Here is a 55,793-nt window from a genome sequence, read left to right as displayed (position 1 = left end):
GGCAGATGCCTACGAGCGGCTGCTGCTGGAAACGATGCGCGGTATTCAGGCGCTGTTCGTGCGTCGTGATGAAGTGGAAGAAGCCTGGAAGTGGGTCGACTCCATCATGGATGCGTGGGCATCGGATAAAGAGCCACCGAAGCCTTATCAGGCGGGCACCTGGGGGCCGGTGGCCTCCGTGGCCATGATCACCAGGGACGGTCGCTCGTGGAATGAAATCGAGTAATCCGCTCTGACAGAAGAAACCCGCTACGGCGGGTTTTTTTTATGAGCAAAATAGTGATTTATAAAAATTGAACCTGCATTTTAAAAAAGACAAGGATGACATGGACGCTCGCGGGGGTTCTCCTGTATGGTAGAGGACGCAATCACTTCCTGACGCCAGGCGCGTCACTTTTGCCTGCTACGCTCCGCCAGGACGGAAGGCAGGCCAGACAGGAGAACGTCGTTGATGAGTAACTGGAAAACAAGCGCTGAACAGATTCTGAAAACCGGCCCGGTCGTGCCGGTTATCGTGGTCAACAAACTCGAACACGCGGTGCCGATGGCGAAAGCGCTGGTGGCAGGCGGGGTGCGCGTACTGGAAGTCACTCTGCGCACACCCTGCGCGATGGATGCACTGAAAGCGATGATCAGAGAAGTGCCTGAAGCCATTGTCGGGGCAGGAACGGTGCTTAACGCGCAGCAGCTAAAAGAAGTGACCGACGCCGGAGCGCAGTTCATTATCAGCCCGGGCCTGACCGAGCCGCTGCTCAGAGCGGCCGTGGACGGTTCTGTCCCGCTGATCCCGGGTATCAGTACCGTGTCGGAATTGATGACCGGGCTCGATTATGGCCTGCGCGAGTTTAAATTCTTCCCGGCAGAAGCCAACGGCGGTGTGAAAGCGCTTCAGGCGATTGGCGGTCCTTTCCCGCAGGTGCGTTTCTGCCCCACAGGCGGCATCTCGCCGGCCAACTACCGTGACTATCTGGCGCTGAACAGCGTGCTGTGTATTGGGGGATCCTGGCTGGTGCCCTCCGATGCGCTGGAAGCCGGCGATTATGACCGCATTACGCGCCTGGCGCAGGAAGCGGTGGCAGGTGCCACGCGTTAAATGAGCAGGGGCGGCTCACCCGCCCCTGAATAGCCTGCAGATTACCCGCTGACCGAGACGCTGGCGGCGGCATCAATAGCGCGCTGAACCGCATCATCAATATCGCTGCCGGTGGCCAGCGCCACGCCAAGACGACGTTTCCCCTGAATGTCTGGCTTACCGAACAGACGCAGCTGTAACCCGGCCCCCAGCGCGGCCGACAGATTAGCAAAGCGAACATTATTGCTTTCCAGTTCAGGCAGGATCACCGCAGAGGCCGCCGGACCGTACTGTCGGATAGCGCCGACCGGCAGACCGAGGAAGGCGCGCACGTGCAGGGCAAATTCCGACACGTCCTGCGAGATCAGTGTCACCATGCCGGTATCGTGCGGGCGGGGTGACACTTCACTGAACACCACGTCATCACCGCAGACAAACAGCTCAACGCCAAACAGACCGCGTCCGCCCAGGGCATCCACCACCTTGCGCGCGATATCCTGTGCGCGCTGCAGGGCGAGATCGGTCATCTGCTGGGGCTGCCACGACTCCCGGTAGTCACCGTCTTCCTGACGATGCCCGATGGGCGCACAGAAGTGGATGCCGTCCACCGCGCTGATAGTCAGCAGGGTAATTTCAAAATCAAACTTCACCACGCCCTCGACGATCACGCGTCCGGCACCGGCCCGGCCCCCCTGTTGGGCATAATCCCAGGCGGCGTCCAGCTGAGAGGCCTCACGGATAAAGCTCTGGCCTTTGCCAGACGAACTCATTACAGGCTTAACGATGCACGGCAGGCCAATCTCCTCTGCTGCGGCCAGGAAAGCCTCGCGGCTGTCGGCGAAGCGGTAGGTGGAGGTCGGGAGCGCAAGCTCTTCTGCCGCCAGACGACGGATGCCTTCACGGTTCATGGTCAGCTTTGCCGCGCGGGCGGTGGGCACGACGTGCTGACCCTGCTCCTCCAGTTCCACCAGCATATCGGTGGCGATAGCTTCAATTTCCGGGACCACAAAGTGGGGTTTTTCCCGGGCGATGAGCTCGGCCAGGGCGGCACCATCCAGCATATTGATCACATGGCTACGGTGGGCAACGTGCATGGCCGGGGCGTCGGCATAGCGATCCACGGCGATCACTTCCACACCCAGACGCTGGCATTCCAGCGCCACTTCTTTGCCCAGCTCACCCGATCCTAACAGCATTACACGGGTGGCATCAGGACGCAGTGCTGTTCCAAGAGTTGTCATAATCGATACCTGAATGGATTGAAAAAATCGGCCGCAGTATAAACGAAAACGTTTGCGTACGCATCCCGCAGTTTAGGGTTGAGTCAGAAAAGCGGCGCTGGTATACTGTATAAAAATACAGTTAAACAGGACGAAAATCATGGCTGTTGAAATCAAGTACGTTGTCGTCAGAAAAGGTGAGGAAAAGATGACATTTGCCAGCAAAAAAGAAGCGGATGCTTACGACAAGATGCTCGACCTGGCAGAAGTCTTCGCCGACTGGCTGATCGCCAGCAAGCTGGAAATGGAAGAGCAGCAGGGTGAGGCACTCGGCCTGTTTATGGCAGAAAACAAAGATGCCCTGCAGCAGATCCTGCGCAGCGGAAAGCTGCCCGAAGAAAACAGCGCAGCGGACGACAGTGAAGATAGCGCCGAAGGCAAGCTGCGGGCGGTCAAATCGGCCTGATCGCCACCCATTGCGACAAATCTATCCCTGTGGAGTGGCTGACCTTTATTTTCGGTCAGCCTTCCTGAGGTTTTTTCGCTGCCCACCTGATGCTTAAGTGCAGTTACCCTCCCTGCAGTAAATGCCGTAACGATGCCATCGCCGCGTCTGCCGTCTGTGCCGGACAGGCCGCCTGACGGGCATCGTTAAACACCTCCAGCCCAAGCGGTCCCTGATAGCCGATCTGCTGCAAATGCCGCAATAATGCCTTCAGGGGGTAGTGTCCTTCACCGGGTAACAGGCGCTGATGACGAGCGGTATCGACCAGCTGATGTGCATCCGGCTGCCAGTCAAGGTCTGAGAGCTGTACCAGAAAGATTTTTTCTGCCGGTATTCCCGCCAGGTCTGCCAGAGTTCTCTGCCGTACAAACAGGTGAAACGCATCCACCACCAGCCCCAGATTCGCCGCGTCAATCTTCCGCACGCGCTGCCATGCTTCGGCGGGATTAGTGACGTGACGACTCCAGGCCATCGCTTCATAGGCGATACGCAGGTCATGCTCTGCCGCGCGCCGGGTAAGCCAGCGCAGATCCTCGTTAATGCGCTCTGCGCAACAGTGCGGGTGCGTCGAGGCGGGGACCAGCAGCGTCGTGGCACCCAGATGCTGCGCCGTCTTCATCATCGTCAGGGCTTCCCGGCGCTTATCATCGCGCAGGTCGTCAGGGGCACCGTCAAAGTCCAGCAGGACCTGATAGTCTGTCAGCCCCAGCGGCAGTGCCCGGCACAAACCGGCCAGCGCGTGGGCCCCCCCGGGGGCATTTTCCACATCCTGCTGCCACAGCTCCACCTGGTCGAAGCCGGCCAGAGCCGCCGCCCGCAGTTTCTCTTCGCTGCTGCCGCCGAGCAGGACGGTATTAATAAATAACGGGTTTGCTGAAAATGACATGGTTGCCGTTTCTCCTCTGCGGTTGATGCCGTTTCAGGGTAGGTGCGTTGGGCCGTTTTAACAAATCATCCGCCTGAATGCGGACAAAAACGGCTCATGCAGCGCGGGATAACGGGAAATTTTACAGCCTTTGCATCGTTTGACGTTTCCTGACGTGGGCTGTTCTATTGTGGTGCTTTCTGGCAAACAAGGACTGACTATGAGCAACTGGCTGCAACAGATCCAGACGGTATTAGGTAAAGCAGGTAAATCTTCTGGCGGCGGAGAAGGGCTGAGTAAAATGCTGGCTCCCGGCGCACTCGGCGGGCTGGCAGGGTTGTTAATTGCCAGCAAGTCCTCACGCAATCTGCTGATGAAGTACGGCAAAAATGCTGTCATCGTCGGTGGCGGCGCGGCCGCAGGCGCACTGCTGTGGAATAAATACAAGCAGCGCGTCAGCGAAACGCATCAGGATCAGCCTGGTTTCGGCCAGCAGAGCTCGCCAGTGGACCGCCGGGCAGAGCGGCTGATCGAGGCACTGGTGTTTGCCGCCAAAAGTGACGGACACATCGACAGCGACGAGCGTAAAGCCATTGATGAGCATATTCGTCAGTCCGGACTGGGGGCGCAGGGTGAGCAGCTGGTGCAGCGTGCCATCGATTCTCCGCTCGATCCACACAAGCTGGCCGTGGACGTAAAAAACGAAGAAGAGGCGCTGGAGGTCTATTTCCTCAGCAATCTGGTGATCGACGTCGACCACTTTATGGAGCGCAGTTATCTGCAGGCGCTGGGGGATGCGTTAAAAATTCCTCAGGACGTGCGCCAGTCGATTGAAACGGATATCCGTGCTGAGAAACAAAAACTTCCCGCCTGATCCGTACGCGGACGGTTAACGTCGTCCGCGTAGCTCCCTTAAAAATTGTGGCCAGCCATCGATAACTGCTTGGCAATCATCGCGCTTGCTGCCAACCTTACAGACAGGCACAGCAACAGCGAAGAGACCATGACACCTCCACAAGCGAAAAAAATCCCCCATACCCTGTCATTGCACGGCGATACACGAACTGACCACTACTACTGGCTGCGCGACGACGAGCGTGAAGATCCTGAGGTGCTGGCCTATCTGCGCGAAGAGAACGCGTTCTGTGAACAGCAGCTGCAGCCGCAGAAGACGCTGCAGGCTGAGTTGCTGCAGGAGATTATCGATCGCATTCCGGCGCGTGACCACTCGGTGCCTTACGTTAAGCGCGGCTACCGCTATCAGAGCCGCTACGAAGAGGGCAATGAGTACACTATTTACGCCCGCCAGCCTGCCGAAACGACCACGCCTGAGCAGTGGGATACTCTGCTTGATGGTAATCTGCGGGCGGAGGGACACGAGTTCTATACCCTCGGCGGCGTGGCCATCAGCCCGGATAATCAGATCATGGCAGTGGCGGAGGATTTCCTCTCGCGTCGGGTATACGGCATTCGGCTGTGTAATCTGCAAAGCGGGGAATGGTATCCGGAGGTGCTGGAAGGGGTTGCCTCCGCAATGGCGTGGGCCAGTGATTCGCATACCCTCTACTATGTGCTGAAGGACAAACAGACGCTGCTGCCTTACCAGGTCTGGCGGCATACGCTGGGTACGCCGCAGCAGCAGGACCAGCTGGTCTATGAAGAGCAGGATGACACCTTTTACGTCAGCGTCTACAAGACCACGTCGGAAGCGTACGTGGCGATTGCGCTGGGCAGCAGCACCACCAGCGAGATCCTGCTGCTGGATGCGGCACAGGCCGATGCACAACCCCGTCTGTTCTGTGCGCGGCGTAAAGATCATGAGTACAGCGTTGACCACTACCAGGATCACTTTTACGTGCGTTCCAACCGTGAGGGCAAGAACTTCGGGCTGTACCGCACCGACACGGTGGAAGAGCAGGAGTGGCAGGCGGTGATTGCGCCACGCGACACCGTGGTGCTGGAAGGCTATACGCTGTTCCGTGACTGGCTGGTGGTGGAAGAGCGTGAGCAGGGGCTGACCCGGCTGCGCCAGATTAGCTGGGCGAGGGGAGAAAGCCGCAGTATCGCCTTTGATGATCCTGCCTATGTCACCTGGATTGGTCATAATCCGACGCCCGACAGCAGCAAGGTGCGCTATGGCTATTCTTCCATGACCACCCCGGATACGCTGTTTGAGCTGGATCTGGACAGCGGTGAACGTGAGGTGCTGAAGCAGACCGAGGTTAAAGGCTTTGATGCCAGCGCCTATCGCAGTGAACGCCACTGGATCACCATGCGGGACGGCGTGGACGTACCGGTATCACTGGTTTACCGTAAGGATCGCTATCTGCCGGGGACGAACCCGCTACTGGTCTATGGCTATGGGTCCTACGGCAGCAGTATGGATGCCGATTTCAGCGCCAGCCGCCTCAGCCTGCTGGATCGTGGCTTTGTTTTCGCACTGACCCATATCCGCGGTGGCGGTGAGATGGGACAGCAGTGGTACGATGATGGCCGCCTGCTCAACAAGATGAACACCTTCCACGACTTTATCGATATCACCGATGCACTGATCGAAAGGCAGTACGGTGACCCGGAAAAACTGTACGCGATGGGCGGAAGCGCGGGTGGCCTGCTGATGGGCGCGGTGTTGAATATGGCCCCAGCGCGTTTTCGCGGCGTTGTCGCTCAGGTACCGTTTGTTGACGTGGTCACCACGATGCTGGATGAAAGTATTCCGCTAACCACCGGCGAATATGACGAGTGGGGCAACCCGGCGGAGGAGCAGTATTATCACTACATCAAGCAGTACAGCCCCTATGACAACGTCACGGCGCAGGACTATCCACATCTGCTGGTTACCACCGGCCTGCATGACTCCCAGGTACAGTACTGGGAGCCGGCAAAATGGGTGGCAAAACTGCGGGAGCTGAAAACCGATGACCATCTGCTGCTGCTGCATACTGACATGGATGCCGGGCACGGCGGTAAATCAGGGCGTTTCAAAGCCTATGAAGGGGTGGCGCTGGAATATGCGTTTCTGATCGCGCTGGCAACCGGCCTGCTGCCGGCAACCGTTTAATCCACCGCGCTTAACGCCCGCTGCATCGCACTGCGTAAGTCGGGTTTCAGATCCGGGATGTTTTTTAACATCCACTTTAAGTATCCCGGGTCTGACTTCGCCACATCATCCACTTTCTGCCCGCGATATTTCCCGAACGGGAACGTATTGAACGACCCCTTGACGTTTATCCGGCGGATCATTTCCGGCGCATCCCAGCCGCTAAACGACATAATACGGATCAGCAGCGCGGCGGTGACATAACAGTCGTACAGGGCGCGGTGTGCGTGCAGGTCGGCAGGCGGGGTAACCTCCAGCTGCAGGGCCTCGCGCAGGGCCTGGTTACTGTATTTCAGACCCGGCCACAGGCGGCGGGAGAGGGCCATGGTGCAGATCCATTCCCCGTGCATTTCCGGCAGCATACGCCGGTCGAAGCTGGCATTATGTGCGACGTAATAGGGGCTGCCGTGATAACGGCTGATGGCCTGTTCAATCGTCGGTTTGCCCCGCACCATCGCTTCCGTAATCTTATGTACCGCCATCGCCTGATGACTGATAGGCCGGTCGGGTGAGATCAGATCGCTCATTGGATTGACGATCTGCCCGGCAATCACGTCCACCGACGCCACCTCGACAATCCCCCCCTGCAGGCCGCAGGTTTCCGTGTCTATCACGCGTAACATAATTTCTCCCGTTTACAGAACCGACGGGCAGGGTAACGAATGCGCCTCCCCTTGCCAATGATTACCGTCACGGCGGGCGATAATCAGCTGCTCTCCCTCGTCACCCCGGATCACCTGGCATCCCTGCGCGTCCCAGAAGGCACTTTTCCCGGCGCACTGATAACCACCCGTAGGCCAGGCGTGGTTTGCCATCAGTACCGCCATTTTATACTCCCGTGACCAGCGGGCCAGATGTCCGCAGTCGGTGTCATACCCCTTTTCCGAGACCAGCACACTGGTAGCATAGAGGTCGGCACCGCGTACCGAGGCATCCCGGGCAAACTCTTCAACGCTGATATCGGCACAGATGGCCATGGCAACCTGATGATGCTGATAGCCAAAAATCGGCACCGTATTACCGGGGGTGAAAATCTCTTTTTCCGGGCCAAAAAGGTTGCGTTTGCTGTAGGCAATGCGGGTACCATCCGGCAGGAAGGTCAGGGCGGAGAGACGAACGTTATTGCCCGACTTTAACGGCAGCCCGATGCTGATCCCCATCTGATGATCCTGCGCCGCAGCGGCAAAAGGGTGCAGCAGCGCATCGTCCACCGACAGGGCAAGGTCGGCCACCAGCGGGAGCTCGTAGCCCGTCAGGGAGAGTTCGGGAAACATCAACAGGTCAACCCCCTGGGTGGCAGCCTGCTCAACGAAATCAAGATGATGCCGGATATTCCAGGACAGGTCACCCGGCCGGGAACCTGACTGTGCTGCTGCGATAGTCCACTGGGCCATAAAAGCTCACCGTTAAAGGGATGATTAATGCCTTATCTCAACCGAAGCGGCAATAAAACACAAGTCACTATTTTGGCTTCGGTTCATACGGCAGACGAGAGAGGGACAGCGAGGCCTGGCGATAGTGGGTTAACCGTTCACGAAACCAGTCATGCAGCGCTTCGGGCTGCTCGCGCAGCACCATTTCCGCGATAACCGGCATATTGTAGCGCTCTTTAAATGCGACACCCGCGGCGGCCAGATCGACGTTGACCTTGTCTTTTTCGTCCTGCGGCAGCGTGGCCAGATTGTAGCTCATGGTTTTCTCCCCCTGTTAAGGGGCAAAAAATAATGCAGAAGGCACGGATTAGCAAGCCCGGCGAGCCATTGATCGTCGCTCTCACCTCGACACCCGTTTTTAAGCGGGGTATCCTTTCGGCCTCAGCAGCCAGGGGCTGCGTCCCGCTAAGGAACATTGCGACATATGCGACACTTCTTCAGGGTTTCCGGCGTACTGATCGCCGCACTTTTTGCCCAGCAGGCTTCTGCCCACGCCCATCTGAAAAGCCAGTATACGGCGGTCAATCCGGCCGGCAGTGAATGGCCCGAATCGCTGACCATCATGTTCAGCGAAGATATTGAACCGGCGTTCAGTGGGGTAGAGGTCAGCCGCACGGACAAACAGCCCGTTGAGCAGCTTAAAGCCGCGCGCGACGCGCAACAGCACAACACCCTGCGCGTGCAGTTTAAGCAGCCGCTTTCCCGCGGGGAATATGCGGTGAAGTGGCATGTGCTGTCGGTGGACGGCCATAAGACGAAAGGGAATTACACCTTTAGCGTGAAATAAGATGGCGCTGACCAGCTTCTATATTCTGTGCCGCTGGCTGCATTTTGCTGCACTGATGTCGCTGGCCGGAGCAGCGATATACATCGCGTGGCTGGCCCCGGAGCGTTACCGGACCCGCCTGGCGCAGCGGCTGATGCCGTCAGCCATCGTCGCCTGCTGGCTGGCGCTGCTGAGTGCGGTGCTGCTGCTGGCAGCACAGACCGGTCAGATGGGCGACGGCTGGCAGGATACGCTGGATCCCGACGTCTGGCTGGCCGTCCTGCAGACGCAGTTTGGCCGCATCTGGCAGGGGCAGCTGGCCCTGGCGCTGCTTGGCTGCCTGAGCCTGACGTTACAGGGGGAGCCACGCCAGCGTACGCTGCTGATCTGCGCGCTGTTTCAGCTTGCCGGGCTGGCTTTTACCGGTCACGCGGCGATGCTGGACGGCTGGAGCGGCCTGTTTCAGCGCGTGAATCAGGTGGTGCATCTGCTCAGTGCCGCCTTCTGGGCAGGCGGGCTGCTGCCGCTGATTATCCTGATGCGCGACGCCCAAAGCCCGGGGCAGCGTTATGATGCCGTAATGACCATGATGCGCTTTTCGCGTTACGGGCACCTGGCCGTCACGCTGGTGGTGGTCAGCGGCGCGATCAACGCGCTGCTGCTGTTAGGCTGGCCGCCTGCCAGCTTCCGGCTTTACAGCCAGCTGCTGGTGGTGAAAACCCTGCTGGTCGGCGCGATGGTCGCGATTGCCCTTTATAACCGCTACTGCCTGGTGCCGCGCTTTCAGTGCAGTGCGGGTGGGGCGGAGCAGCGGTTTATCACCAGCACGCTGGTGGAGGTTGGCCTGGCGGCGACGGTACTGCTGGTGGTGGGGGTGTTTGCCACGCTGGAGCCTGCCTGAGCGGGCAATGGCCCGACACGTTATTCCTGTTCAGTAAGTGATTTATCGTTTGAGGTATTAACAAAATGAAAAAGTTGGCATTTTTATGTATCGCTCTCGGCATCAGCGGCAGTGCCGCAGCCGGTATTGAAACCGTTAGCCGTTTCGATATGGGCAAAGATAACTGGCCGTTCGTGCGTGAAGAGATGATGCTGAGCTGTGAAAAAGGGAACGTGCTGCTGGCGATTAATGACGGCACGCTGGTGCAGTATCCGCTTAACGCCGCCGCAGAAGAGAAGGTGAAATCCGGGCAGATTAAAGCGGGATTCCCGATTGAAAAAATCCTTGCGGATGATCCGGCCAACCCGGGACATAAAAAGAGCCTGGCCCCGATCATTGCCCGTGCGGAAAAGCTCTGTCGCTGACCGCCCTGAGCAGGCATCTCCCACAGGAGGTGCCTGCGACCCGTTGGCATTCCCTACGCTGAACCCCACCTGTCCGTTTCTGCCGCCGCGATCACAACGCTGATAATCCGTTCCCCGGTTGGGCCGCCTGCCGCTGGAAAAGCCCTGCGTCTGGTCTATCTTTTAAAGTGCAAGGCGAATCGCCTGCAATAATGCCAACTTTTAGCGCACGGCTCTGAAAAGAGCCATTTCCCTGGACCAAAGACAGGAATCGTCTTTGGTCTTTTTTTATATCATCCCCACCCGAAATAGCTTTATTCATTTCTGAATGCTTCAGTTTTATTCATATTGCGTAATGCGGGTTTCTGCTCTATGCAATAGCGGTATTTAAAATACGGCTTTAACTTACCCGAGAGATAATACACGCGTCTTTTTAGGGGTGATTTTTTTGTTGTAAATGAAAAGGGCAAAGGTGTTACAAATATCTCTATGCTAACTGACTGATGTCTATCAGTTTGGTTATTTATTTTATTAATACCGCCATTAGTCTGAACTGCCACCTATACTCAAAACGCAAACGGTAATAATTCCTGTAATTTCAGACTGGAGTATAAAAATGGAACTGAGAAAAGAGCTGGCGCTCACCAAACGTGTTTCGTGGGGAAGTATTATTGCCGGTGTGGTAACGGCGATGGCGATCTCTCTTCTTTTAACCATGCTGGGCACCAGCCTGGGTTTATCCATGCTGTCGCCTAAGTCGGATGACATAGTCAATGGTGCCGACACGGCGGTATTAGCCTGGTCTGTTATCGGCGTGGTGATCAGTCTGGCGTGCGGCGGCTTTATTACCGGCCGTCTGGCCGGCACGGACGGGGCCATTCACGGCTTCCTTATCTGGGCTACGTCCCTGCTGGTGGCCACGGTACTGGGCTTTGCCGCCGTAGGCGGGATCCTGAATACGGCCGGAAGCGCTGTGGGCAGCGTGGCGTCAGCCACCGGCAGCCTGGCCAGCGGATTGGGCAGCGTGGCGGGTCAGGCCGCACAGGGGGCCGCCAGCATCGGACAGAATATTTATGGTGATCTTGGCCTGGATACCAAACTCAGCCCGGATAATGCCGACGACCAGGTTATTCAGGCTCTGAAAAAAAGCGGTATTAAAGAGCTGCAGCCGGAATATCTGCAGACCCAGCTGGAAGAAGCGGGTAAAGATGTCGCCAGCGCGGTAAAAAACCTGGCGGTGAATCCTGATAACAGCGATGCCGTTATTAAGGGATTAACGGATAAACTTAAAGGCCGTGCGGAAAACCTTAGCCAGGCGATTGATAAAAATGAGGTGAAGCAGGCGCTGGTGCAGAATACCAGCATGACGCCTGAAGAAGCGGATAAAGCCGTCGAAAACTTTATTCAGACCCGCGATAAAACCGTACAGGAAGTGAATCAGCGCCTGTCGCAGTTAGAAAAGAATGTGAACGACGCGAAAGTGAAATACGCAGAGTTTAAAGAAAAAGCCAAAGAGAAAGCCGATGCCGCCGCTAAGGCCGGCGCGAAAATTGCACTCTGGTCCTTCATCGGATTATTAATTGGCGCGATTGTCAGTACGCTGAGTGGTTTCTGGGGCGTCAATACGCATCCTGAATACCGTAAAGTCAGAGCCTGATCATTACGCGCTTAAAAGGCCCCTTCGGGGGCCTTTTTTCGTTGGCGGGCCCGCAGAACCGCGCACCCGGCACTCAGCGGTCGGCCCCGGTTGACCAGATGGCGGGCTGGCCGATAAAGGTCCGCAGTGCATTCATAAACAGGCTCACCCGCGCCGGCGGGTTTCTCAGCGCCCGCAGGGCGTGGATGCCGGTCACCGCAGCCGGCTGCTGTGACCACGCCGGACAAAGTTGGGTCAGTAATCCCGCCCGGATATCTTCGCCTGCAACCCAGTCCGGCAGGTAGGCAATGCCCATGCCTTCTACTGCCGCCAGGCGCATGGCCTCAAAATCATCGCAGCCAAAGACCGGCGGGGTAGGCTGGCTGCGCGCCGGATGCCCCAGCACGTCTGCCCACCCCAGAAGATCGGCCCCGTGCAGCTTATCGATAAGGCGGTGGGCGGCGATCTCAGACAGCGCCCGGGGTGTCCCCGCCTGGGTCAGGTAGGCCGGGCTGGCACAGAGTACCCGGGTCTGCTGCGCGATGCGCGTGGCAATCAGCGTGCTGTCGGGCATATCACCAATGCGGATCACCACGTCAAGCCGCTCGGCCACCGGATCAGCAATGCGCTCGGTCAGATCCAGCTCTACGCTCAGCTCAGGGTACTGACGCATAAGCTGGCCCATCACCGGCAGCACGTAGCGCTTGCCGAACGTCGGGTAGCAGGCCACCCGCAGGATGCCGGTGACCTCGCCCTTCATGGAGGCCAGCTCCTGCCGGGCATCCTCCAGAGAATCGAGGATCTGCCGGGCGCGGATCAGCAGCGCTTCCCCGGCATCGGTCAGCGTCAGGTGGCGGGTAGAGCGCAGGAACAGCGGTGTTTCAAGATAGGATTCCAGCGCGTCAATCTGACGCCCGATGGATGAGGGCGTCCGTCCGCGACGGCGTCCTGCGCCGGAAAAGCTGCTCTCCCGCGCCACGTCGACAAATACGCCTAAAAACTCAGCAAATTTTTCTGACTGCATCTGTGCATTCTTTGCATAGCGGTTGTGGGTGAGGGCTATCTTATCAGTAATCCACTTCCCCCTTAAGCTTCTCCTCATCAGCCAGACACTCCCGCAAACGCCTGAGAGGAACAACAACATGCAGACCCACGCTTACGATCCGCTTTATCTTTTCATTAACGGCCAGTGGTTAACCGCCGGGGCCCGCGATACGGCAGCAGTGATTAATCCCGCCGGCGGTCAGACGCTGGGTCACCTGCCGATGGCGACCCGCGACGATCTCAGCCTGGCGCTGACCGTGGCAGAGCAGAGCTTTACCGTCTGGCGTCACACCGTCCCGGAAGAGCGTGCCCGTATCATGAAAAAAGCCGCTGCGCTGATGCGCGACCGGGCAGAGCACATTGCGATGCAGATGACCCTGGAGGAGGGCAAACCGCTGGGGGAAAGCCGGGATGAAGTCGAGCGTGCGGCCGATTACTTTGAATGGTTTGCTGAAGAGGCACGCCGCATTGACGGCCGCGTCGTTCCGGCCAACCGCCCCGGCGTGCAGCAGCTGGTCACCCGGCAGGCTATCGGACCCGTGGCGGCCTTTACGCCGTGGAATTTCCCGGCCATCACCCCGGCCCGCAAGCTGTCTGCGGCGCTGGCGGCGGGCTGTAGCGTGATCCTGAAGCCGGGGGAGGAGAGTCCGGCCACGGCGCTGGCGCTGGCCCGCTGCCTGGATGATGCGGGACTGCCTGCTGGCGTACTGCAGATCGTGTTTGGCGTACCGGATACCGTCTCTGCCACGCTGATCGCCTCGCCGGTGATCCGTAAGGTGGCTTTTACCGGCTCGGTACCCGTGGGCCGTCTGCTGTCTGAGCGGGCCGCAGCGGGGGTCAAACCTGTTTCACTGGAGCTGGGCGGCCACGGCCCGGTGCTGGTGTTTGCCGACGCGGATATCGACGCGGCTGCGGAAAACGGTGCGGCAAACCGCTTTCGCGGGACCGGGCAGATCTGTATCTCCTCAACCCGCTTTCTGATCCAGCGTGCGGCCTACGACCGCTTTGTCGGGCGCTTTGTGGCGGTGACGGAGGGCCTGATTGTCGGCGACGGTACGGCGGCGGCGACCCAGGTGGGCCCGCTGGCCAGTGCGCGTCAGCTGGAAAAAATGGCCTCACTGGTCGCGGACGCGGTGGCTAAAGGGGCGGTGGTGTTGACTGGCGGCCAGCGAATTGACCGCCCAGGCTTCTTCTTCGCCCCCACCGTGCTGGCGAATGTGCCGATGAGCGCGCGCATCATGCATGAAGAGCCCTTTGGCCCGATTGCCATCATGCGCCCCTTTGACCAGCTTGAGGACGGGCTGGAGGAAGCCAACCGGCTGCCCTATGCGCTGTCGGCCTATGCCTTTACCTCCGATGCGCGCACCGCACTTGACGTCGGCCAGCGGCTGGAAGCCGGCATGATTGGCATTAACCAGTATCGCATTGTCGCCACCGAGCTGCCCTTTGGCGGGATGAAAGAGAGCGGCCACGGCTCTGAAGGCGGACGCGAGGGCATTGCTGCTTACCTGACCACGAAATTTATCAGCCAGATCTGAATATCCTCCGGAGAAAAAAGCGATGAAAGCGATTGATTTTACCCGTCCACGTGACGCCGCGCGCCCGTTTACCCCCAAACTGGCCGATTTTGTCGAGGAGCCGCTCTACTCACAGGTGTGGAGCGATCCGGCCCTGGCCCCGCGTGACCGCAGCCTGATCACCATCGCCTGCCTGATAGCGATGGGGCACGCCAACGAGTTACCTGCTCACCTGCGGCGCGGTATCGAAAATGGCCTGACCCGGGCAGAACTGAGTGAGGCGATCACCCACCTGGCGTTTTACGCCGGATTCCCGGCGGCGATTACCGCATCCGCGTATGCGAATGCCACGTTTGCCGATACCAACACCGATTAAGGGAGAGTGAAACGATGCAGGCGATTACCTTTAATGAATTTGGAGCACCCGACGTCCTGACGCTGGCCGGGGTAGACGAACCACTTCTGCGGCCGCACGATCTGCTGGTACGCACCCGCGCGGCGGGAGTGAACCGGGCCGACCTGACCTATCGTCGGGGAGGATATGGACGGCCTGATTTCGGCGATTCTTCCCTGATGGGGCTGGAAATTGCCGGAGAAGTGATCGCGATGGGGGACGCCGTGGAGGGCTTCCGGCCGGGCGATCGGGTAATGGGCATTGTCGGTGGTGGGGGCTATGCGGAACGGTCGCGCATTGATTACCGCATGGCGATGCCGGTCCCGGAAAGGCTGGACTTTATTCAGGCGGCGGCCATCGCCGAGGTGTTCGTTACCGCCCACGAGGCGCTGATCCACCTTGGCAGGCTGCAACCCGGAGAAACCGTGCTGATCCACGCTGGCGTTGGCGGCGTTGGCGGGGCCGCTGTCCAGCTGGCAAGCGCCTCCGGGGCCACGGTGATGACCACGGCAAAAGCGCACCATCACGATCTGGCCGCGCGTCTTGGCGCACATTTTTCGGTCGACTATGAAAACGAAGACTTTGCCGATGCGGTGAGCCGCCTCACCGACGGGAAGGGCGTAGACTTGATACTTGATTTTATTGGCGCACCCTATTTTGAACGCAATATTAACGCGCTGAACTTCGGCGGACGCCTGGTGCAGATCGGTATTATGGGCGGAACTGAACACGCCAGCATACCGCTGGACCGGCTGCTCTACCGCCATATCCACATCATGGGAACGGTGATGAAGTCACGGTCGCAGGACGTTAAGCACGCCATGACGCGCCGCTTCCGCGAGCAGTGGCTGGACAGTTTCAGCAACGGCAGCCTGCAGCCAGTGATTGACAGCGTCTTTCCTCTGGCCCAGGCGGCCGCAGCCCACCAGCGGATGGAGGCCGGTCTGAATGCCGGTAAAATTGTGCTGACAGTGTAAGCGCGGGCAATAAACGGGCCTGCGGGCTCGTTTTATCCTCATCGCTTTATCTGGTGCCATGCTGAAATGCCGCTCAGATTAAACTTGTGTAAACCCGGGGCCAGCGTTTGCTTTTACCGGTTCCTTATCGCACTATCTTCAACGGCTTACTGCATCCGGTGTAAGCTGCTGCGGGCACCGTTGCCCGGTATGGACTGGGCCTCGACTGAAAAAGGTGTTGTGATGGGAACCATGTTAGGGCTGCTGGGCTTAATGCTCGGGGCGTGGGCGGTACGCAGTATTTGCATGAAGCCGATGGGTGACGTTAAAAAGGTGACGCTGTCACTGATTGCCGGGCTGTTCTTCTTATCCGCCGGGGGGATTGGGGGGACAGAAGAAGATAAGATGCCTTACGCTATCGTAGCCATGCTGATGGGCGCGGCGGCTGTGTGGTACGGAAACCGCCTGTATCATCAGGCCGTTACCAGAGAAGAAAGAGGGCATGATGACCGATCGCGCCACCCCTAATCTGCCTTCGCGCAATTTCACTGAAACAGAAGCCTTTTATTCCCGGGCGGGATTTACCCCCACCTTTAAAGACGATCACTGGTTAATTCTGGTTCGGGGAGACCTGACGCTGGAGTTTTTTCCACATCCCGGGCTTGACCCTGACACCAGCTGGTTTAGCTGCTGTCTGCGGCTTGATGATGTCGATGCGTTTTATGCCGCATTGCTGGCGGCAGGAATCGAGGAGAAGAGGGCCGGTCTGCCTCGTCTTCATCCTCCTGTTGCCCAATCCTCTGGCATGAAGATCGGCGCGCTGCTGGATGGTGATGGTACGCTGATACGCTTAATCGGTAACTGAAACGGTGGGCGTAGCTGGCGGAAAAAAAACGGGGCTCACTGAGCCCCGCTGAGGATTATGACTTGCTCTCTTTCTGCAGCGCCGCCTCTTTCTGCAGGGCTTCTTTCTCCAGCAGTTCCCGCTCCTGGTTTTCCTGATGCGTCTGACCTTCCTCGATAAAGTCGGGGTCAATCTCGTCGGTATTCCCCTTGTGATCTTTACCTGACAGCAGGTTCCAGCAGGAGATAAACAGGGCGGCAATCAGCGGCCCGATGACAAAACCGTTCAGACCGTAGATCTCCATCCCGCCCAGGGTGGTGATCAGGATCAGGTAATCCGGCATCTTGGTGTCTTTGCCCACCAGCAGCGGGCGCAGGATGTTGTCGATCAGACCAATCACCACGACGAAGAAGAAGGTCAGCGCCAGCGCTTTTACCATCGCCCCGGAGAAGAAGAAGTACAGTACCACCGGCAGCCAGATGATCGCCGAACCAACGGCCGGGATCAGGGACAGGAACGCCATCAGCGAACCCCATAAAATGCTGCCCTGAATATCCGCGAACCAGAAGGCAATCCCTCCAAGCGCACCCTGTACGGCGGCGACCACCACCGTGCCCTTCACCGTGGCGCGGGAAACCGCCGCGAATTTGACAAACAGATGCTGTTTAACAAACTGCGACAGCGGGATTGCGTCCAGCGTCAGGCCGACCAGGTAGGCACCGTCCTTCAGCAGGAAGAACAGCAGATAAAGCATCACGCCAAAACCGATGGTGAAGCTGAAGGTGCTTTTACCAATCATCATCAGGCTGCCGGCGAAGAACTGGCCGCCTTTCATGGCCACACCGGAGAGTTTTTCCTGAATGGCACCGGCATCGTTCATATTGTTTTCGGCCAGGAAGTGACGCAGCCAGTCCGGCAAATGGTTAACAACGCTTGCCGCGACCGTGGTCAACTCGGTCTGGTTACCCTGCAGCCGGTTGTAAAGCGCGTTGAACTCCACCGCCAGCGACGAGGCGACGATGGCCAGCGGAATAAACACAATCAGGCAGATGACCAGCAGCGTCAGCAGGGAGGAGAGCCCGTTCCTGTCGCCGAGGTGTTTTCTGATTTTAGTTTTCAGCGGATGGAAAATAATCGCCAGGATAGCAGCCCAGAGGATGGCGGAAAAATACGGTCCCAGAATGTGAAAAAAAGCCAGCGTGGTGACGGCCAGTATAAAGATAAAGAAGCCCTTACTAATGCCCTGAATAATCATTTTATTGTCTCGGTAATTAACTTATTCCTTGCCCGCGCTAAAAATAGACCACGTCTGGGTTAGCAGCAATGGTTATGCGTTATTTAGCCGTAAGAAAGTAAAATGGTGGCCGCCGCTAAGGGGCAGGCCAGAAAGCCAGCTTTTGCGCCAGCGGACTCATATCGGTGGCAAAGTCGACGCCCGTTTCTTTCATCTGCTGTTTCCATGCGGCAAGCGGACGGGATAATTGCGACGAGCTGGCATAAATCACGACGTTACCAGTAGGTGTAGTGCAATAGAGCACGGTCGCGAAAAGCGCGGTCAGGGCAGAGGAGAAGGGTGAGCTGGCCTCCGGCTTATGGGCGTGATTCAGCACCAGCCATCCCCCATCCTGCAGCTTAGCGGCGCAGTGGCGAAGAAAGGCTGCAGAGGTCTGCAGCGGCGCAATGGCGTTGGCAGAGTAGAGGTCGGAGAAAATCAGCGAGTAACGGCGGCCATCGTCATGCGCAACAGCCTCACCGGCATCCGCCACCAGGTAGTGAATGCTGCTGCTGACCGGCAGGTGGAAATAGTCCTGCGCCACCGTCAGCACCGCCTGACGCAGCTCAACCACGTCTATTTCGACCGCCGGGTCGCGGGCAAAGAGTGACCGCACCAGGCTGCCGCCGCCGAGTCCGAGCAGTAAAACCTGCCTGGCCGGTGTCAGCGCCACGGCCATCAGCATCGCCCGGATGTAATAATGCACCGGCAGGGCGGCGTGATGCTTCTGCATTTTGCTCTGTTCGAATATCCGGTCAAAACTTAAAATGCGGAAGGTTTTATTGTCGATGACGATCACCTCGCCGTAGTCATCTTTCACCGTGGCCACAATGTCGCCACGAATACGAAAGATCGGGGAAGAGGTGTACAGATCGATATCGGACATAGTGATAACTCCGTGACGTTCAGCCTGCGCTGCGTTCCTTTAATGTATCCAGAGGCCATGTTTGCATGTTACCGCCGTGCAGAGCAATGACCGTACAGTACCGCCAGACCAGCAAATGCCTTATTTCGGCTGAATTTTCAGCAACCGGCAATAAATCGGTCCGTCAGCGGGCTAATCAGCATAAACATATCTCAAATTCTTGCATCGTGTCTTGTTTACCGGCGTCCGGCACTTTACGATGGCAGGTGGCCCAGTGTTTCGGATACCCGTGGCACTGATAACTGGCCTGGAGCCTGTTGCATGAAAAGCGAGAAAGAAATTTCCATCGACCAGTTTACGGAAGAAGAAAAAGTATTGGTGGAGCAGCGGGTTAAGACGTTGACCGATAAACTGAGTCACGTTGCCAGTAAGAAAGAAGAGAAAGAGATCCTGAAAGAAGCCAAGCGCCTGGTGATGAAAGAGCGCGTAGTGCGCGAAAGCAGCAAAGTCGTTCTGGCGAAAAAGCCGCGTAAACCTTCAGCGGCCAAAGAGAGTGAAGTGAAAGATTTTAACTGGAGTGCCTCGCTGCGTAAGAACCCGCGCGCGTTGAAATAATCTGGTTTCCGGGGCTGTGGTGGCCCTGGCACTTCCCGTCTTGTCCTATCCCACGATAATCAAATGTACCAGCCTTGCGAGCACTTCGATAATCAACAGACTGCCTGCCGTAATAAGCGCCAGCGTCAGGTAAAACTGCGTGCGATTGTTCATGGCTTTCGAATCCGTGAAGGTCAGAAAAGAGTCAGTTTAATCTGCATCCGGTAAACCGGGCGTCAATACGTGCGGAATAAATGCAGATAAGTGCAGGCTGGCGGCGATTAAACGCCGCCGGCTGTTTACAGACTGAAAAGCTTCCCGTCGCGAACCAGTTCGCGGGGATAGTTATTTTTGATGCGGCTTCCTACCTTTTTGGCCAGGCCAATCGTCTGCTGCTGATAACAGATAATCAGTTCATTTCCCGGCAGGTCGCGTTCCGGATAAATATCCCGGCCGCGATACCACTCCTCCGCCTCACTGGCGGTCAGCTCCACGGCATGGGCTGCCGTCGCATCGGCAAGGGCAATCGCCGCCTCATGCTGCCAGCGGTAACCTTTCGGGAACGTTTCAGCCAGTTTTAGTCCGATCCGGGAAAAACGGACCCGGCCCAGCAGTGACTCCATCGCACGCGGGAAAAGCCAGAGCTCTTTGTCACGCTGCCACAGGGCCAGTTCCTCTTCGTCCCAGCGCAGGCCGGAGCGCGCGGCGGCGGCAACCACCTCCTGCTGCTCCTTGCGGTTCAGCGGCGTAAAGGGGGGCTTGCCCACCTTATAACCGGGCAGCGGCAGCGGTGGTACGCTGGCCGTTTTCCGCAGTCTGGCGACAAAAAAACCTTCGCTGTCGAAGATTTGTGGGAACACATGGAGGAAACCCTCCGGTGTGGCGGCCTGGTCAGCCCCGGGGAAGAGGCCGTCCAGCGGCTCAATTTCAACCGCATCCGGATACTGCGCTATCAGCCAGGCTATCACCGCCTGATTTTCACTGCGGTTCAGTGTGCAGGTGGAGTAAATCAGCGTACCGCCCGGGCGCAGGGCGTGAAATGCGCTGTTAATCAAATCCTGTTGGGTAGCAGCAATATCTGCGGTGCTGGCCTCAGACCAGTTGCGCAGGGCGTCCGCATCTTTGCGTATTACCCCTTCGCCCGAGCAGGGCGCATCCAGCAGAACGGCATCGAAGCACTCCGGCAGCGCCGGGCCGAAGACGCGTCCGTCGAAGTGGGTCATTGCCGTGTTGCTGACGCCGCAGCGGCTGAGGTTAGCATGCAGCACCTTGACGCGGCTGGCAGAGAACTCATTAGCGAGGATTGTCCCCCGGTTCTGCATGCAGGCCGCCATCTGGGTGGTTTTCGACCCTGGGGCCGCGGCCATGTCCATGACGCGCTGCGGGGCGGTATCACCGCTGAACAGTGCGGTGACCGGCAGCATGGAGCTGGCCTCCTGAATATAGAACAGTCCGGCCAGATGTTCGGCGGTACTGCCCAGCGGCAGCGTGTCGGCATCGTCGCGGCTGATCCAGAAGCCTTCCTGACACCAGGGAACCGGCGTGAGCGCCCACTGGTAAGGTGCCACCAGGGCAAGAAAGTCCGCCACGCTAATTTTCAGCGTGTTGACGCGCAGGCTGCGGCGAAGCGGCGTCTGGCTGATGGCAATAAAGCGCTCAAAGTCGGCGCTGTCAGGAAGTAACTGCTGCATGTGATCGAGAAAGGCTGGCGGAAAATAGACGCGTGAAGAGTGAGACACAGGCTGGATCCAGGAGGAAAAAGTCCGGGTAGTTTAGCATGGCTGGGGGAAAGGGAAAAAAGAACAGGCCAAAAAAAGCAGTATATCCCGGCAAAATACCGCAGATAAAAAAAGAGCCTTATGTCGCGACATAAGGCTCATGGAATTTAACGCGCCGTATTACTGCGGCAGGGCGGTGCCCCATTTACGCCAGTCTTTTGGTTCTTCATCCTCCAGCAGGAAGTGTTTACCGGAAGACGCCTGCGGTGCCAGCGGTACCGTTGGCGGGGTGGCAAAGGCGATGCCGCCCTGAATAAACTGCTGGAAGGTGCCGGTCTTCACCACGCCGCCGATCAGGCCAAACTTCAGGTTATAACCGGAAGCCAGCCAGAACACCGAGTTGTTGCGCACCAGGTGCTGGTACTTTTTGCTGATCCGCAGGGTGATCTGCACGCGGTCGGCCATGGCGCCCAGCGACGTTCCGGTGATCGTGCCGACTTCCACACCCCGGAACAGAACCGGGGTGCCCACCGACAGCGAGCCGCCTTCAGGCGCATCCACCACCACGTTCAGCCCGTCAAGATAGCGGGCGTCGGTAATGGTCGACTCCTGCAGTTCGAAGCTGCGCTGTCCGCGTCCCTTGCCGGGATCGACATTGATATAAGGCTGCAGCAGGGTTTCCAGGTGATTCACGCCAGCGGCGGAAATCTGTGGAGAAACCACCGAGAAGCGGGTGCCAAGTCGGGCGAAGTCCTGAACGTATTCGGGGTAGAGCACCGCTTTCGCGATGACCTGCTTATTCCCTTCCCCCAGCGCCAGCGACTCCAGCTGCCCGATGGTGATGCCCAGATAGCGGATTGGCATTCCCGCCGACAGCTTGCTGGCATCATAGGTGCGCAGGGTGATCTGGCTGCCGACGGCGCGCGCGGCGGTTTCGGAGTCGTAGAGCACGCGTTTATCTTTACGCGTTAAGCCCACGCCAGCGCCCGTCAAATTGTCAAAGCTGATGGCTCCCTTCAGCGCCCGGTTCAGCGGGGAAGCCTGTACCGTCAGTCCGCTGCCATTAAGCTGCACTTTCGCACCGCCCTCGGCCCAGAATACGCTGCTCTGCGACAGCAGGCGGCGATACTCCGGTTTAATATGAACGTTCACATCAAACGAGTCGGACAGCGGCGTCACGCTGACAATCTCCCCAACCTGGTATTTACGGAACAGCACCACCGAACCGGCCTGAATATCCGGCAGGCTGCTGGCGGTCAGGGTCAGCGTGGTGGGCAGGGTGTCACCGATGATGCCTTCCTGCGCTTTTTCACTGTTGGCGTAAAGCGGATAGCGGGCGCGGGCATCGCCTTTCTTGCCCGGATCGAGGCGGATGCCGCCGTCGACCCACTCGCGCGCGCTGGCCCCCAGCACCTCCATTCCGTCAATGCCCAGTTTGACGTCAAGACGACTGTTAATAATAAATTTACTGTCTGCGTGCACCAGATCGCGATATTCGGCGGCCACGGCCACGTTGAAGTCCACGCCTTTCTCGGTCAGCGTACGTTTAACCACCTGGCCAATGCGCATTCCGTGCAGCATCAGCGGCTGGCCGGCATCAATGCCATAGCTCTCCGGGGCGGTCAGCGTCAGTTCCAGCACATCGGGCTGTTGCAGCGGGGACTCATTGTCCGGCAGGACCACAAAATGGGTCTGTGGCGCGCCTTCGCCCGGGATCAGCTCCAGCGTATTACCGGTCAGCAGGCTGCTCAGACTGGTATCGCTCAGGCTGACTTTCGGACTGCGCATTTCAATGCGCGTGCCGGTGCGCATCAGGCCGGTCACCGACGGGTCAAGCGTCAGTTCGCCGCTGACTTTGCCATTGTCCAGCAGCGTCATTTTGGTCAGCGTACCCACCTCAAGCCCCTGATACATCAGCGGAGTACTGTCCTCCTTGAGGTTTTTGCCGTCCGGCAGGTCGAGTGAGATCATCACGCCGCGCTGGCTCTGGGCCAGATCGGGGTAGAGCGAATAGCTGTCGTCCGATTTGGCCGCGGGCGATGTTTCCGGCGAATCGAAGGCAATCGCCCCGTTGACCAGGGCCGCCAGGCTTTCCAGCTGGACTTTTGCTCCGCTCAGGCCAACATCGGCCTTCACGCCGGAGACATTCCAGAAGCGACTCTCTTTTTTCACCAGATTGGTGAAGCGGCGCTCAATCAGCACGTCGATAGTCACGCCCTGATTACCGGCGTTCAGGCTGTAGTCATAGACACGGCCGACCGGTATTTTACGGAAATAGACCAGCGATCCGCTGTTCAGCGCACCGAGATCGGGGGCATGTAGGTGGATCATCATTTCGCCGGTGTTGACCCGGTATTTAGGCTGAGTGTCCAGGGCGACAAAGTTCTCACTTGGTTCCCCTTTGCCGGGCATCATGCCGATGTAATTCCCGCCCACCAGCGCATCCAGGCCCGACACACCGGCCAGTGAGGCTTTTGGCGTCACCAGCCAGAACTGCGTATCTTTGCGCAGGGCATCGCGCATGTCGCTCTTTATGCTGGCCTTGATTTTAATGGTGCGCAGGTCATCGGTCATGCTGATCCCCTGCACCAGACCCACTTCCACTCCCTGATAGCGTACCGGGGTACGGCCCGGCACAATGCCGTCCGCCGTCGCGAAATCAATGGTGACCGTTGTGCCGCGCTCCTGATAGTTCGTCCAGATCAGCCAGCCGGCAATCAGCAGAGCAATAAACGGCAGCAACCAGAAAGGCGATATTTTGCGCCGGTTTTTGATGCGTGCGCTAGTCGGTGTAGTCGGCGTTTCCTGTTGCATGTGCATCCCAAAGTAAACGGCTATCCAGCCACTCAACGGCGAGGATAGTGAGTATGACTGCTGACCCAAAATAGAAGGCAGCCGGTCCCATAGTAAAAGCCAGTAACTGGTCGCGGTTGACCAGTGACATCGTTAATGAAATGACAAACAGATCGAGCATGGACCAGCGGCCCACCCACTTCACCACGCGCAGCAGGCGGATGCGGGTTCTCAGACCCTGTTCACACTTGAAATGGATGCTGACCAGCAGCGTCAGCAGCACAATCACTTTCGTAAAGGGTACTAATATACTGGCAATAAACACCACGATAGCCACCGGAATATTACCGGAGGCCAGCGAAAGTATCCCGGAGAGGATCGTATCCTCCTGTCGGGCCCCGTTCAGGTAGATGACAGAAATGGGCAGCAGGTTCGCCGGGATCAGTAAAATGATTGAGGCGATCAGCGATGACCAGGACTTCTGCAGGCTGAAGCGGCGGCGGAAGCGCAGGGGGGTGTGACAACGCGGGCAGCGTCCCCGATCGTCAGCCAGGCCCGTATGATGGCAGCTCAGACAGACCCGCAGCTTGTCGGGGGCGACATGAGGATGCGGCTGCGGATAGAAACGGTGCCACAGTTGCTCCACATTAAGATGAATCAGCGTTACCAGGCTCAACACCGTCAGCAGAACAAAGGCCACCAGACCGATCCCGGGCGTAATGTCCGCATACTCCTGGACCTTAATGGAGGCAATCGCGACCCCCACCAGATAGATATCCAGCATCACCCACTCTTTCAGGCGGTCCAGCATCAGCAGCACCGGGCGCAGGTTCATCCCCAGCTTTTGACCGAAGTACAGGTAGGCAATCGACGCCACCAGGGTCACCGGGGCCCCGATCGTACAGAAGGCGACCATCGAGGCGGTGATCACATCGCCCTGCTGGGTCATCTGCACGATGCCGCCCAGCAGGCTGGCATAAATATTGGTGCCGAGCAGGCGGATCGACATCAGCGATTCATTAAACGCAAAGGGCATCAGCAGCAGCATGGTGACGGCCATCGCGGTCAGACGTGTCATGGACCAGTCGCGCCCGTTAAGGATAAGCGCGTTACAGCGCGGGCAGTGCGCGGACTGGCGGGATTTCACATCTGGTAAGGAAAAAAGGGTATCGCATTGTGGACATCGCTGATAACGTGCCTGTGGCAGAGCATGACTGATGGCGTGTATTTTCATATTCCCGATCGTGCTTTAGCCCAGACAGCGCAGGTACAGGGCAGGGTTAGGCTGATTAACGCCATAAGAGCTAGACTCAGTATAGCCATGCTTCAGTATTAGGATAATTCTAAGGTTATAGTAACTAACAGAATGATTCATCTTAGCCGCTGGTTTTTTAATGCTTAATATTATCAGGCGAAGCGCTAACGCGCTTCGTTTCAGTTTCTACAATGGTTAAATAATGACAAAAGCAGAATTTTATACCGACCTCAATCGTGACATGCGCGCACTTCTCAGCGGTGAAACCAGTTTCCTGGCGGTGATGGGCAATTGTAGCGCGCTTTTATATGAACGTCTTGATGGGGTTAACTGGGCAGGTTTTTATCTGTTAACGGAAGAGAATACGCTGGTCCTCGGGCCGTTCCAGGGGAAAATCGCCTGTGTGCGCATTCCTGTCGGGCGCGGCGTCTGCGGGACGGCGGTGGCTGAAAACACCGTGCAGCGTGTGGATGATGTTCACGCTTTCGCCGGACACATCGCCTGTGATGCCGCAAGCAACGCTGAAATTGTGCTGCCGCTGGTGGTCAATGGCAGTGTGATCGGTGTCCTTGATATTGATAGTGTTGAATATAACCGCTTTGATAGTGAGGATGAAGCGGGGCTAAAAGCGTTAACGGACGGGCTTTGCGAGGTGCTTGCCGGATCGGATGTGGAAAAATTTATTCACATGAAACGCACCTAAAGCGCTGGATCACGTAGCAATTGCTGATGGGGTCATTATAATGTCGCCTGTTCATGCCTGCGCTGATTGGCAAACCCGTTGTAATCAGGAAATTTCATGGAAAATCAACCTAAGTTGAATAGCACCAAAGAAGTCATCGCCTTTCTGGCGGAGCGTTTCCCACAATGCTTTAGCGCCGAAGGCGAAGCACGACCGCTGAAAATTGGCATCTTTCAGGATTTAGTCGACCGCGTGCAGGGCGAAATGGGCCTGAGTAAAACTCAGCTTCGTTCAGCACTGCGTCTTTACACTTCCAGTTGGCGCTACCTTTATGGCATCAAAGCGGGCGCAACGCGCGTTGACCTTGATGGTAACGCGTGCGGTCAACTGGACGAACAGCATGTAGAACATGCGCGCAAACAGCTTGAAGAAGCCAAAGCGCGCGTGCAGGCACAGCGCGAACAGCAGCAGGCGAAAAAGCGTGAAGCGGGTGAAGAAACCACCCCGCGTCGTCCGCGTAAACCTGTTCGTAAACCTGCGGCAGAAGGTGAGCAGCCACGTAAAGTGCGCAGCAAGCCAGCACGTCCTCAGGCAGAACAGTCTGCTTCCGCTCCTCGTACCGAGACCCAGCCGGAACCGCGTAAGCCGGTTACCGACACCTCAGCGTTGCAAGTCGGCCAAAATATTAAAGTCACCGCAGGTAAAAGTGCAATGGACGCCACCATTCTGGAAATTTCCAAAGATGGCGTCCGGGTACAGTTAGCTTCCGGCCTGGCAATGATAGTACGCGCAGAACACTTGCAGTTCTGATACGGAGGCTAATCAGGGCATGAACACTCTTTTTAAAAGTACGATCATTGCGGGCCTGCTGATTGCAGGCAATGTATTTGCGGCCGATAATCTTACGCGTGCCGACCAAATCCCGCAGCTGCATCAGGAAGCACAGCATGCCACCGTGAGTGAGCGTGTGACATCCCGCTTTACCCGATCCCATTATCGCCAGTTCGATCTCAACAAGGATTTTTCAGTAAAAATCTTTGAACGATACCTGAACCTGCTCGACTACAGCCACAATGTGCTGCTGGCGTCGGATATTGCGCAATATGCGGACAAAAAAACGACGCTGGGCGAAGAACTTAAAAGCGGCCAGCTTTCGGCGTTTTACGATCTCTATAACCTGACGCAAAAACGCCGTTTCGAACGTTATCAGTACGCGCTGTCCGTACTGAATAAGCCGATGAATTTTACCGGCAATGACACCATCGACATCGACCGCAGCAAAGCGCCTTGGCCGAAAAGCACCGCAGAGCTTAATGAGCTGTGGGACGCCAAGGTCAAATATGATGAGCTGAGCCTCAAACTGGCCGGTAAAGATGAGAAAGAGATCCGAGAGGTTCTGACCAAACGCTACCAGTTTGCCGAGCGTCGTCTGGCGCAGAGCAACAGCGAGGACGTATTCCAGCTGGCAATGACCGCCTTTGCCCACGAGATTGATCCCCACACCAACTATCTGTCACCGCGTAATACTGAACAGTTCAATACTGAAATGAGCCTGTCTCTGGAAGGTATTGGTGCGGTGCTGCAGATGGATGATGACTATACGGTGATCAATTCTATGGTGGCAGGGGGTCCGGCGGCGAAGAGCAAAGCGATTACCGTTGGCGACCGTATCGTTGGCGTAGGCCAGCCGGGTAAACCGGTTGTCGATGTGATTGGCTGGCGTCTGGATGATGTCGTGGCGCAAATCAAAGGACCGAAGGGCAGTAAAGTTCGCCTTGAGATCCTCCCGGCCGGTAAAGGCACAAAGACCCGCACTGTGACGCTGACGCGCGAGAAAATCCGCCTTGAAGATCGGGCAGTGAAAATGACCGTGCACAACGTCGGCAAGCAGAAGGTGGGCGTGCTGGACATTCCTGGTTTCTATGTGGGTCTGACCGATGATGTCAAAGTGCAGCTGCAGAAGCTGCAGAAGCAGAATATTGACAGTATTGTTATCGATCTGCGCACTAACGGCGGCGGAGCGCTGACGGAAGCGGTATCGCTCTCCGGCCTGTTTATTCCGAGTGGCCCGGTGGTCCAGGTTCGTGACAACAACGGTAAAATCCGGCAGGACAGCGACACCGATGGCGTGACCTACTATAAAGGCCCTCTGGTGGTGCTGGTGGATCGCTTCAGTGCCTCGGCGTCAGAGATCTTTGCGGCGGCTATGCAGGACTATGGTCGTGCACTGATTGTCGGTGAACCGACCTTCGGTAAAGGCACCGTGCAGCAGTACCGTTCACTGAATCGTATTTACGACCAGATGCTGCGCCCTGAGTGGCCGGCCCTTGGCTCTGTACAATACACCATTCAGAAATTCTACCGCATTAACGGCGGCAGTACCCAGCGTAAAGGGGTCACCCCGGATCTGCTGATGCCTACCGGCGTGGAAGCGGTTGAAACAGGCGAGAAGTTTGAAGACAACGCCCTGCCGTGGGACAGCGTGAATGCGGCAAGCTACGTGAAAACCGGTGACCTCAAGCCCTTTGAACCGCAGCTGATCAAAGATCATCAGGATCGTATCGCGAAAGATGCTGAGTTCCAGTACATCATTAAAGATATCGCCCGCTTTAATGCTAACAAGGACAAGCGCAATATCATTTCACTCAACCTTGCAGAGCGCGAGAAAGAGAATCGTGAAGATGATGCCCTGCGTCTGGAACGCATCAATGCCCGTCTGAAAGCGGAAGGGAAAAAACCGCTGGTGAAGCTGGACGATCTCCCTAAAGATTATAAAGAGCCTGACCCGTATCTTGATGAAACGGTGAAGATTGCCAATGACCTGGCGCAGCTGGAAAAACAGCAGCCGCCGGCGACACCGGCAGCGGCCCAATAATCGCCACAGGCACAGCAATCGCTGTGCCTTTTTTTTATCACCCTCTGCGCGGCGCAAAAAAGTAAGACAAAGTGTAAAGTTATGTCTTTTTAAACACTTAAAGATTAAGAGTGCTTGAAAAGCGCCGTATTGACCTTACGATGGTGTTACGCGAAAAGCGGAATAACTGAGGAAGAATAAATTTTATGATGCGTATTGCTCTTTTCCTGCTAACCAACCTTGGGGTAATGGTGGTTTTCGGGCTGATCCTCAGCCTGACAGGGATCCAGTCAAGCAGTGTTATGGGCCTGATGATCATGGCGGGTCTGTTTGGCTTCGGCGGTGCGTTTGTTTCACTGCTGATGTCGAAATGGATGGCGTTACGCTCCGTTGGCGGTGAAGTGATTGAACAGCCACGCAACGAAACCGAGCGCTGGCTGATGGAAACCGTGGGCCGTCAGGCACAGCAGGCGGGTATCGCCATGCCGCAGGTGGCAATCTATCATGCGCCTGATATCAACGCGTTTGCCACTGGTGCCCGCCGTGATGCCTCGCTGGTGGCAGTGTCGACCGGACTGCTGCAGAACATGAGCCGTGACGAGGCTGAAGCGGTGCTGGCGCATGAAGTCAGCCACATTGCTAATGGTGATATGGTGACCATGACCCTGATTCAGGGGATCGTGAACACCTTCGTGATCTTTATCTCACGTATCCTGGCGCAGCTGGCCGCAGGCTTTATGTCCGGAAACCGGGACGAAGAGGGGAGCAGCAACGGCAACCCGATGGTCTACTTTGCGGTGTCCATGGTGCTGGAGCTGGTCTTTGGTATCGTTGCCAGCATCATCACCATGTGGTTCTCGCGTCACCGTGAGTTCCATGCGGATGCGGGTGCTGCACGCCTGGCCGGCCGTGAAAAGATGATTGCCGCACTGCAGCGTCTGAAAACCAGCTACGAGCCGCAGGAAGCCAGCAGCATGATGGCCTTCTGCATCAACGGCAAGTCCAAGTCGATGAGCGAGCTGTTTATGTCGCATCCGCCGCTGGACAAACGTATTGAAGCGCTGCGCAGCGGTGAGTACCTGAAATAGGCCAATCCCTGATGTGTTAAAAACCCGCCGCTGGCGGGTTTTTTTATGTCAGCCGTTTCGCGGCTGGGTCATTCTCAGGGCGCTGACCACGGCGGCTACGCTGGCAAAGCTGCCCGCCAGCAGCAGCGAGAGAGGGGTACCCTGCGTGGAAAACAGATTAAACATCAGCGCCACCAGTGCAGCGCCGCTGGACTGGCCGAACAGACGCGCGGTGCCCAGCATGCCGCTGGCCCCGCCGCTGCGGTGGCGTGGCGCGGACGAAATAATGGTGTGATTATTGGGTGACTGAAACAGCCCGAACCCGGCACCACACAGCACCATGCGCCAGATAATATCGGCGTCGGTGGGGGTGGCAGGGAGCATCGCCAGGGCAAACAGCCCGCTGGCGAACAGTGCCAGCCCGACAGCACCCAGCAGTCCCGCGTGGTAACGCTCAATCAGCCGGCCGGCAAGGGGGGCCATCACCATCGTTGCCAGTGGCCAGGGTGTCAGCAGCAGGCCGGTGGCGACTTCGCTGCGTCCCAGTGTGCCCTGCAGAAAGAAGGGGAGTGACACCATCGCCAGCATCTGCGCGCAGAAAGAGCAGATTGAGGTGCCGATAGAGAGTGCAAACACCGGGATGCGAAACAGGTCGACCGGCAGAAGCGGGATGCTCATTCGCAGCTGGCGGCGGATAAACAGCGTGCCGACGATCGGCAGCAGCAGCAGTTGTACCAGTAGCAGCGTGCCGCTGACGCCCTGAGCAAAGCCACTCAGGAGTGAAATCAGCAGGCCGAAGGTTAGCGCGTTCATCACCCCGCTGGTGACATCAAAACGCTGTTCCCGGGCCTTTTGCGGGTTATCGGGCAGGAAGCGCAACGCCAGGAACAGCGCCATAATGCCCACCGGGATATTGATCAGGAACAGCCACTGCCAGGAGGCGACGGAAAGAATGGCGGCGGCCACCGTGGGCCCGGCGGCGCTGGAGACCGCCACAATCAGCGAGTTAATCCCCATGCCCCGACCGAGATGATGCCGGGGGTAGATGATGCGTATCAGCGCGGTGTTCACGCTCATCAGCGCCGCTCCGCCGAAACCCTGCAAAACCCGCGCCACGGTCAGCATCGTCAGCGAGTCTGACAGGGCACAGAATAACGACGTACAGGTAAACAGCACCAGTCCGGCCTGATAGATACGGCGATAGCCAATCATGTCCCCGAGGAAGGAGAGCGACAGCAGGGACATAATGATCGCCAGCTGATACGCATTCACAATCCAGATCGACTGTGCCGGGCTGGCATTGAGTTCACGGGCGATAGTAGGCAGCGCGACATTGGCAATGGCACCGTCCAGCACGGCGACCGTAATACCCAGCGCAATCGCCATAATGGCACCGTAGCGCTGGGGCAAGGGTAAACCGTCGGTCGAAGGATCTGCAGGCATAGTAGTGAAATAATCAGGGGGGCGAATATCATCATGCTAATGGATTTTACGAAATTATCCAGTCTGTAAACGACTGAAAACCATCAGTGGATGTGTCGGCCAGCGTGCGGGCAGCATTGCACCGGGGCGGCCTGAATCGTATACTGGAAATGGCGTTCCATTTTTTATAAAACAACAAAGGATAAACATGACCAGTGCCGATACTGATAAGCAGCCTGATTCCGTTTCTTCGGTAATGAAAGTGTTCGGCATTTTGCAGGCACTGGGTGAGGAGCGTGAAAACGGCATCACCGAACTGTCGCAAAGGGTGATGATGTCGAAGAGCACCGTCTATCGTTTTCTGCAAACCATGAAAAGCCTTGGCTATGTGTCACAGGAGGGAGAGTCCGAGAAATATGCCCTGACGCTCAAGCTGTTTGAGCTGGGGGCGAAAGCGCTGGAGAATGTGGATCTGATCCGCAGTGCTGACGTGCAGATGCGCGATATTTCCCGCCAGACCAAAGAGACAATCCATCTTGGGGCGCTGGAAGAAGACAGTATTGTCTATATCCACAAGGTGGATTCGCTGTATAACCTGCGCATGTACTCGCGCATAGGCCGCCGTAACCCACTGCACAGTACGGCGATTGGTAAAGTGCTGCTGGCGTGGCGTGACCGTGCAGAAGTGGAGGCGATCCTGAGCGGCGTGGAGTTTACCCGCAGTACGTCGAAGACGCTCGACAGCAGCGCGGCGTTACTTCCGGTACTGGACAGAGTGCGTGCGCAGGGGTTCGGGGAAGATAACGAAGAACAGGAAGAGGGGTTACGCTGTATTGCCGTACCGGTGTTTGACCGTTTTGGCGTGGTGATTGCCGGTCTGAGTATCTCTTTCCCGACCATTCGCTTCTCTGAAGATCACAAAAAAGATTATGTGGCGATGCTGCATCATGCCGCAAAAAACATCTCTGAGCAGATGGGCTATCACGACTATCCCTTCTGAGTGAAACGGGCCGGCAGCGTGCCGGCCCGTACAATCCCTTAGTTATCGACGACTTCCGTGCTTTTTCTCAGCAGTGGGCAGTCGGTCACGCCGACAATCCCGCTGTCGGTATGCAGATACTGCGCAATAACCATCCCGCGAGCCGTCAGGTACTGGCACTGCAGACCCATTCCCGCAACATTTTTAGTGCTGCCCGTCAGGACGCCATAGCCTGTTAACAGCATGGCCAGCCAGATGATGGCCAGCAGGGCAACGATGCGTAGCAAGAACTTCATGTGTATCCCCTTATTATTTTTCGGCCGGTGTCCTCACCGCCCGCGCTCATCATAACAGCATGATGCGCACTGTCGTTAAAATCGATAAGAGGATGCTGAATCCGCGTCCTGCCCGCGCAAGAAGATTTGTGTGATCCCGCTATCAATTATCCTTCGGGCAGGTAAAATCATGCCTGCGGCGCGGCCGTTTTCCGGTCGCCCATTTTTTAGTTTTGAGGCAGGTATGAACGAAATGACAACGGGTGCGATGGATGTCGTATCGATGGGGATGGGCGCGGTACTGGTGCTGGCCGGTCTGCTGGTCTGGTTTTTCGTCAATCGCGCCAGCGTGAGAGCGAATCAGCAGATACAGCTGCTGGAGTCGTTGCTGGAGGAGCAGAAACGCCAGAATGTGATGCTGCTGCGGCTGACCAATGCGGTGGCCGGAAAAGAGCAGGCTGAAAAAGCCAGCGATGCAGGTGATAACAAGGACTTTACCCGCCTGATCCCCGAGCGCTGAGTCAATAAAGGAGCCGTCATGGCCTGGCAGAACCCCTGGTATAATCCGTCCCTTGCGCACCACACGCGTGAGGGATTCCGCAACGCCGAAGCGGATATGCGTCAGGACGGCGACCTGAAGCGCTGGCGGCGGGAACGTAAACAGCAGGGGCTGCCGCTGCCACCGGCCGGGGGGTATAAGCAGTTTATCCACCAGTGGTGGCAGCCTGCCAGCCTGAGCGGGGAAGCCGACGCCGTCTGGTGGCTCGGTCACGCCTGCCTGCTGTTGCGCACCGCAGGGCGCTATACGCTGATCGACCCGGTACTTTCCAGCAGAGCATCGCCGCTGAGTTTCATCGGGCCTGCGCGTAAAACCCCGCCAGCGCTCGCCGTGGACGACCTGCCCACCCTGGACGTGGTGCTGATTTCACATAACCACTATGATCACCTTGACCGCACGACAATAAAGAAAATCCTGCGTCGTTTCCCGCAGGTCACTTTTGTGGTGCCGCTCGGGCTGCAGGTCTGGTTTCAGCGGCTGGGTGCCCGTCAGGTGGTGCCACTGGACTGGTGGCAACAGACGCAGGTGGCCGGGCTGACGGTACATGCCGTGCCCGCCCGTCACTGGAGTATGCGTACCCTGTGGGACCGTAACCGTTCCCTGTGGTGCGGTTGGGTTATTCAGCATGCGGGTCTGAATTTCTGGTTTAGCGGTGACAGCGGATATTCAGAAAATCTGCTCGAGATCCCCCGCCGTTTAGGGCCATTCAATCTTGCCGCCTTACCGGTAGGGGCCTATGCACCAAAATGGTTCATGGCCGGTCAACATATGGACCCGGATCAGGCCGTGTCTCTGCATCGGGCTATCGGGCAACCGTATACTATTCCCATCCACTGGGGCGTGTTCGAACTGGCTGACGAAGCGCTGGATGAGCCGCCGCGTGAGCTGCGGGCGGCGATGCAGGCGGCGGGCCTGGACGACAGTCGCTTTAGCGCATGGAAGATCGGCGCTGAAATGTGGCTGGATAATATAAATTAGGATTAATCCTAACGATATGTTGTTATATCGTCATCCTGATAGAGAGAATGGCATCTAATTAATCAAACAGATTGCACATAATATTGATAATACCCGTATGCAGATCAATGCATTTAAATGGGGCAGGGGATCGGGCTCTTTCCTTCTTTTGGTGCAACGCAATTAAAAAATGGCGCTAATGGCCGGTTCCTATACAAAACCTTAACGCATTGTACAGATAAAGTGGCGTTGAGCGCGGCCGTATTGAAAAAGCTTTGCCATATTTATGCAATAATAACAACGCTAAATATTTTCTTTATCCCGTCGCGAAACAGACTTCTAGTCTGCTGCAGTTTAAGATGGAAGGCGTAATGAAAAGGCGATGGCACGGCAAACCGTGCCAGCTGGTGAAACATCAGGCATTAATGTGCAATCTGTGCCCGCTATCGTTTTAAATGTGTGCGACATCTCTATCCCTGTTTAAAAATGACTTGCCATTAATTAACGGATATGTGATAAAACATTCGGGTAAAACGAGGTACAGTTCTGTTTATGTATGGCATCTTGAGTAAAGAAGTTCTGAGTAAAGACGTTGACGTTGAATACCGCTTCCTTGCCGAGCCTTAATTAGTGCCTCATGCAGTAATGTCTCTGGTTTTTCTGTACGTAAAGCCCACGGGCGAATAAACACTCTAAGGAATTTGCAAAATGGCAAAGATTAAAGGTCAGGTTAAGTGGTTCAACGAGTCTAAAGGTTTTGGCTTCATCACCCCAGCAGACGGCAGCAAAGATGTATTCGTACATTTCTCTGCAATCCAGGGTAATGGCTTCAAAACTCTGGCTGAAGGCCAGAACGTTGAGTTCGAAATTCAGGACGGCCAGAAAGGCCCTGCTGCTGTGAACGTCACCGCTATCTAATTTTCGATCTGAGCCTGTCAATAACGCCCTGTGCGTAATCCAGGCTGAAATCTGAATCCTAAAGCCTCGTCAGCAATGACGGGGCTTTTTTGTGTCGGCAAAGCGGCGTGACTACGGGATTTTAGCTGGTGTTTACAGTACACTGCCGCGTCATGTGAATTATGGAGTGTTTCTTATGTCGTACCAGTGTCCCCTCTGCCAGCAGCCGCTGTTGTTAAACCAGCGCACCTGGCGCTGCGAAAACCAACATCAGTTCGATCAGGCCAGAGAGGGCTATGTGAATCTGCTGCCGGTACAGCATAAGCGCTCAAAGCAGCCGGGTGACAGTGCCGATATGATGCAGGCGCGGCGTAACTTCCTTGATGCCGGTCACTACCAGCCGCTACAGGAGCTGGTTAGTGAGCTGCTGGCGCGGGTGCTACCGGAGGGGCCTCTGAACGTGCTGGATATTGGCTGCGGGGAAGGGTACTACACCCACCACGTTGCCAGCCGTCTGGCGGCGAAGGGTGAGGCGAAAGTCTGGGGGCTGGACGTGGCTAAAATTGCCATACGCGCCGGGGCAAAGCGTTATCACAACGTGGCGTTTTGCGTCGCCTCCAGCCATCGGCTGCCCTTCAGTGACGATCGCTTTGACGCCGTGCTGCGTATCTACGCCCCCTGCAAGGCCGAAGAACTGGCCCGGGTGGTAAAACCCGCAGGCTACGTCCTGACCGTGACCCCTGGCCCACGCCACCTGATGCAGTTCAAAGCGCTGATCTATCAGGAAGTGCAGCTGCATGACACCACGCCGGAAACGATGTCGGGCTTCACGCTGGTGGAAGAGCAGCAGCTCAACTATCCCATGGTGTTGAACAGCGAAGAGTCCGGCGCTCTGCTGCAGATGACGCCTTTTGCCTGGCGTGCCCGCCCGGAGGTCTGGGGCATTCTCGCGACCACAGAGCAGTTTGCCTGTGAAACCGACTTCACACTGCGCCTGTGGCAGCGTGACAGCCAGCAAACCCCGGTGGTTAACGACTTTCCAGCATAACCTGGTAGATCTTCTCCAGGTCATCTAACTGGCGAACGTGGATCAGTAACCGGCGGTTTTCCAGCGCGATCACCAGCACGCCATCTTCCGACAGGTTGATGGCGCTGATGCGTTCCCAGCGTATAAATACATTGGCGTAGAAAAACCCCGCCTGTTTGAGCAGCAGCTTGGGTGCCCGTATCCAGAATAGCCATACCGCCAGCGCACTCAGCGCCATCAGCAGCAGAGTGGTAAGCTGCGGGCCGCTGTCGCTGACGTTCTTGTAGATCAGGATAACCAGCAAACCAATAAAAATAAGGCTGTCGATCTTATTACGGCGCTGCAGCAGGACTTTCAGCCGCGTCGGGCCGTGAAGGCGGTCCATAATCCACTCATCGTAGATGGCATAAAGCAAAATTAACGCAATAAACAGCACGATAAAATAATCAGTCAAAAACATAACAGAGCCCATAAAAAGGGGCCAGACTGTGCTGGCCCCGGAGTGAAAGCAAAACTAACTGACTTCAGACACCCAGCAGACCAATCCAGTAGCCGAAGATACCAATCGCAAAGAAGCCCATGATAATCCACAGCGCGTTGACTTTACGGCGCAGCAGCCACATACAGCCGAAGGTAAGCAGCAGAGGGATCAAACCCGGCATCAGCTGGTCAAGAATCGACTGAACGGTGGTGACGGTGGTTTTACCCGTCTGGTCAGTGATCCTGGACACCACCAGCGGAACGTTAACATGGGTCCATTTATTTACCAGCGCTCCCATGACAAACAGGCCGAGAATGGACGCCCCCTCAGTCAGTTTCTGCAGGAAGCCGCCGCCCATATCGCTGACGATATCCACCCCTTTACGGTAGCCGTAAGCCACACCGTAATAACGCACCAGTAAACGTACCAGGTTAAACAGCACAAAGAACAGCAAAGGACCCAGCAGGCTGCCGCTCATAGCAATCCCGGCACCCAGTGCAGCAAAGACCGGACGCACGGTTCCCCAGAAGATAGGGTCACCAACACCCGCCAGCGGTCCCATCAGGCCCACCTTGATGCCGTTAATTGCCGCGTCATCAATGGCTGCGCCATTAGCGCGCTGCTCTTCCATCGCCATCGTCACGCCCAGCACCGGGGCCGCAACGTAAGGGTGGGTATTAAAGAACTCCAGATGGCGTTTAATGGCCTGTTTGCGGTCGTCATTGTTCTCAGGGTACAGGCGGCGGATCACCGGCACCATGGAATAACAGAATCCCAGGGCCTGCATACGTTCGAAGTTCCACGAACCCTGAAACAGGTTAGAGCGTAAGAACACACCGCGAATATCGCCTGGCGTCAGTTTCTTTTGCGTAGCGGTAGTTGTTGTATCAACCATTTCTCTCACCTTTCCTTAATCGAGTTCGTTATCAAGGTCGTTATGTGCCGGCCCTGACGCCTGTGCACCCGCAACACGGTTATATTTTGGTGCCAGCTGGATATACAGGATAGCCATCACCACGCCAATCACGCCCAGCGCGACCAGGTTGAAGCTGGTAAATGCGGCAGTAACAAAACCCAGGTAGAAGAACGGCATCAGGTAACCGGCACGCATCATGTTGATCACCATGGCGTAACCGACGACCACGATCATGCCACCGGCAATATTCAGACCGTTGGTGACCACGTCCGGGATCGAGTTGAGCAGCTCCTGTACCACGTGGGTACCAACGGATACAGCCACAATCAGCGCGGGGATAGCAATACGCATCGCTTGCAGCACCAGCGCAGAGACATGGATCCACGAGATAGCGGTCAGGTTGCCTTTTTCAGCGGCTTTATCGGCCGCGTGCTGGAAGGCCACAGTGATGGTACGCACGATAATGGTCAGCACCTGGCCTGCGGCAGCAAGCGGGATAGCCAGTGCAATACCGGCACCGACGCTTTGTCCGCCAGCAATAACCAGAATGGTGGAAATGATGGAGGCCAGGGCCGCATCGGGCGCGACGGCGGCCCCGATATTCATCCAGCCCAGGGCGATCATTTCCAGTGTACCGCCGATAATAATACCGGTTTTCATATCGCCCAGTACGGCGCCTATCAACGTACAGGCCACTAAGGGCCGGTGAAACTGAAATTCATCCAGGATGGAACCCATGCCTGCGATACAGGCCACGATAAATATCAGTACAATTTGTAGCGTGGTAATCTCCATTACACTTTTCCTCTTTCATGCCAGAACGGAGTTCAACCTGAGCAGTCAGGCCACGGTCTATTGCGTCATTTTGTCGATCAGATCCATCATTTTCAGGCGCTGGTCGCTGGAGACCTTACGGACTTCCAGTTCGATACCCCGCTCATTCAGCTTTTTAAACGCCTCAATATCTTTAGCGTCGACCGATACCGCGTTATTCACCTGCGTTTTTCCCTGACGGAATGCCATGCCGCCGATATTCACTGTGGTGATGTTGACGCCTTCCTCGACCAGACGCAGGACGTCAGTCGGGTTGGTAAATAACAGCATCACTTTGTCTTTTCCGTATTTGGGGTTATTCCATACGCGAACCATTTTAGCGACGTCGACAACGTGTGCGGTGACACCCGGTGGGGCCACCTGAGTGAGCAGCGTTTTACGCACGTTATCAGCGGCGACTTCATCGCTGACGACGATAATGCGCGTGACGTTGGTCTCTTTGGTCCAGCGGGTGGCCACCTGACCATGGATCAGACGGTCATCGATGCGGGCAAGCCCAATTTTCATATGATCGCCGGGCTGCATGGGGGCCTGGGGAGGTGGGGGCGCTTTGACGGCGGCGGCGACAGGCGTTGCCTCGGGCAGCTTCGCTTTCAGTGCCTTCACGCCTTCACGTCCGGTTTCAACCGCCAGAGCAACCAGCTCATCGAAGGTGGGATTATCGTCACGCGCCATCAGTACTTCGACCAGCATCGGGATATTGACCCCGGCGACCACGTCGTAATTCTCTTTATCGACGACCAGGCGACTGGCCGCATTGAACGGGCTGCCTCCCCAGGTATCGACGAGGAAAAGCACGCCCTGTGCACTGTCCATGTCTGCCAGACGCGTCTGGTATTTCTCCATCAGCGTTTCGGCATTTTCCCCGGGGACAAAGTCGATCCAGCCGACATTTTCCTGCTCCCCTAACAGCATTTCGGCAGTCTTCAGTAGTTGTTCTGCCGCCCAGCCGTGTGTGCCGATCATAATAGCAATAGTCACTTGCTACCTCCTTTATACGTTGGCAACGGCTACAGCCAGCTAGCCGCGCAAGGGTCATCTGAATCAACAGGCATTCAGTATGATTAAAGTCCAACTTTTACTGCGACGTGCTCAAAACGGGTCAGTAGTTCTAAACACACAGCCATAAACGGGATTTATTTTAGTATGCGAAAAAATAAATATTGTGACGGTGCTCAGTTATTTAGACGTTAACCTGGATTTCAGGAAGCCTGATGAAACATTATCCAGAAAGTGGCAAAACATGCCCGAGTGTAAGAAATTATTTTGACGCTACTGTTTCAACTGCTAAAGTAATGATCCTTTTTCAATACAGGAGTAACGGGCCTCAGCCCTCCCTATGGACTGTCACCGAAGTCGCTTAATCATGCCGCCGGGCTACCCGGTCTTGTTTTCAACGTCGCCAGACGTCACCTTACATTCCACTCGTTGTCATCCCTGCTGCACGCTCACCCGAACGTTTGCTGCCTGTTCCCGTTCCTTTTTCCGGAGTCTGTCATGGAATTTCTCTTAGACCCCTCAATCTGGGCAGGTCTCTTTACGCTCATCGTTCTTGAGATCGTGCTGGGTATCGATAACCTGGTATTTATTGCCATCCTTGCCGATAAGCTGCCGCCGAAACAGCGAGACAAAGCGCGGCTGATTGGCCTGTCCCTGGCCCTGATTATGCGTCTGGGCCTGCTATCGCTGATCTCATGGATGGTGACGTTAACCCGTCCTCTGTTCAGCGTCGGCGACTTCAGCTTCTCGGGCCGTGATCTGATCCTGCTGGTGGGCGGATTGTTCCTGCTGTTCAAAGCCACGATGGAGCTGCACGAACGGCTGGAAAACCGTGATATGAACGCCGGTGGTAATAAAGGATATGCCAGTTTCTGGGCCGTGGTGGTGCAGATCGTCATTCTTGACGCCGTGTTCTCCCTGGATGCGGTGATCACCGCCGTCGGGATGGTCAATAACCTGGCCATCATGATGACTGCGGTGATCATTGCGATGGGCGTCATGCTGCTGGCGTCTAAGCCGCTGACCAACTTTGTTAACGCGCATCCGACCGTGGTGGTGCTGTGCCTGAGCTTCCTGCTGATGATTGGTCTCAGCCTGGTGGCGGAAGGTTTTGGTTTCCATATTCCCAAAGGCTACCTGTACGCGGCGATTGGCTTCTCCATTCTTATTGAGCTGTTCAACCAGATTGCGCGCCACAACTTTATGCGTCATCAGGAGCGGCGTCCGATGCGTGAACGTACCGCAGAGGCTATTCAGCGACTGATGGGCGGACGTCGCCAGAACGAAAGCCACAGCAGTGAAAGCAGTGAAGTTGCTGCTATCATGCCGCAGCAGGCGTTTAAAGACGAAGAGCGCTATATGATCAATGGCGTTCTGACGCTGGCCTCCCGTTCGGTGCGCAGCATCATGACCCCGCGCGGTGAAATCTCCTGGGTAGATGCGCTGCGTCCGATCGATGAAATCCGCATCCAGCTGCTGGATACCCCGCACAGCCTGTTCCCGGTCTGCCGGGGTGAACTGGATGAGATTATCGGCGTGGTGCGTGCCAAGGAGCTGTTAGTGGCGCTGGAGCACGGCATTGACGTGGCGACATTCGCGGCGGCAACACCGGCGATTATCGTGCCGGAAACGTTGGATCCGCTGAATCTGCTCGGGGTTCTGCGTCGGGCGAAAGGCAGTTTCGTTGTGGTGACCAATGAGTTTGGCGTCGTACAGGGGCTGATTACGCCGCTGGACGTGCTGGAAGCCATCGCCGGCGAATTCCCGGATGAGGATGAAACCCCGGATATCATTGCCGACGGTGATGGCTGGCTGGTGAAGGGCGGCACCGACCTCCACTCGTTGCAGCAGCTGCTGGATACCCAGGACCTGGTGCGCCCGGAAGACGATCACGCTTCTCTGGCCGGACTGCTGATTGAGCAGAAAGGGCAGTTGCCTAAGCCAGGAGAAGTGATCGAGATGCCGCCGCTGCGCTTCCAGATTATCGAAGCGACGGACTACCGCATCGATCTGGTGCGCGTAACCCGAGAGCGCAATGAGCATGATGAAGACGATCAGTAATCCTTACTGACGCGCAGGCAATAAAAAGCCGGGGATTTCCCCGGCTTTTTTTATGCAACATGGCGGACTCAGATGCCCAGCGACTCATCATGACTCATCAGCCAGTCCGGGAAGTCGCCTAACGGCATCGGCCGGGCATAGAAATACCCCTGCAGGACATCTACGCCTTTCTCGCGCAGGTAGGCTGCCTGTTCTGCTGTTTCCACCCCTTCGGCCACCAGGCTGATATTCAGGCGCTGTGCCAGGGAAATCACCATATCGGTTACGGTGGCATTAATGGCGTCCGTACCGATAGCCGCGGTGAACACTTTATCGATCTTCAGCACATCCGGACTGAGCGTTTTCAGATACGAAAGCGAGCTGTGCCCGGTACCAAAGTCATCGATCGCCAGCTTCACGCCAATATCATGCAGATGCGACACCACGCGCTGATCCACCACCGGCAGGGAGTCCCGTTCGGTCAGTTCTACGATCAGCTGCGGTTTCGGGTTGGCCGGCCACCACAGGCGTTGGAGATCGTCGATGATCGCCCGCTCGTGGAAGTGGCTGGCCGCAACGTTAATGGCGATATGAAACGAGGAAGAGGCCGGCAGGTCTGGCAGGTGCCTGACCACTTCACCGATCACAAAACGCGTCAGTGGGGCGATCAGGTTTTGCCGTTCTGCCAGCGGAATAAAGACGTCAGGCGGGATCCAACCCTGGCGGGGGTTATGCCAGCGCAGCAGCAGCTCAATGCCGTCACAGGCACCGGTACGGGCGTTGATCAGCGGCTGACAGTAGACCATAAACTCACGGGCGGTGATGCCATAGCTGATTTGCCAGGAGAGACTCATGCGGTTGGCCGTGGCCAGCCAGACGATATAGCCCATCAGTAAACTGAGTAGCAGCGCCAGCGGGAGCTGGGAAGGGACGGTCATCAGCGCCAGGCGCGACGGCGAAGGGCCGAACAGCGTGATAGAGAAGGGATAACGCAGCGACGACTCTTCGTAACTCACTTCGTCATCCGACGGTACCGCAGGCTCAATCATCGGATTACCGTATTCCAGACTCTTGCCGGCGACATTGAAAATCGCCCGTTCCACCCAGGGCAGCGTGGGCTCCAGCAGATAATTGGTCATCAGCTCAATGTTAATGACCTGGATGATGCCTGAGCGGTTATCCAGTGAACGTGGCGTCCAGAACAGCAGTACCGGTGAGCCTTTAATCAGATGCTCATCCACCGCCAGCAGCATGCGCTGGTTGTTTACCGCCAGCTCAGGATACGTGTCGGTAAACGGAATATCAGCGCTGCCGTAAATGCTGGAACAGTAAATGCGATCTTCATCCACCAGCAGAATCGATCGTACCGTCTGCAGGGAGGCCAGTTTTTCAATCAGCGGAAAGCGGATTTCACCACAGGTGAGGCCAACCAGTCCGATCGTATTATTGGCCGCCACATCCAGCGGCGAAAACATGCGGTCAAAGCGCTGGATAGCATTATCAGCAAAGGTCCGCGACTGCTGCTCTATCCGGTTTTTCTCTTCCAGAAAACGGAAGGTTAATGTGAGAATGAGCACCAACGCGGCAACAACCGCAGCGATAAGTAATCGCTTACGGCGAAACTGTCCGAATACTTCCTGGGACATTTGCATCAGTAACCACCCTTAAGATCAAGACGCGTACACAGAGATCGAATACCAATTATCGGCAACTGAGGCATTAAGTTTAGTAGTGCGGAAGAGAAAAGCTGAATGGCTCAAAAACAGGAACTTACTCTCACAAACACGCTAAAACACTTTAGCTATTTCCTGATGCTGGCGATAGCAGGGCGGTGAATTATTTTTCGTGAGGGGGAATAAAAAACGCCACCCGGGAGGGTGGCGTCGGTATCAGTCACACTGGACTTTAATCGCCAGCCCACCGCGTGAAGTTTCGCGATATTTCGCGTTCATATCTTTGCCGGTTTCGTACATCGTCTCGATAACCTTATCCAGCGAAACACGGGCCTCACTGGTGCGGCGCATCGCCATACGGGCCGAGTTGATGGCTTTCACCGAGGCAATGGCGTTGCGTTCAATGCACGGCACCTGCACCTGACCTGCGACCGGGTCACAGGTGAGACCCAGGTTATGCTCCATGCCAATCTCTGCGGCAACGGCAACCTGTTCCGGGCTGGCGCCAAGCAGTTCTGCCAGACCGGCCGCTGCCATCGAACACGCGACCCCCACTTCCCCCTGACAGCCTACTTCCGCCCCGGAAATCGACGCATTCATTTTATACAGAATGCCGATCGCCCCTGAGGCCATAAAGTAGCGGGTAAAAATTTCCGGGGTCACCGGCTCAATAAAGTGATCGTAGTACGCCAGCACGGCAGGAACAATACCGCAGGCACCGTTGGTCGGCGCGGTGACAACGCGGCCACCGGCAGCATTCTCTTCGTTCACCGCCAGCGCAAACATGTTCACCCAGTCGATGACGATCATCGGGTCACTGGACATTTTATCGGATGAGACCAGCAGGCGACGCAGGGCAGACGCACGGCGCGGCACCCGCAGCGGCCCGGGCAGAACGCCTTCGGTATTCAGACCGCGATCGATACACTCACGCATGGTGCGCCAGATGTCAGTGAAGTAGCTTTCAATATCGGCGCGACTGTGTACCGCCAGCTCATTCTTCATCACCATGCCGGACAGTGACAGGCCGGTCATCTGACAGTGGGCCAGCATCTCTTTTGCGGAGTTAAACGGGTAGGGGACGGAGACTTCATTCACTACCGATTTGCCGAAGTTCTCTTCATCGACAATAAAGCCGCCACCCACGGAATAATACGTTTTGCTGTAAATACGCAGCTCACCGGCAAAAGCGTGAATGGTCATACCGTTTTCATGCAGAGACAGATTATCGCTGCGGAACACCATGCCCCCTTCACGCGGGAAGTCCACTTCATGCGCCCCGTTGGCCAGCAGCAGCCGCTGACGTTGTTCAACGTCGCGAATAAAGGCTGGAATACCGTCGATATCCACACTTTCCGGTGAGGCACCGGACAGACCCATAATAATGGCGATATCAGTATGGTGCCCTTTACCGGTCAGGGAAAGGGAACCGTAAACATCGACAGCAATACGCGTCACCGAGGAGAGCTGGCGATTGTTCACCAGATCGTCGACGAACTGTTTGCCGGCTTTCATTGGGCCAACCGTATGAGAACTCGACGGACCAATGCCGATCTTAAACATGTCGAAAACGCTAATCACGTTGTACGCTCCTGTAAGGATTTTAAATCACGCTGTGGGAGAGGTAAGAATGGGTGCCCACATTTTGCGAGAAATATAAATGAAAAAGCACCGTATTGCAGTGATTTGGATCGCCCGTTGGCAATAATCTGGTGAAAAATAATGTAAAGGCGGCTTTTGAAGCAACTAATGGCTGCATTTTAGCCGATTTCTCAGGATTTTGCCACTTGCAGGCTTAGCTGACGGATAATCCCGCCTGTCATACCCCAGATAAAGTAGTCATCGAACCAGGACAGCCAGATGCGATGGGTCTGACCGGCACGGTGAATATCCAGCGCAGAGTAACGGCCTGGGCGCAGCGCTTCTTCCAACGGCATCTCAAAGACGGACTCGACTTCCCCCTCATTTGCCTGCCAGCGCAGACCGGGGGGCAGCACACCAACCACCGGCGTGACCTGAAAACCGGTGCTGCTGGTCACCGGGGGCAGCACACCGATCACCTTCACCGCAGCAGGAGGGATTGCCACCTCTTCCCAGGCTTCGCGCAGGGCCGTGACAACCAGAGAGGCATCGCTGTCGTCCTTCATCCCCCCGGGGAAAGCCACCTGGCCTGCATGCTTACGCAGCGTGGCGGCACGGCGGGTCAGCAGCAGGGTCGGTTCAGGGTGGGCAATAATGGGCACCAGTACCGCCGCCTGGCGGCGCGGTAAGTTACGCTTGCCTTCTGCCGGAGGCTGTAACAGAAAGCGCGTCAGAAACTGCGACAGAACAGAGTCATCAGGGCTCATCGGGCGACGACTCCAGACAGGGCAGAATGCGGTTCACTTTATCCAGGGTTTCCTGGTACTCCGCCGCTTCATCACTGTCAGCAACGATGCCGCCCCCGGCCGCACAGTAAAGCGTGCCCTGCTCGGCGATCAGCGTGCGGATGGTTATGCTGCTGTCCATTCGCCCGCAGACGCTGAGATAACCTATGCTGCCGCACCACGCATTTCGCCGCTGGGGCTCCAGCGTTTCAATGATCTCCATCGCCCGGACTTTTGGCGCGCCGGTGATGGAACCGCCGGGGAAACAGGCACGGAGCAGGTCGCAGGCGGTCAGGGCGGGCTTCAGCTCCGCGGTAATGGTACTGACCAGGTGGTGAACTGCCGGGAAGGGTTCGACGACGAACAACTGCGGAACCTTCACGCTGCCCGGCACGGCTACGCGGCCAATATCGTTGCGCAGCAGGTCGACAATCATCAGGTTTTCACTGCGGTCTTTCGGCGACTGCGCCAGCTTCTCTCCCTGCAACCGGTCGGCGTGCGGATCGGCCAGCCGTGGCAGGGTGCCTTTGATAGGTCGGGTTTCAATCTGCTGTCCAGTGAGTTTAATAAAACGCTCGGGCGACAGGCTGAGGATCACGCTGTCCGGCAGGCAAATAAAGGCGCTGAAGGGGGCACGATTTTGTCGGCACAGACGTAAAAATGCCTGCCATTCGTCACCCTGATAGCGGGCGGCAAAGCGCTGAGCCAGATTGACCTGATAGCAGTCGCCAGACAGCAGCCATTGCTGGATCTGACGAAATTTTTCACCGTACTCTTCACGCGACATATTGGCCCGCCAGGGGCCAATCAGATGGAAGTCCGAAACCGGCGGGGCCTGCTGTGCGTCCAGCCACTGAAGGCGTGCCTTGAGGTCTCCCTGCACCACCAGCGTCAGCTTCTGTTGCTGATGGTCAGCAATCAGCGCCCAGTCATAAATCCCGACGGCCATATCCGGCGTCGTCAGCTGTGCCTCTGCCGTGGTCTGCAGCTGTTCAAAACGGCGGCCGAGGTCATAGCCAAACAGACCCAGTGCGCCTCCCTGAAAAGGCAAATCCGGGTGCTGCTCAGCCTGCAGTCCACAGGTGGCTAACTGCTGTTGCAGCAGCGTCAGCGGGTCGTCACCTGAACGCTGTTGCGCACCACCGGCATCAATGGTGGTGTGACTGCCGCGGGTGGTCAGTGTGACGCGGGGGTCGGCCACCATAATATCGAAGCGATTATCAGCGTGATCGGCAAACCCGGAATGCAGCAGCATCGCCCAGGGGAGATGAGCGAGGCGGGAAAAATGATGCTCAATGGCATCTGGCGTATAATTCAGACAATGATAAACAGGCGACATAGCTCTTCAGCAGACAAAATTCATTGATACGCCAAGCGTGACATATTTTTATGTCGCTGGCATCTCTTTGTCGCCCGTGGAATAATCCGCACCGCAAACCACCTCAGGAGTCACTATGTTTACAGGATTACCCGCGCTGTCACATGAGCAGCAGCAGGACGCGGTAGAACGCATTCAGAAGCTGATGTCAGAGGGAATGAGCAGCGGCGAGGCGATAACGCTGGTCGCCGCTGAAATCCGTGAGAACCACACCGGCGGTCACGTCCCGGTGATGTTCGATGAGGATGAAGAAGATTATATGGGCGACAATAACCACGACGAAGAAGAAGAAGAGCACGACGAATAAGTGGTTAACCCCTGCCGGCCCGGCAGGGGAATGTATTATCGTGCGGCAACGATTTTAATTTCTACCCGGTATTTCGGGTTCATCAGGTTAGCCTGCACCGTACAGCGCACCGGCGCGTTACCCGGCGACACCCACGCATCCCACGCGCGATTCATCGCCGCGAAATCGGCTTTATCCACCAGGAAAATGGTGGCATCCAGGATTTTACTTTTATCCGAACCGACGCGGGTCAGCAGGTTATCGATCACTGCCAGGGCATTGGCCGTCTGCGCTTCTGCATCATCATCCAGATTTTCCGGCACGCTGGTGTAATACACCGTATCGTTATGGATCACGGCTTCGGACATCCTGTGTTCAGGATCGATACGTTCGATGGTCATATGAGTTCCTTTTTTTCAATGCGCTTAAAACCGCGACAGACTGGCACAGATTACCGTTATCTGTCACCTAAAGGGTGGAGTGCACAGGCGGATACTGACATAATTACAGTAGTATTGACCAGGTGGTGAGGGTATGTGGTAGACGATTTTGCAGCAGAAGGCGCACTGGCGCAGGCGATCCCCGGCTTCCGGCCGCGTGAACCTCAGCGCGAAATGGCGGCGGCGGTGGCGCAGGCCATTGATAATAAAAGTGAGCTGGTGGTTGAAGCAGGAACCGGCACGGGGAAAACCTATGCCTACCTTGCCCCGGCGCTGCGTTCCGGTAAAAAAGTCATTGTATCAACCGGGTCTAAAGCTCTGCAGGACCAGCTTTACAGCCGCGATCTGCCGACGGTGGCCAGGGCGCTGAAATTTAAAGGCAGCATGGCCCTGCTTAAGGGGCGTTCAAACTATCTCTGCCTTGAGCGGCTTGAACAGCAGTCGATGGCCGGTGGTGAGCTGGCGGTCCAGGCGATGAGCGATCTGGTACACCTGCGTGGCTGGTCGAACGAAACCGTCGACGGTGATATCAGCACCTGCGGTGGCGTGGCCGAAGACAGCCCGATCTGGCCACTGGTGACCAGCACCAATGATAACTGCCTGGGCAGCGACTGCCCGCAGTACAAAGACTGTTTTGTGGTGAAGGCGCGGCGTAAAGCAATGGATGCCGACGTGGTGGTGGTCAACCATCATCTCTTTCTTGCTGATATGGTCGTCAAAGAGAGCGGCTTTGCTGAACTGATCCCCGAGGCTGACGTGATGATCTTCGATGAGGCGCATCAGGTTCCGGATATTGCCAGCCAGTATTTTGGCCAGCAGCTCTCCAGCCGCCAGCTGCTTGACCTGGCGAAAGATATCACCATCGCCTACCGCACCGAGGTGCGGGATATGCAGCAGCTGCAGAAATCAGCGGACCGGCTGGCGCAAAGTGCCCAGGATTTCCGCCTTGCCTTAGGGGACCCCGGGTTTCGCGGTAATCTGCGTGAGCTGTTGAGTAACCCGCAGATCCAGCGCGCACTGCTGCTGCTCGATGATGCCCTGGAGTTGTGCTACGACGTGGCGAAACTCTCCCTGGGCCGCTCTGCGCTGCTGGATGCGGCTTTTGAGCGGGCGGCCCTGTATCGGGGACGGCTTAAGCGGCTGAAGGACACCACCCAGCCGGGTTTCAGCTACTGGTATGAATGCAACGCCCGCAACTTTGTGCTGGCACTGACGCCACTGTCCGTTTCCGATCGTTTTCGCGAGGTGATGGATGAGCGTCCGGCAAGCTGGATCTTTACCTCCGCCACCCTCGCGGTCAACGAGCAGATGACCCACTTTGTGGAGCGGCTGGGGGTGAGTAAAGCTGAAACGCTGATCCTCAACAGCCCCTTTGACTTTGCCCGTCAGGCCCTGCTGTGCGTGCCAAGAAATCTGCCGTCACCCAATCAGCCCGGCGGTGCCCGACAGCTGGCCAGGATGATGCGCCCGCTGATCGAAGCCAATGACGGCGGCTGCTTCTTCCTCTGTACCTCCCATCAGGTGATGCGCGAGCTGGCCGCTGAATTCCGGGCCACCATGACATTGCCCGTGCTGCTGCAGGGGGAAACCAGCAAGGGGCAGATCCTCAAACAGTTTGTGGCGGCGGGCAATGCGCTGCTGGTGGCCACCAACAGTTTCTGGGAAGGGGTGGACGTGCGCGGTGATGCACTGTCGCTGGTGATTATCGACAAGCTGCCGTTCACCTCACCTGAGGACCCGCTGCTGAAAGCCCGTATGGAAGACTGCAAAATTCGCGGCGGAGAACCTTTTGATGACGTGCAGCTGCCGGATGCGGTTATCGCTCTGAAGCAGGGCGTTGGACGTCTGATCCGCGACGTGGACGATCGTGGCGTGCTGGTGATCTGCGATAACCGGCTGGTAATGCGTCCGTACGGTGCGGTGTTTGTGAACAGCCTGCCGCCCACGCCGCGCACGCGTGACCTGCAAAAGGCGATAGATTTTCTGCAAAAAATGGGCGGCAGTAAGCATTCCGACGGTGATGTGCTATGATGCGCGCCGAAAATTTTTCTCCCCTGAGGTTGTTATGTCCACGCGAATTTTAGCCATTGATACGGCCACGGAAGCCTGCTCGGTTGCCCTCCTGAATGACCAGCACCAGCTGGCACATTTTGAACTCTGTGCGCGTGAACATACGCAACGTATTTTGCCGATGGTGCAGCAGATTTTACAGGAAGGCGACGTCACCCTGAACGATCTGGATGCGCTGGCCTTTGGCCGGGGGCCGGGAAGTTTTACCGGCGTCCGCATTGGCATCGGCATCGCGCAGGGGCTTTCTCTGGGGGCCGGACTGCCGCTAATCGGTATCTCGACGCTGATGACGATGGCGCAGAGCGCGTGGCGGCTGCACGGGGCGACCCGGGTGCTGGCCGCCATTGATGCACGCATGGGCGAGGTGTACTGGGCTGAATACCAGCGGGACGGGCAGGGTAACTGGCAGGGAGAGGTGAGTGAGGCGGTGCTGAAACCGGACGCGGCAGCGGCGCGCATGGCGGCCCTGAGCGGAGAGTGGACCTGCGTGGGGACGGGCTGGCAGGCCTGGCCGCAGCTGGGAGAAAACAGCGGCCTCGTGCTGACGCGCTCATCGGTGACGCTGCCCTGTGCGGAAGATATGCTGCCGCTGGCGCAGCAGGCGCTGGCCGCTGGCATGACGGTTGCGCCGGAACACGCGGAGCCGACCTACCTTCGTAACGAAGTGACATGGAAAAAATTACCCGGACGTGAGTAGTACAGAGCAACTATTTGAACCGGCAACAGTCGAAGTAGGATAACAACGTGGGAGCGTCTATGCGTAAATCCAGTGTCTGGCAGTGCAGCATTCTGTTTTTAGCGTCGCTGGTGTTAAGCGGCTGTGTCACCGTGCCCGACTCCATTAAAGGGCATTCGGAGACGCCACAGCAGGATCTGGTGCGGGTGCTCAGTGCGCCTGAGGTGTTTACCGGCCAGGAGTCACGCTTTGGCGGTAAAGTGATCAAGGTGGATAATCGCAACGGGATGACCCGTCTGGAAATCGCCGCGATGCCGCTGGACGACGGGGCCCGGCCCATTCTGGGCTCACCGTCCATGGGCCGTATTTTTGCCGATGTGAATGGCTTTATCGACCCGGTCGACTTTAACCAGCAGATGGTCACGGTTGTTGGCACCATCAAAGGGACGGAAAAGGGTAAAATCGGTGAAGCCCGGTATCAGTTCCTGGTGATTAGCGTAACGGGTTATCAGCGCTGGCACATGACGCAGCAGATTGTGACCCCGCCTCAGCCTATCGATCCGTGGATCTGGTATGGCCCGGGATACGGACGTCACCGCGGCGGCTACTGGGGGCCGGCCCCCTGGGGCTTCTACAATACCGGCCCGGCACAGGTACAGACCATCCTTACCCAGTAAGTTAAAAGCCAGACATTAATCGGCGGGTCCGCTGGATTTCAGCGGACCGGCCTTTTTTTTGATCCTCTCCGGACGAGAGAAATTTAGTGATGGACTTCGCAACCTCAAAACAGAGACCTGAGCAAACTGGTACGCTGAGTTAAAATAATGTTAACAAGTGCCGACCGGTCGAGGCTGCGATGACAACAAATAATAATTTTCGAGGTGATTCCTTGCATAAGGTTTGGTTAAACCGCTATCCCGCCGATGTGCCGGCTGAGATTAATCCCGATCGTTACGGTTCCTTAATTGACCTTTTCGAGCATGCAGCACTCCGCTATGCGGCGCAGACCGCCTTTATCAATATGGGGCAGACCCTTTCCTTCCGTCAGCTGGACGAGCGCAGCCGGGCGTTTGCCGCCTATCTGCAGCAGGGCCTCGGGCTGAAGAAAGGCGACCGTGTGGCGCTGATGATGCCCAATCTGCTGCAGTATCCCATCGCGCTGTTTGGCGTGCTTCGCGCCGGTATGATTGTGGTGAACGTCAATCCGCTCTATACGCCACGCGAACTTGAGCATCAGCTGAACGACAGCGGTGCCAGCGCGATTGTGATTGTCTCCAACTTTGCCCATACGCTGGAAAAAGTGGTGGCCAAAACCGCAGTAAAACACGTTATCCTGACCCGCCTTGGCGACCAGCTCTCCCCGGCGAAAGGCACGTTGGTAAACTTCGTTGTGAAATACATCAAGAAGATGGTGCCGAAGTATTATCTGCCCGGCGCCATTTCGTTCCGTCAGGTGCTGCAAAATGGTGCGCAGATGACTTACACCCGGCCGGAAATCCTCAACGACGATATCGCTTTTCTGCAATATACCGGCGGGACGACCGGCGTGGCGAAAGGGGCGATGCTGACCCACCGCAATATGCAGGCGAACCTTGAACAGACTAAGGCCACCTATGGCTCCCTGTTAAAAGCCGGGGAGGAGACGGTGGTTACTGCGCTGCCGCTATACCATATTTTTGCCCTGACCGTGAACGGCCTGTTGTTTATTGAACTGGGCGGCGCGAATCTGCTCATTACCAATCCGCGTGATATTCCGGGCCTGGTTAAAGAGTTAAGCAAATATCCGTTTACCGCCATTACGGGCGTCAATACGCTGTTTAACGCGCTGCTGAATGATGACGGATTTAACAAGCTGGATTTTTCTACCCTGACGCTGTCAGCCGGGGGAGGAATGGCGGTGCAAAAAGCGGTGGCAGAGCGCTGGGAAAAACTCACCGGTCATTATCTGCTGGAGGGGTATGGCCTGACCGAGTGTTCGCCACTGGTCTCGGTAAACCCTTATGACATTCAGTGCCATAACGGCAGCATCGGGCTGCCGGTGCCTTCAACCGATATCATGCTGGTGGATGATGAGTGGAATGAGGTGCCCGTGGGAGAGCCCGGTGAGCTTTGTATTAAAGGGCCGCAGGTGATGGCGGGTTACTGGCAGCGGTCGGAGGCGACGGAGGAAGTTTTAAAAAATGGATGGCTTCGCAGCGGTGATATTGTTACCGTTGACCACGAAGGTTTCCTGCGCATTATCGATCGCAAAAAGGATATGATTCTGGTCTCCGGGTTTAATGTTTATCCCAACGAGATTGAAGATGTTCTGATGCTGCATCCGAAAGTCCGTGAAGCTGCCGCCATCGGCGTGCCGAATGATGCGGCGGGTGAAACAGTGAAGATTTGCGTGGTGAAGAAAGACGACTCACTGACCAAAGACGAGCTGATCGCCCACTGTAAGCGTCATCTGACTGGGTATAAAATCCCCCGAATTGTTGAGTTTCGGGATGAGCTGCCGAAGACCAACGTGGGTAAAATCCTGCGCCGCGAACTGCGCGAGGAAGCGATGAAAACGCAACAACCGTCAGTCTGACAACGGCTGTTTTGCTGATAACGAATTATGCCGGGCTACCCGGCATTTTTATTGCGCACCGACCACTGACCGCTGGCCTGCCTGCCCGCGGCGAGAGAACGCTATTTTGAATTACATCATGATCACCACTAATGAAGCGCTGGCCGAAGTTTGCCAGCGTGCCCGTCAGGTTGCCGCTCTGGCGCTGGACACTGAATTTGTTCGTACCCGCACCTATTACCCTCGTCTGGGCCTCATCCAGCTGTTTGACGGTGAAACCATCTCCCTGATTGATCCGCTGCCAATCACCGACTGGACGCCATTTCGCGACCTTCTGCTGGATCAGCAGGTCGTCAAGTATCTCCATGCAGGAAGTGAAGACCTGGAAGTGTTCCAGCACGAGTTTGGCGTACTGCCGCAGCCGATGATAGATACGCAAATTCTGGCGGCATTCAGTGGGCGTCCGCTGTCCTGTGGTTTTGCCACTATCGTCGAGTCCTTCACCGGTATTGCGCTGGATAAGAGCGAGTCACGCACTGACTGGCTGGCGCGTCCGTTAACAGAAAAACAGTGTGACTACGCCGCCGCGGATGTGTTCTATTTGCTGCCAGTGGCAGAAAAGCTGGTGGCGGAAACGGAAGCGGCGGGGCAGATGGCCGCTGCCCTTGATGAGTGCCGGCTGCTCTGCCAGCGTCGCACCGCGGTGACAGACCCGCAGGAGGCGTACCGCGATATCACCAATGCCTGGCAGCTACGCCCCCGTCAGCTTGCTGCACTGCGCCTGCTGGCGGCCTGGCGCCTGACGCTGGCCCGTGAAAAAGACATGGCGGTAAACTTTGTCGTGCGTGAGGAAAATCTGTGGAAGGTGGCGCGCTACATGCCGGGCTCTCTGGGCGAACTTGACCATCTTGGCCTGCCGGGGCAGGAGATCCGTTTTCATGGCAAAGCGCTGGTAGCGATGGTGGCTGAAGCCAGCGCGCTGGATGAGGGTCGGCTACCAGAGCCGGTACCGAATCTGATCGACTACCCACACTATAAACAGGTATTTAAAAGCCTGAAGGCGCTGGTGGCGGAAACCGCAGAAAAGCACGGCGTCAGCCAGGAACTGCTGGCTTCACGTCGTCAGATAAATCAGTTGCTGAACTGGCACTGGAAGCTGAAACCACAGGCGGGTAAACCGGAGCTGATAGATGGCTGGCGTGGGGCGCTGCTGGAAGAGGGCATCGCTGCCGTCCTGGAGGCGGAATAAGCCTGCAATTTTCCCCTGCATTAGCAGGGGAAAATCATGAGCAGGAGAAGATCATTTCGGTGTTTCTTCCGTTTCCGTTTCCGGTAACGTCACGTTCAGTTCGAGAATAGAAATATCGTCATCTTTTTGATCCAGCTTAACGCTCAGCATCTCCGGATCAATTTTCACGTACTTACAGATCACTTCCAGAATGTCCCTTTTCAGCTGCGGCAGATAGTGGGGCTCGTTATCGCCCCTCCTGCGTTCCGCCACGATAATCTGTAGCCGTTCCTTGGCAATATTGGCTGTGCTCTTTTTTCGGGATAAAAAGAAATCGAGTAAGGCCATGGTTTATCCCCCAAACAGGCGTTTCAGGAAACCCTTCTTCTCTTCTTCAATGAAGCGGAAGGGGCGTTCTTCACCGAGCAGACGATCAACGGTATCAGCATAGGCTTTACCTGCGTCAGATTCGGCATCCAGGATCACAGGCTCACCCTGGTTCGAGGCACGTAATACTGACTGGTCTTCCGGGATCACGCCTGCCAGAGGGATACGCAGAATTTCCAGTACGTCCTCCATGCTTAACATGTCACCACGGTTAACGCGACCTGGATTGTAGCGGGTCAGCAGCAGGTGCTCTTTAATCGCATCCTGGCCTCGTTCCGCGCGGCGCGACTTGGAAGAGAGAATGCCAAGGATACGGTCGGAGTCACGCACGGAGGAGACTTCCGGGTTAGTGGTGATGATCGCTTCATCGGCAAAGTACAGAGCCATCAGCGCGCCGGTTTCGATCCCGGCCGGGGAATCACAGACGATGAACTCAAAATCCATGGTCGCCAGGTCATCCAGCACTTTTTCAACGCCGTCACGGGTCAGCGCATCTTTATCACGCGTCTGGGAAGCGGGAAGAATAAACAGATTTTCCGTACGCTTATCTTTAATCAACGCCTGATTCAGCGTGGCATCACCCTGAATAACGTTCACAAAGTCATACACTACGCGGCGCTCACAGCCCATGATCAGGTCAAGATTACGCAGGCCGATATCGAAGTCGATAACGACGGTTTTTTTACCTTTCTGCGCTAAGCCGGTAGCGATGGCCGCGCTGGACGTGGTTTTCCCAACGCCTCCCTTACCCGATGTAACAACAATAATGCGTGCCATATAATAATTTCCTTAAGAAAAGAAAGGGCTCGAGAGCCTGGCTCAGTTCAGTGTTTGTATAGTCAATGCGCCGTCTTTGAGGCAAAGACGCGACGCTTTTCCAAAAAATTCAGCAGGGATCTGATCCATCAGCCAGTAGTTCCCGGCAATAGAGACCAGCTCTGCAGATAAACTGGTGCAAAATATCTGGCAGTTTTTATCGCCAGAGGCACCCGCCAGAGCGCGACCGCGCATCATGCCATAAATGTGGATATTACCGTCTGCAATCAGTTCGGCACCGGCGCTGACGCTGCTGGTGACAATCAGATCGCAGTTTTTTGCATAAATTTGCTGTCCGGAACGGACCGGGGAAGCGATAAGCCGGGTCTTGGTGGCGGGCTGTTCAAACGGAATAGCCACCGGCTTAGCCTCGGCGCTGCGCTTTTGTTCTTTGCCTTCGCTTAATACGGGCAGGCCGGAGCGCGAGATCATCCGCTTTAACTGCTCATCTTTGCAGCCGCTGATGCCAACAATGTGCAAACCCGCTGAGACTATCGCCTGCTGCATCTGGCGCCAGTTAACATCGCTGGTTAACGAAGAAACATTGATCACCACCGGGGCATTTTTCAGAAACGCCGGGGCCTGACTGACCTTTTCCTCAATGGCTTTACGCACGATTTCAGGATCGGTGTGATGCAAATGAACGACCGACAGCGTGAAACTGCTGCCCTTTAACTCGATTGGCGATTGTGACATCTGTCCCGCTCAGTCCTGTTATTTCCTGTCCCGGCTAAATCAGCACCACTTTCAGGTGCTTAATCAAGGCAGGCAATATTCCGAAGTTCTGCAAGCATGT

Annotated in this window: 57 protein-coding genes and 1 pseudogene (1 of these 58 cut by a window edge); 32 read left to right on the top strand and 26 right to left on the bottom strand. The window is 56.6% G+C overall.

Annotation, left to right across the window (positions count from 1 at the left end; all coding sequences use genetic code 11):
• Together zwf and IFU29_RS02925 are read left to right on the top strand one after the other, a co-directional pair.
• Positions 1-226, top strand: the end of a protein-coding gene (gene zwf, locus IFU29_RS02930) for a glucose-6-phosphate dehydrogenase (RefSeq protein ID WP_062746267.1). The gene continues 1,250 nt to the left of window position 1, outside the view; only the last 226 of its 1,476 coding nucleotides appear in the window; its start codon lies beyond the left edge, outside the window; the stop codon is at positions 224-226.
• A gap of 225 nt (positions 227-451) precedes the next feature.
• Positions 452-1,093 (top strand): bifunctional 4-hydroxy-2-oxoglutarate aldolase/2-dehydro-3-deoxy-phosphogluconate aldolase, encoded by a 642-nt coding sequence (locus IFU29_RS02925; RefSeq protein WP_191932588.1) that lies wholly within the window; start codon positions 452-454, stop codon positions 1,091-1,093.
• 41 nt (positions 1,094-1,134) lie between these two features.
• Here the strand turns inward: IFU29_RS02925 and purT are convergent, their stop codons facing one another.
• The gene (gene purT / locus IFU29_RS02920; protein ID WP_191932587.1) at positions 1,135-2,313 is read right to left on the bottom strand and encodes a formate-dependent phosphoribosylglycinamide formyltransferase; all 1,179 of its coding nucleotides are present in this window, start codon (positions 2,311-2,313) and stop codon (positions 1,135-1,137) included.
• Between the two features lie 139 nt (positions 2,314-2,452).
• On the opposite strand from purT, the gene IFU29_RS02915 reads away from it, so the two are divergent.
• Positions 2,453-2,758, top strand: a complete 306-nt coding sequence (locus IFU29_RS02915) for a YebG family protein (protein WP_191932586.1) — start codon at positions 2,453-2,455, stop codon at positions 2,756-2,758.
• A gap of 103 nt (positions 2,759-2,861) precedes the next feature.
• On the opposite strand, the gene IFU29_RS02910 is transcribed toward IFU29_RS02915, so the two are convergent.
• Positions 2,862-3,683: a sugar phosphate isomerase/epimerase family protein gene (locus IFU29_RS02910; protein ID WP_191932585.1), complete on the bottom strand. Its 822-nt coding sequence runs from the start codon at positions 3,681-3,683 to the stop codon at positions 2,862-2,864.
• Between the two features lie 199 nt (positions 3,684-3,882).
• Between IFU29_RS02910 and IFU29_RS02905 the strand changes: the two genes are divergently transcribed.
• Together IFU29_RS02905 and IFU29_RS02900 are read left to right on the top strand one after the other, a co-directional pair.
• Complete coding sequence (locus tag IFU29_RS02905; protein ID WP_191932584.1) at positions 3,883-4,536, top strand: tellurite resistance TerB family protein; 654 nt, start codon at positions 3,883-3,885, stop codon at positions 4,534-4,536.
• A 129-nt stretch (positions 4,537-4,665) separates the two neighbouring features.
• Positions 4,666-6,723, top strand: a complete 2,058-nt coding sequence (locus IFU29_RS02900) for a S9 family peptidase (RefSeq protein WP_191932583.1) — start codon at positions 4,666-4,668, stop codon at positions 6,721-6,723.
• Here the strand turns inward: IFU29_RS02900 and exoX are convergent.
• The 3 genes from exoX to IFU29_RS02885 form a co-directional block, all read right to left on the bottom strand.
• Entirely contained in the window at positions 6,720-7,385 is a 666-nt protein-coding gene (exoX, locus tag IFU29_RS02895; protein ID WP_062746249.1) for an exodeoxyribonuclease X, read from the bottom strand. The genes IFU29_RS02900 and exoX overlap by 4 nt on opposite strands.
• Before the next feature lie 12 nt (positions 7,386-7,397).
• Positions 7,398-8,156, bottom strand: a complete 759-nt coding sequence (locus tag IFU29_RS02890) for a carbon-nitrogen hydrolase family protein (RefSeq protein WP_191932582.1) — start codon at positions 8,154-8,156, stop codon at positions 7,398-7,400.
• Between the two features lie 67 nt (positions 8,157-8,223).
• Positions 8,224-8,454 carry a DNA polymerase III subunit theta gene (locus tag IFU29_RS02885; protein WP_062746245.1) on the bottom strand — a complete coding sequence of 77 codons (231 nt, stop codon included), beginning with the start codon at positions 8,452-8,454 and terminating at the stop codon, positions 8,224-8,226.
• 165 nt (positions 8,455-8,619) lie between these two features.
• Here IFU29_RS02885 and copC point away from each other — a divergent pair, with 165 nt between their 5' ends.
• The 3 genes from copC (at position 8,620) to IFU29_RS02870 (ending at position 10,266) form a co-directional block, all read left to right on the top strand.
• The gene (gene copC, locus IFU29_RS02880; protein WP_191932581.1) at positions 8,620-8,982 is read left to right on the top strand and encodes a copper homeostasis periplasmic binding protein CopC; all 363 of its coding nucleotides are present in this window, start codon (positions 8,620-8,622) and stop codon (positions 8,980-8,982) included.
• Position 8,983: 1 nt separating this feature from the next.
• Positions 8,984-9,862 carry a copper homeostasis membrane protein CopD gene (copD, locus tag IFU29_RS02875; protein WP_191932580.1) on the top strand — a complete coding sequence of 293 codons (879 nt, stop codon included), beginning with the start codon at positions 8,984-8,986 and terminating at the stop codon, positions 9,860-9,862.
• A 65-nt stretch (positions 9,863-9,927) separates the two neighbouring features.
• Positions 9,928-10,266, top strand: coding sequence for a YebY family protein (locus IFU29_RS02870; protein ID WP_191932579.1), 339 nt, complete (start codon positions 9,928-9,930; stop codon positions 10,264-10,266).
• A gap of 91 nt (positions 10,267-10,357) precedes the next feature.
• Here IFU29_RS02870 and IFU29_RS02865 read toward each other — a convergent pair whose 3' ends face one another.
• Positions 10,358-10,567: a hypothetical protein gene (locus IFU29_RS02865; RefSeq protein WP_191933144.1), complete on the bottom strand. Its 210-nt coding sequence runs from the start codon at positions 10,565-10,567 to the stop codon at positions 10,358-10,360.
• A 294-nt stretch (positions 10,568-10,861) separates the two neighbouring features.
• Here IFU29_RS02865 and IFU29_RS02860 point away from each other — a divergent pair, with 294 nt between their 5' ends.
• Complete coding sequence (locus tag IFU29_RS02860) at positions 10,862-11,902, top strand: TIGR04086 family membrane protein (RefSeq protein ID WP_191932578.1); 1,041 nt, start codon at positions 10,862-10,864, stop codon at positions 11,900-11,902.
• Positions 11,903-11,975: 73 nt separating this feature from the next.
• Here IFU29_RS02860 and IFU29_RS02855 read toward each other — a convergent pair whose 3' ends face one another.
• Entirely contained in the window at positions 11,976-12,905 is a 930-nt protein-coding gene (locus IFU29_RS02855) for a LysR family transcriptional regulator (RefSeq protein ID WP_191932577.1), read from the bottom strand.
• Positions 12,906-13,023: 118 nt separating this feature from the next.
• Between IFU29_RS02855 and IFU29_RS02850 the strand changes: the two genes are divergently transcribed.
• The 5 genes from IFU29_RS02850 to IFU29_RS02830 all read left to right on the top strand — a co-directional run bounded on the left by IFU29_RS02850 (position 13,024) and on the right by IFU29_RS02830 (position 16,657).
• Positions 13,024-14,463, top strand: coding sequence for an NAD-dependent succinate-semialdehyde dehydrogenase (locus IFU29_RS02850; protein WP_191932576.1), 1,440 nt, complete (start codon positions 13,024-13,026; stop codon positions 14,461-14,463).
• A gap of 22 nt (positions 14,464-14,485) precedes the next feature.
• A complete protein-coding gene (locus tag IFU29_RS02845; RefSeq protein WP_187509077.1) occupies positions 14,486-14,818 on the top strand; it encodes a carboxymuconolactone decarboxylase family protein in 333 nt (110 codons plus the stop codon).
• A gap of 14 nt (positions 14,819-14,832) precedes the next feature.
• Entirely contained in the window at positions 14,833-15,813 is a 981-nt protein-coding gene (locus IFU29_RS02840) for an NAD(P)H-quinone oxidoreductase (protein ID WP_187509078.1), read from the top strand.
• Positions 15,814-16,035: 222 nt separating this feature from the next.
• Positions 16,036-16,320 carry a hypothetical protein gene (locus IFU29_RS02835; protein WP_187509079.1) on the top strand — a complete coding sequence of 95 codons (285 nt, stop codon included), beginning with the start codon at positions 16,036-16,038 and terminating at the stop codon, positions 16,318-16,320.
• Complete coding sequence (locus IFU29_RS02830; RefSeq protein WP_191933102.1) at positions 16,298-16,657, top strand: bleomycin resistance protein; 360 nt, start codon at positions 16,298-16,300, stop codon at positions 16,655-16,657. Before IFU29_RS02835 ends, IFU29_RS02830 begins: the two co-directional genes overlap by 23 nt.
• Before the next feature lie 55 nt (positions 16,658-16,712).
• Here IFU29_RS02830 and IFU29_RS02825 read toward each other — a convergent pair whose 3' ends face one another.
• Positions 16,713-17,891 (bottom strand): AI-2E family transporter, encoded by a 1,179-nt coding sequence (locus IFU29_RS02825; protein WP_191932575.1) that lies wholly within the window; start codon positions 17,889-17,891, stop codon positions 16,713-16,715.
• Positions 17,892-18,006: 115 nt separating this feature from the next.
• Positions 18,007-18,795 (bottom strand): spermidine synthase, encoded by a 789-nt coding sequence (locus IFU29_RS02820; protein WP_191932574.1) that lies wholly within the window; start codon positions 18,793-18,795, stop codon positions 18,007-18,009.
• Between the two features lie 300 nt (positions 18,796-19,095).
• Between IFU29_RS02820 and IFU29_RS02815 the strand changes: the two genes are divergently transcribed.
• Positions 19,096-19,389, top strand: a complete 294-nt coding sequence (locus tag IFU29_RS02815; RefSeq protein WP_191932573.1) for a hypothetical protein — start codon at positions 19,096-19,098, stop codon at positions 19,387-19,389.
• Positions 19,390-19,667: 278 nt separating this feature from the next.
• Here the strand turns inward: IFU29_RS02815 and rsmF are convergent, their stop codons facing one another.
• From rsmF to yebS, 3 genes are all read right to left on the bottom strand, one after another.
• The gene (gene rsmF / locus IFU29_RS02810) at positions 19,668-21,107 is read right to left on the bottom strand and encodes a 16S rRNA (cytosine(1407)-C(5))-methyltransferase RsmF (protein ID WP_191932572.1); all 1,440 of its coding nucleotides are present in this window, start codon (positions 21,105-21,107) and stop codon (positions 19,668-19,670) included.
• Positions 21,108-21,266: 159 nt separating this feature from the next.
• The gene (locus IFU29_RS02805; RefSeq protein WP_191932571.1) at positions 21,267-23,900 is read right to left on the bottom strand and encodes a PqiB family protein; all 2,634 of its coding nucleotides are present in this window, start codon (positions 23,898-23,900) and stop codon (positions 21,267-21,269) included.
• The gene (gene yebS, locus IFU29_RS02800; protein WP_191932570.1) at positions 23,869-25,113 is read right to left on the bottom strand and encodes a membrane integrity lipid transport subunit YebS; all 1,245 of its coding nucleotides are present in this window, start codon (positions 25,111-25,113) and stop codon (positions 23,869-23,871) included. The genes IFU29_RS02805 and yebS overlap by 32 nt, the downstream gene beginning before the upstream one ends.
• A 223-nt stretch (positions 25,114-25,336) precedes the next feature.
• On the opposite strand from yebS, the gene IFU29_RS02795 reads away from it, so the two are divergent.
• The 4 genes from IFU29_RS02795 to htpX all read left to right on the top strand — a co-directional run bounded on the left by IFU29_RS02795 (position 25,337) and on the right by htpX (position 29,758).
• The gene (locus IFU29_RS02795) at positions 25,337-25,837 is read left to right on the top strand and encodes a GAF domain-containing protein (RefSeq protein WP_191932569.1); all 501 of its coding nucleotides are present in this window, start codon (positions 25,337-25,339) and stop codon (positions 25,835-25,837) included.
• Positions 25,838-25,933: 96 nt separating this feature from the next.
• Positions 25,934-26,626, top strand: a complete 693-nt coding sequence (gene proQ, locus IFU29_RS02790) for an RNA chaperone ProQ (protein WP_191932568.1) — start codon at positions 25,934-25,936, stop codon at positions 26,624-26,626.
• A 19-nt stretch (positions 26,627-26,645) separates the two neighbouring features.
• Entirely contained in the window at positions 26,646-28,691 is a 2,046-nt protein-coding gene (prc, locus tag IFU29_RS02785; RefSeq protein ID WP_191932567.1) for a carboxy terminal-processing peptidase, read from the top strand.
• 185 nt (positions 28,692-28,876) lie between these two features.
• Complete coding sequence (gene htpX, locus IFU29_RS02780; protein WP_062746218.1) at positions 28,877-29,758, top strand: protease HtpX; 882 nt, start codon at positions 28,877-28,879, stop codon at positions 29,756-29,758.
• 48 nt (positions 29,759-29,806) lie between these two features.
• Here the strand turns inward: htpX and IFU29_RS02775 are convergent, their stop codons facing one another.
• Complete coding sequence (locus tag IFU29_RS02775) at positions 29,807-31,180, bottom strand: MFS transporter (RefSeq protein ID WP_191932566.1); 1,374 nt, start codon at positions 31,178-31,180, stop codon at positions 29,807-29,809.
• A gap of 187 nt (positions 31,181-31,367) precedes the next feature.
• On the opposite strand from IFU29_RS02775, the gene kdgR reads away from it, so the two are divergent.
• Entirely contained in the window at positions 31,368-32,159 is a 792-nt protein-coding gene (gene kdgR, locus IFU29_RS02770) for a DNA-binding transcriptional regulator KdgR (protein WP_191932565.1), read from the top strand.
• A gap of 38 nt (positions 32,160-32,197) precedes the next feature.
• Here kdgR and IFU29_RS02765 read toward each other — a convergent pair whose 3' ends face one another.
• A complete protein-coding gene (locus IFU29_RS02765; RefSeq protein ID WP_191932564.1) occupies positions 32,198-32,434 on the bottom strand; it encodes a YobH family protein in 237 nt (78 codons plus the stop codon).
• A gap of 223 nt (positions 32,435-32,657) precedes the next feature.
• Here IFU29_RS02765 and IFU29_RS02760 point away from each other — a divergent pair, with 223 nt between their 5' ends.
• From IFU29_RS02760 to rlmA, 5 genes and pseudogenes are all read left to right on the top strand, one after another.
• On the top strand, positions 32,658-32,933 hold the full coding sequence (locus IFU29_RS02760; RefSeq protein WP_191932563.1) for a YebO family protein: 276 nt from the start codon (positions 32,658-32,660) through the stop codon (positions 32,931-32,933).
• Positions 32,934-32,951: 18 nt separating this feature from the next.
• A complete protein-coding gene (locus IFU29_RS02755) occupies positions 32,952-33,950 on the top strand; it encodes an MBL fold metallo-hydrolase (RefSeq protein ID WP_191932562.1) in 999 nt (332 codons plus the stop codon).
• Positions 33,951-34,481: 531 nt separating this feature from the next.
• Positions 34,482-34,651, top strand: a pseudogene (locus IFU29_RS02750) (DUF2627 domain-containing protein).
• Positions 34,638-34,847, top strand: coding sequence for a transcription antiterminator/RNA stability regulator CspE (gene cspE, locus IFU29_RS02745; RefSeq protein ID WP_001062678.1), 210 nt, complete (start codon positions 34,638-34,640; stop codon positions 34,845-34,847). Before IFU29_RS02750 ends, cspE begins: the two are co-directional and overlap by 14 nt.
• Before the next feature lie 175 nt (positions 34,848-35,022).
• A complete protein-coding gene (rlmA, locus tag IFU29_RS02740; RefSeq protein WP_191932561.1) occupies positions 35,023-35,874 on the top strand; it encodes a 23S rRNA (guanine(745)-N(1))-methyltransferase in 852 nt (283 codons plus the stop codon).
• Here rlmA and IFU29_RS02735 read toward each other — a convergent pair.
• The 4 genes from IFU29_RS02735 to manX all read right to left on the bottom strand — a co-directional run bounded on the left by IFU29_RS02735 (position 35,855) and on the right by manX (position 39,065).
• Positions 35,855-36,313: a DUF986 family protein gene (locus IFU29_RS02735; protein ID WP_191932560.1), complete on the bottom strand. Its 459-nt coding sequence runs from the start codon at positions 36,311-36,313 to the stop codon at positions 35,855-35,857. The two genes, rlmA and IFU29_RS02735, sit on opposite strands and share 20 nt — an antisense overlap.
• A gap of 64 nt (positions 36,314-36,377) precedes the next feature.
• Complete coding sequence (locus IFU29_RS02730) at positions 36,378-37,229, bottom strand: PTS mannose transporter subunit IID (RefSeq protein WP_191932559.1); 852 nt, start codon at positions 37,227-37,229, stop codon at positions 36,378-36,380.
• Positions 37,230-37,244: 15 nt separating this feature from the next.
• Positions 37,245-38,045, bottom strand: coding sequence for a PTS mannose/fructose/sorbose transporter subunit IIC (locus IFU29_RS02725; RefSeq protein WP_062746202.1), 801 nt, complete (start codon positions 38,043-38,045; stop codon positions 37,245-37,247).
• 57 nt (positions 38,046-38,102) lie between these two features.
• Positions 38,103-39,065: a PTS mannose transporter subunit IIAB gene (manX, locus tag IFU29_RS02720; protein ID WP_191932558.1), complete on the bottom strand. Its 963-nt coding sequence runs from the start codon at positions 39,063-39,065 to the stop codon at positions 38,103-38,105.
• 516 nt (positions 39,066-39,581) lie between these two features.
• Between manX and IFU29_RS02715 the strand changes: the two genes are divergently transcribed.
• Positions 39,582-41,144 carry a TerC family protein gene (locus IFU29_RS02715; RefSeq protein ID WP_191932557.1) on the top strand — a complete coding sequence of 521 codons (1,563 nt, stop codon included), beginning with the start codon at positions 39,582-39,584 and terminating at the stop codon, positions 41,142-41,144.
• 68 nt (positions 41,145-41,212) lie between these two features.
• On the opposite strand, the gene IFU29_RS02710 is transcribed toward IFU29_RS02715, so the two are convergent.
• The 4 genes from IFU29_RS02710 to pabB form a co-directional block, all read right to left on the bottom strand.
• Entirely contained in the window at positions 41,213-42,775 is a 1,563-nt protein-coding gene (locus IFU29_RS02710) for an EAL domain-containing protein (RefSeq protein ID WP_191932556.1), read from the bottom strand.
• A 237-nt stretch (positions 42,776-43,012) separates the two neighbouring features.
• A complete protein-coding gene (locus IFU29_RS02705; protein WP_191932555.1) occupies positions 43,013-44,377 on the bottom strand; it encodes an L-serine ammonia-lyase in 1,365 nt (454 codons plus the stop codon).
• A 191-nt stretch (positions 44,378-44,568) separates the two neighbouring features.
• On the bottom strand, positions 44,569-45,144 hold the full coding sequence (locus IFU29_RS02700; RefSeq protein WP_191932554.1) for a CoA pyrophosphatase: 576 nt from the start codon (positions 45,142-45,144) through the stop codon (positions 44,569-44,571).
• On the bottom strand, positions 45,134-46,501 hold the full coding sequence (pabB, locus tag IFU29_RS02695; RefSeq protein ID WP_191932553.1) for an aminodeoxychorismate synthase component 1: 1,368 nt from the start codon (positions 46,499-46,501) through the stop codon (positions 45,134-45,136). Before pabB ends, IFU29_RS02700 begins: the two co-directional genes overlap by 11 nt.
• Positions 46,502-46,616: 115 nt before the next feature.
• Between pabB and IFU29_RS02690 the strand changes: the two genes are divergently transcribed.
• Complete coding sequence (locus tag IFU29_RS02690) at positions 46,617-46,847, top strand: YoaH family protein (protein WP_191932552.1); 231 nt, start codon at positions 46,617-46,619, stop codon at positions 46,845-46,847.
• Positions 46,848-46,882: 35 nt separating this feature from the next.
• On the opposite strand, the gene IFU29_RS02685 is transcribed toward IFU29_RS02690, so the two are convergent.
• Entirely contained in the window at positions 46,883-47,227 is a 345-nt protein-coding gene (locus IFU29_RS02685) for a RidA family protein (protein ID WP_191932551.1), read from the bottom strand.
• Positions 47,228-47,362: 135 nt separating this feature from the next.
• Between IFU29_RS02685 and IFU29_RS02680 the strand changes: the two genes are divergently transcribed.
• From IFU29_RS02680 to rnd, 5 genes are all read left to right on the top strand, one after another.
• Positions 47,363-49,297: a helicase C-terminal domain-containing protein gene (locus IFU29_RS02680; RefSeq protein WP_191932550.1), complete on the top strand. Its 1,935-nt coding sequence runs from the start codon at positions 47,363-47,365 to the stop codon at positions 49,295-49,297.
• Positions 49,298-49,331: 34 nt separating this feature from the next.
• On the top strand, positions 49,332-50,033 hold the full coding sequence (tsaB, locus tag IFU29_RS02675; RefSeq protein WP_191932549.1) for a tRNA (adenosine(37)-N6)-threonylcarbamoyltransferase complex dimerization subunit type 1 TsaB: 702 nt from the start codon (positions 49,332-49,334) through the stop codon (positions 50,031-50,033).
• Between the two features lie 59 nt (positions 50,034-50,092).
• Entirely contained in the window at positions 50,093-50,689 is a 597-nt protein-coding gene (locus IFU29_RS02670; protein ID WP_191932548.1) for a Slp family lipoprotein, read from the top strand.
• Between the two features lie 212 nt (positions 50,690-50,901).
• Entirely contained in the window at positions 50,902-52,587 is a 1,686-nt protein-coding gene (fadD, locus tag IFU29_RS02665; protein WP_191932547.1) for a long-chain-fatty-acid--CoA ligase FadD, read from the top strand.
• A gap of 118 nt (positions 52,588-52,705) precedes the next feature.
• Positions 52,706-53,815 carry a ribonuclease D gene (gene rnd / locus IFU29_RS02660; protein ID WP_191932546.1) on the top strand — a complete coding sequence of 370 codons (1,110 nt, stop codon included), beginning with the start codon at positions 52,706-52,708 and terminating at the stop codon, positions 53,813-53,815.
• Positions 53,816-53,866: 51 nt separating this feature from the next.
• On the opposite strand, the gene minE is transcribed toward rnd, so the two are convergent.
• Genes minE through minC form a run of 3 tightly spaced genes read right to left on the bottom strand, consistent with a single transcriptional unit; the run spans position 53,867 to position 55,693 of the window.
• Positions 53,867-54,142 (bottom strand): cell division topological specificity factor MinE, encoded by a 276-nt coding sequence (gene minE, locus IFU29_RS02655; RefSeq protein WP_191932545.1) that lies wholly within the window; start codon positions 54,140-54,142, stop codon positions 53,867-53,869.
• Between the two features lie 3 nt (positions 54,143-54,145).
• Entirely contained in the window at positions 54,146-54,958 is an 813-nt protein-coding gene (gene minD, locus IFU29_RS02650) for a septum site-determining protein MinD (protein ID WP_191932544.1), read from the bottom strand.
• Positions 54,959-55,000: 42 nt separating this feature from the next.
• Positions 55,001-55,693: a septum site-determining protein MinC gene (gene minC / locus IFU29_RS02645; RefSeq protein WP_191932543.1), complete on the bottom strand. Its 693-nt coding sequence runs from the start codon at positions 55,691-55,693 to the stop codon at positions 55,001-55,003.
• Positions 55,694-55,793 lie beyond the last annotated feature (100 nt).

Origin of the sequence: Erwinia persicina (genome assembly GCF_014838825.1) — a bacterium.
Classification (GTDB): domain Bacteria; phylum Pseudomonadota; class Gammaproteobacteria; order Enterobacterales; family Enterobacteriaceae; genus Erwinia; species Erwinia persicina_A.
This window is presented reverse-complemented; position numbering and strand designations above follow the sequence as displayed.

What these genes read in the sequence shown, in the direction of transcription:
- IFU29_RS02925 (WP_191932588.1), top strand. Translation starts at nt 452, where the DNA reads ATGAGTAACTGGAAAACAAGCGCTGAACAGATTCTGAAAACCGGCCCG.
- purT (WP_191932587.1), bottom strand. Translation starts at nt 2,313, where the DNA reads ATGACAACTCTTGGAACAGCACTGCGTCCTGATGCCACCCGTGTAATG.
- IFU29_RS02915 (WP_191932586.1), top strand. Translation starts at nt 2,453, where the DNA reads ATGGCTGTTGAAATCAAGTACGTTGTCGTCAGAAAAGGTGAGGAAAAG.
- IFU29_RS02910 (WP_191932585.1), bottom strand. Translation starts at nt 3,683, where the DNA reads ATGTCATTTTCAGCAAACCCGTTATTTATTAATACCGTCCTGCTCGGC.
- IFU29_RS02905 (WP_191932584.1), top strand. Translation starts at nt 3,883, where the DNA reads ATGAGCAACTGGCTGCAACAGATCCAGACGGTATTAGGTAAAGCAGGT.
- IFU29_RS02900 (WP_191932583.1), top strand. Translation starts at nt 4,666, where the DNA reads ATGACACCTCCACAAGCGAAAAAAATCCCCCATACCCTGTCATTGCAC.
- exoX (WP_062746249.1), bottom strand. Translation starts at nt 7,385, where the DNA reads ATGTTACGCGTGATAGACACGGAAACCTGCGGCCTGCAGGGGGGGATT.
- IFU29_RS02890 (WP_191932582.1), bottom strand. Translation starts at nt 8,156, where the DNA reads ATGGCCCAGTGGACTATCGCAGCAGCACAGTCAGGTTCCCGGCCGGGT.
- IFU29_RS02885 (WP_062746245.1), bottom strand. Translation starts at nt 8,454, where the DNA reads ATGAGCTACAATCTGGCCACGCTGCCGCAGGACGAAAAAGACAAGGTC.
- copC (WP_191932581.1), top strand. Translation starts at nt 8,620, where the DNA reads ATGCGACACTTCTTCAGGGTTTCCGGCGTACTGATCGCCGCACTTTTT.
- copD (WP_191932580.1), top strand. Translation starts at nt 8,984, where the DNA reads ATGGCGCTGACCAGCTTCTATATTCTGTGCCGCTGGCTGCATTTTGCT.
- IFU29_RS02870 (WP_191932579.1), top strand. Translation starts at nt 9,928, where the DNA reads ATGAAAAAGTTGGCATTTTTATGTATCGCTCTCGGCATCAGCGGCAGT.
- IFU29_RS02865 (WP_191933144.1), bottom strand. Translation starts at nt 10,567, where the DNA reads ATGAATAAAGCTATTTCGGGTGGGGATGATATAAAAAAAGACCAAAGA.
- IFU29_RS02860 (WP_191932578.1), top strand. Translation starts at nt 10,862, where the DNA reads ATGGAACTGAGAAAAGAGCTGGCGCTCACCAAACGTGTTTCGTGGGGA.
- IFU29_RS02855 (WP_191932577.1), bottom strand. Translation starts at nt 12,905, where the DNA reads ATGCAGTCAGAAAAATTTGCTGAGTTTTTAGGCGTATTTGTCGACGTG.
- IFU29_RS02850 (WP_191932576.1), top strand. Translation starts at nt 13,024, where the DNA reads ATGCAGACCCACGCTTACGATCCGCTTTATCTTTTCATTAACGGCCAG.
- IFU29_RS02845 (WP_187509077.1), top strand. Translation starts at nt 14,486, where the DNA reads ATGAAAGCGATTGATTTTACCCGTCCACGTGACGCCGCGCGCCCGTTT.
- IFU29_RS02840 (WP_187509078.1), top strand. Translation starts at nt 14,833, where the DNA reads ATGCAGGCGATTACCTTTAATGAATTTGGAGCACCCGACGTCCTGACG.
- IFU29_RS02835 (WP_187509079.1), top strand. Translation starts at nt 16,036, where the DNA reads ATGGGAACCATGTTAGGGCTGCTGGGCTTAATGCTCGGGGCGTGGGCG.
- IFU29_RS02830 (WP_191933102.1), top strand. Translation starts at nt 16,298, where the DNA reads ATGACCGATCGCGCCACCCCTAATCTGCCTTCGCGCAATTTCACTGAA.
- IFU29_RS02825 (WP_191932575.1), bottom strand. Translation starts at nt 17,891, where the DNA reads ATGATTATTCAGGGCATTAGTAAGGGCTTCTTTATCTTTATACTGGCC.
- IFU29_RS02820 (WP_191932574.1), bottom strand. Translation starts at nt 18,795, where the DNA reads ATGTCCGATATCGATCTGTACACCTCTTCCCCGATCTTTCGTATTCGT.
- IFU29_RS02815 (WP_191932573.1), top strand. Translation starts at nt 19,096, where the DNA reads ATGAAAAGCGAGAAAGAAATTTCCATCGACCAGTTTACGGAAGAAGAA.
- IFU29_RS02805 (WP_191932571.1), bottom strand. Translation starts at nt 23,900, where the DNA reads ATGCAACAGGAAACGCCGACTACACCGACTAGCGCACGCATCAAAAAC.
- yebS (WP_191932570.1), bottom strand. Translation starts at nt 25,113, where the DNA reads ATGAAAATACACGCCATCAGTCATGCTCTGCCACAGGCACGTTATCAG.
- IFU29_RS02795 (WP_191932569.1), top strand. Translation starts at nt 25,337, where the DNA reads ATGACAAAAGCAGAATTTTATACCGACCTCAATCGTGACATGCGCGCA.
- proQ (WP_191932568.1), top strand. Translation starts at nt 25,934, where the DNA reads ATGGAAAATCAACCTAAGTTGAATAGCACCAAAGAAGTCATCGCCTTT.
- prc (WP_191932567.1), top strand. Translation starts at nt 26,646, where the DNA reads ATGAACACTCTTTTTAAAAGTACGATCATTGCGGGCCTGCTGATTGCA.
- htpX (WP_062746218.1), top strand. Translation starts at nt 28,877, where the DNA reads ATGATGCGTATTGCTCTTTTCCTGCTAACCAACCTTGGGGTAATGGTG.
- IFU29_RS02775 (WP_191932566.1), bottom strand. Translation starts at nt 31,180, where the DNA reads ATGCCTGCAGATCCTTCGACCGACGGTTTACCCTTGCCCCAGCGCTAC.
- kdgR (WP_191932565.1), top strand. Translation starts at nt 31,368, where the DNA reads ATGACCAGTGCCGATACTGATAAGCAGCCTGATTCCGTTTCTTCGGTA.
- IFU29_RS02765 (WP_191932564.1), bottom strand. Translation starts at nt 32,434, where the DNA reads ATGAAGTTCTTGCTACGCATCGTTGCCCTGCTGGCCATCATCTGGCTG.
- IFU29_RS02760 (WP_191932563.1), top strand. Translation starts at nt 32,658, where the DNA reads ATGAACGAAATGACAACGGGTGCGATGGATGTCGTATCGATGGGGATG.
- IFU29_RS02755 (WP_191932562.1), top strand. Translation starts at nt 32,952, where the DNA reads ATGGCCTGGCAGAACCCCTGGTATAATCCGTCCCTTGCGCACCACACG.
- cspE (WP_001062678.1), top strand. Translation starts at nt 34,638, where the DNA reads ATGGCAAAGATTAAAGGTCAGGTTAAGTGGTTCAACGAGTCTAAAGGT.
- rlmA (WP_191932561.1), top strand. Translation starts at nt 35,023, where the DNA reads ATGTCGTACCAGTGTCCCCTCTGCCAGCAGCCGCTGTTGTTAAACCAG.
- IFU29_RS02735 (WP_191932560.1), bottom strand. Translation starts at nt 36,313, where the DNA reads ATGTTTTTGACTGATTATTTTATCGTGCTGTTTATTGCGTTAATTTTG.
- IFU29_RS02730 (WP_191932559.1), bottom strand. Translation starts at nt 37,229, where the DNA reads ATGGTTGATACAACAACTACCGCTACGCAAAAGAAACTGACGCCAGGC.
- IFU29_RS02725 (WP_062746202.1), bottom strand. Translation starts at nt 38,045, where the DNA reads ATGGAGATTACCACGCTACAAATTGTACTGATATTTATCGTGGCCTGT.
- IFU29_RS02715 (WP_191932557.1), top strand. Translation starts at nt 39,582, where the DNA reads ATGGAATTTCTCTTAGACCCCTCAATCTGGGCAGGTCTCTTTACGCTC.
- IFU29_RS02710 (WP_191932556.1), bottom strand. Translation starts at nt 42,775, where the DNA reads ATGCAAATGTCCCAGGAAGTATTCGGACAGTTTCGCCGTAAGCGATTA.
- IFU29_RS02700 (WP_191932554.1), bottom strand. Translation starts at nt 45,144, where the DNA reads ATGAGCCCTGATGACTCTGTTCTGTCGCAGTTTCTGACGCGCTTTCTG.
- pabB (WP_191932553.1), bottom strand. Translation starts at nt 46,501, where the DNA reads ATGTCGCCTGTTTATCATTGTCTGAATTATACGCCAGATGCCATTGAG.
- IFU29_RS02690 (WP_191932552.1), top strand. Translation starts at nt 46,617, where the DNA reads ATGTTTACAGGATTACCCGCGCTGTCACATGAGCAGCAGCAGGACGCG.
- IFU29_RS02685 (WP_191932551.1), bottom strand. Translation starts at nt 47,227, where the DNA reads ATGACCATCGAACGTATCGATCCTGAACACAGGATGTCCGAAGCCGTG.
- tsaB (WP_191932549.1), top strand. Translation starts at nt 49,332, where the DNA reads ATGTCCACGCGAATTTTAGCCATTGATACGGCCACGGAAGCCTGCTCG.
- IFU29_RS02670 (WP_191932548.1), top strand. Translation starts at nt 50,093, where the DNA reads ATGCGTAAATCCAGTGTCTGGCAGTGCAGCATTCTGTTTTTAGCGTCG.
- rnd (WP_191932546.1), top strand. Translation starts at nt 52,706, where the DNA reads ATGATCACCACTAATGAAGCGCTGGCCGAAGTTTGCCAGCGTGCCCGT.
- minE (WP_191932545.1), bottom strand. Translation starts at nt 54,142, where the DNA reads ATGGCCTTACTCGATTTCTTTTTATCCCGAAAAAAGAGCACAGCCAAT.
- minD (WP_191932544.1), bottom strand. Translation starts at nt 54,958, where the DNA reads ATGGCACGCATTATTGTTGTTACATCGGGTAAGGGAGGCGTTGGGAAA.
- minC (WP_191932543.1), bottom strand. Translation starts at nt 55,693, where the DNA reads ATGTCACAATCGCCAATCGAGTTAAAGGGCAGCAGTTTCACGCTGTCG.